This window comes from Vibrio maritimus (assembly GCF_021441885.1).
GTDB lineage: Bacteria > Pseudomonadota > Gammaproteobacteria > Enterobacterales > Vibrionaceae > Vibrio > Vibrio maritimus_B.
In genome coordinates, this window is record NZ_CP090438.1 from 2,882,503 (window position 1) to 2,940,173 (window position 57,671).

The 57,671-nt window shown below is 46.9% G+C and carries 46 protein-coding genes, 4 tRNA genes, 3 rRNA genes and 1 other annotated feature (2 of these 54 only partly in view); of the genes, 17 read left to right on the plus strand and 36 right to left on the minus strand.

From position 1 onward, the window contains the following. The 7 genes from hscA to trmJ all read right to left on the minus strand — a co-directional run. Window positions 1-955 carry the 5' portion of a Fe-S protein assembly chaperone HscA gene (gene hscA, locus LY387_RS13170; protein ID WP_234494442.1) on the minus strand. It extends 896 nt beyond the left edge of the window, so 955 of the gene's 1,851 nt are visible here — the first part of the coding sequence; it begins with the start codon at window positions 953-955; its stop codon lies off the left edge, out of view. Between the two features lie 23 nt (window positions 956-978). Next, window positions 979-1,494, minus strand: coding sequence for a co-chaperone HscB (gene hscB / locus LY387_RS13175; protein WP_128647911.1), 516 nt, complete (start codon window positions 1,492-1,494; stop codon window positions 979-981). A 56-nt stretch (window positions 1,495-1,550) separates the two neighbouring features. Further along, window positions 1,551-1,874, minus strand: coding sequence for an iron-sulfur cluster assembly protein IscA (gene iscA / locus LY387_RS13180; RefSeq protein WP_112460982.1), 324 nt, complete (start codon window positions 1,872-1,874; stop codon window positions 1,551-1,553). A 74-nt stretch (window positions 1,875-1,948) separates the two neighbouring features. Further along, complete coding sequence (gene iscU / locus LY387_RS13185; protein ID WP_042500728.1) at window positions 1,949-2,329, minus strand: Fe-S cluster assembly scaffold IscU; 381 nt, start codon at window positions 2,327-2,329, stop codon at window positions 1,949-1,951. A gap of 33 nt (window positions 2,330-2,362) precedes the next feature. Further along, entirely contained in the window at window positions 2,363-3,577 is a 1,215-nt protein-coding gene (locus LY387_RS13190) for an IscS subfamily cysteine desulfurase (protein WP_234494443.1), read from the minus strand. Window positions 3,578-3,605: 28 nt separating this feature from the next. Then, a complete protein-coding gene (gene iscR, locus LY387_RS13195) occupies window positions 3,606-4,112 on the minus strand; it encodes a Fe-S cluster assembly transcriptional regulator IscR (RefSeq protein ID WP_042476234.1) in 507 nt (168 codons plus the stop codon). Window positions 4,113-4,223: 111 nt separating this feature from the next. Further along, a complete protein-coding gene (gene trmJ, locus LY387_RS13200) occupies window positions 4,224-4,955 on the minus strand; it encodes a tRNA (cytosine(32)/uridine(32)-2'-O)-methyltransferase TrmJ (protein WP_234496116.1) in 732 nt (243 codons plus the stop codon). A gap of 177 nt (window positions 4,956-5,132) precedes the next feature. On the opposite strand from trmJ, the gene suhB reads away from it, so the two are divergent. Further along, window positions 5,133-5,936 (plus strand): inositol-1-monophosphatase, encoded by an 804-nt coding sequence (gene suhB, locus LY387_RS13205; RefSeq protein ID WP_042476232.1) that lies wholly within the window; start codon window positions 5,133-5,135, stop codon window positions 5,934-5,936. A 391-nt stretch (window positions 5,937-6,327) separates the two neighbouring features. Here the strand turns inward: suhB and secF are convergent, their stop codons facing one another. From secF to queA, 5 genes are all read right to left on the minus strand, one after another. Further along, window positions 6,328-7,275, minus strand: a complete 948-nt coding sequence (gene secF, locus LY387_RS13210) for a protein translocase subunit SecF (RefSeq protein ID WP_042476228.1) — start codon at window positions 7,273-7,275, stop codon at window positions 6,328-6,330. A 9-nt stretch (window positions 7,276-7,284) separates the two neighbouring features. Continuing rightward, window positions 7,285-9,141, minus strand: a complete 1,857-nt coding sequence (gene secD / locus LY387_RS13215) for a protein translocase subunit SecD (RefSeq protein WP_267967693.1) — start codon at window positions 9,139-9,141, stop codon at window positions 7,285-7,287. 20 nt (window positions 9,142-9,161) lie between these two features. Further along, window positions 9,162-9,491 (minus strand): preprotein translocase subunit YajC, encoded by a 330-nt coding sequence (yajC, locus tag LY387_RS13220; RefSeq protein WP_042476222.1) that lies wholly within the window; start codon window positions 9,489-9,491, stop codon window positions 9,162-9,164. A 169-nt stretch (window positions 9,492-9,660) separates the two neighbouring features. Beyond that, window positions 9,661-10,806, minus strand: a complete 1,146-nt coding sequence (gene tgt, locus LY387_RS13225) for a tRNA guanosine(34) transglycosylase Tgt (protein WP_128647913.1) — start codon at window positions 10,804-10,806, stop codon at window positions 9,661-9,663. A gap of 183 nt (window positions 10,807-10,989) precedes the next feature. Next, complete coding sequence (gene queA / locus LY387_RS13230) at window positions 10,990-12,042, minus strand: tRNA preQ1(34) S-adenosylmethionine ribosyltransferase-isomerase QueA (RefSeq protein WP_042476216.1); 1,053 nt, start codon at window positions 12,040-12,042, stop codon at window positions 10,990-10,992. Window positions 12,043-12,297: 255 nt separating this feature from the next. On the opposite strand from queA, the gene LY387_RS13235 reads away from it, so the two are divergent. The 3 genes from LY387_RS13235 (at window position 12,298) to LY387_RS13245 (ending at window position 15,097) form a co-directional block, all read left to right on the plus strand. Beyond that, window positions 12,298-12,771: a CBS domain-containing protein gene (locus LY387_RS13235; protein ID WP_042476212.1), complete on the plus strand. Its 474-nt coding sequence runs from the start codon at window positions 12,298-12,300 to the stop codon at window positions 12,769-12,771. Between the two features lie 209 nt (window positions 12,772-12,980). Next, on the plus strand, window positions 12,981-14,615 hold the full coding sequence (locus tag LY387_RS13240; RefSeq protein WP_234494444.1) for a methyl-accepting chemotaxis protein: 1,635 nt from the start codon (window positions 12,981-12,983) through the stop codon (window positions 14,613-14,615). A gap of 80 nt (window positions 14,616-14,695) precedes the next feature. Then, the gene (locus LY387_RS13245; RefSeq protein WP_234494445.1) at window positions 14,696-15,097 is read left to right on the plus strand and encodes a hypothetical protein; all 402 of its coding nucleotides are present in this window, start codon (window positions 14,696-14,698) and stop codon (window positions 15,095-15,097) included. Window positions 15,098-15,143: 46 nt separating this feature from the next. Here LY387_RS13245 and LY387_RS13250 read toward each other — a convergent pair whose 3' ends face one another. From LY387_RS13250 to LY387_RS13270, 5 genes are all read right to left on the minus strand, one after another. Then, window positions 15,144-16,523 (minus strand): GGDEF domain-containing protein, encoded by a 1,380-nt coding sequence (locus LY387_RS13250; protein ID WP_234494446.1) that lies wholly within the window; start codon window positions 16,521-16,523, stop codon window positions 15,144-15,146. Between the two features lie 16 nt (window positions 16,524-16,539). Beyond that, window positions 16,540-17,124 (minus strand): response regulator transcription factor, encoded by a 585-nt coding sequence (locus LY387_RS13255; protein WP_234494447.1) that lies wholly within the window; start codon window positions 17,122-17,124, stop codon window positions 16,540-16,542. Window positions 17,125-17,134: 10 nt separating this feature from the next. Beyond that, a complete protein-coding gene (locus LY387_RS13260; protein ID WP_234494448.1) occupies window positions 17,135-18,277 on the minus strand; it encodes an EAL domain-containing response regulator in 1,143 nt (380 codons plus the stop codon). Further along, window positions 18,274-21,867 carry an ATP-binding protein gene (locus LY387_RS13265; protein WP_234494449.1) on the minus strand — a complete coding sequence of 1,198 codons (3,594 nt, stop codon included), beginning with the start codon at window positions 21,865-21,867 and terminating at the stop codon, window positions 18,274-18,276. Before LY387_RS13265 ends, LY387_RS13260 begins: the two co-directional genes overlap by 4 nt. A gap of 859 nt (window positions 21,868-22,726) precedes the next feature. Then, window positions 22,727-23,632: a hydrogen peroxide-inducible genes activator gene (locus LY387_RS13270; protein ID WP_234494450.1), complete on the minus strand. Its 906-nt coding sequence runs from the start codon at window positions 23,630-23,632 to the stop codon at window positions 22,727-22,729. 187 nt (window positions 23,633-23,819) lie between these two features. On the opposite strand from LY387_RS13270, the gene LY387_RS13275 reads away from it, so the two are divergent. The 5 genes from LY387_RS13275 (at window position 23,820) to LY387_RS13295 (ending at window position 27,702) form a co-directional block, all read left to right on the plus strand. Beyond that, window positions 23,820-24,428 carry a peroxiredoxin gene (locus tag LY387_RS13275; RefSeq protein WP_042476179.1) on the plus strand — a complete coding sequence of 203 codons (609 nt, stop codon included), beginning with the start codon at window positions 23,820-23,822 and terminating at the stop codon, window positions 24,426-24,428. A gap of 191 nt (window positions 24,429-24,619) precedes the next feature. Continuing rightward, window positions 24,620-25,369, plus strand: coding sequence for a copper homeostasis protein CutC (locus tag LY387_RS13280; protein WP_234494451.1), 750 nt, complete (start codon window positions 24,620-24,622; stop codon window positions 25,367-25,369). Between the two features lie 31 nt (window positions 25,370-25,400). Then, window positions 25,401-26,189 carry a polyphosphate kinase 2 gene (gene ppk2, locus LY387_RS13285; RefSeq protein WP_234494452.1) on the plus strand — a complete coding sequence of 263 codons (789 nt, stop codon included), beginning with the start codon at window positions 25,401-25,403 and terminating at the stop codon, window positions 26,187-26,189. Beyond that, entirely contained in the window at window positions 26,182-27,123 is a 942-nt protein-coding gene (locus tag LY387_RS13290) for a LysR family transcriptional regulator (protein WP_234494453.1), read from the plus strand. Before ppk2 ends, LY387_RS13290 begins: the two co-directional genes overlap by 8 nt. A gap of 90 nt (window positions 27,124-27,213) precedes the next feature. After that, the gene (locus LY387_RS13295) at window positions 27,214-27,702 is read left to right on the plus strand and encodes a DUF481 domain-containing protein (protein ID WP_234494454.1); all 489 of its coding nucleotides are present in this window, start codon (window positions 27,214-27,216) and stop codon (window positions 27,700-27,702) included. A 5-nt stretch (window positions 27,703-27,707) separates the two neighbouring features. Here LY387_RS13295 and phoU read toward each other — a convergent pair whose 3' ends face one another. The 4 genes from phoU to LY387_RS13315 are packed head-to-tail and all read right to left on the minus strand — an operon-like array spanning window position 27,708 to window position 33,098. Further along, on the minus strand, window positions 27,708-28,403 hold the full coding sequence (gene phoU, locus LY387_RS13300) for a phosphate signaling complex protein PhoU (protein ID WP_128647928.1): 696 nt from the start codon (window positions 28,401-28,403) through the stop codon (window positions 27,708-27,710). A 38-nt stretch (window positions 28,404-28,441) separates the two neighbouring features. Beyond that, a complete protein-coding gene (pstB, locus tag LY387_RS13305) occupies window positions 28,442-29,260 on the minus strand; it encodes a phosphate ABC transporter ATP-binding protein PstB (RefSeq protein ID WP_234494455.1) in 819 nt (272 codons plus the stop codon). Between the two features lie 2 nt (window positions 29,261-29,262). After that, window positions 29,263-30,909 carry a phosphate ABC transporter permease PstA gene (gene pstA / locus LY387_RS13310; RefSeq protein WP_234494456.1) on the minus strand — a complete coding sequence of 549 codons (1,647 nt, stop codon included), beginning with the start codon at window positions 30,907-30,909 and terminating at the stop codon, window positions 29,263-29,265. 20 nt (window positions 30,910-30,929) lie between these two features. Next, the gene (locus LY387_RS13315) at window positions 30,930-33,098 is read right to left on the minus strand and encodes an ABC transporter permease subunit (protein WP_234494457.1); all 2,169 of its coding nucleotides are present in this window, start codon (window positions 33,096-33,098) and stop codon (window positions 30,930-30,932) included. A 285-nt stretch (window positions 33,099-33,383) separates the two neighbouring features. On the opposite strand from LY387_RS13315, the gene ppk1 reads away from it, so the two are divergent. Together ppk1 and ppx are read left to right on the plus strand one after the other, a co-directional pair. Beyond that, window positions 33,384-35,516 (plus strand): polyphosphate kinase 1, encoded by a 2,133-nt coding sequence (ppk1, locus tag LY387_RS13320; RefSeq protein WP_234494458.1) that lies wholly within the window; start codon window positions 33,384-33,386, stop codon window positions 35,514-35,516. Continuing rightward, window positions 35,470-37,005, plus strand: a complete 1,536-nt coding sequence (ppx, locus tag LY387_RS13325; protein ID WP_234494459.1) for an exopolyphosphatase — start codon at window positions 35,470-35,472, stop codon at window positions 37,003-37,005. The genes ppk1 and ppx overlap by 47 nt, the downstream gene beginning before the upstream one ends. 58 nt (window positions 37,006-37,063) lie before the next feature. On the opposite strand, the gene LY387_RS13330 is transcribed toward ppx, so the two are convergent. From LY387_RS13330 to phoB, 3 genes are read right to left on the minus strand one after another with little or no spacing between them, the layout of a single operon-like run. Beyond that, window positions 37,064-38,029 (minus strand): PstS family phosphate ABC transporter substrate-binding protein, encoded by a 966-nt coding sequence (locus tag LY387_RS13330; protein WP_234494460.1) that lies wholly within the window; start codon window positions 38,027-38,029, stop codon window positions 37,064-37,066. Then, the gene (phoR, locus tag LY387_RS13335; RefSeq protein WP_234494461.1) at window positions 38,029-39,327 is read right to left on the minus strand and encodes a phosphate regulon sensor histidine kinase PhoR; all 1,299 of its coding nucleotides are present in this window, start codon (window positions 39,325-39,327) and stop codon (window positions 38,029-38,031) included. Before phoR ends, LY387_RS13330 begins: the two co-directional genes overlap by 1 nt. Window positions 39,328-39,346: 19 nt before the next feature. Continuing rightward, window positions 39,347-40,036 (minus strand): phosphate regulon transcriptional regulator PhoB, encoded by a 690-nt coding sequence (phoB, locus tag LY387_RS13340; protein WP_042476161.1) that lies wholly within the window; start codon window positions 40,034-40,036, stop codon window positions 39,347-39,349. Between the two features lie 194 nt (window positions 40,037-40,230). On the opposite strand from phoB, the gene rdgC reads away from it, so the two are divergent. The 3 genes from rdgC to LY387_RS13355 all read left to right on the plus strand — a co-directional run bounded on the left by rdgC (window position 40,231) and on the right by LY387_RS13355 (window position 42,941). Beyond that, window positions 40,231-41,139 carry a recombination-associated protein RdgC gene (gene rdgC / locus LY387_RS13345; protein WP_042476158.1) on the plus strand — a complete coding sequence of 303 codons (909 nt, stop codon included), beginning with the start codon at window positions 40,231-40,233 and terminating at the stop codon, window positions 41,137-41,139. Window positions 41,140-41,301: 162 nt separating this feature from the next. Further along, window positions 41,302-42,684: a tRNA 5-hydroxyuridine modification protein YegQ gene (gene yegQ, locus LY387_RS13350; RefSeq protein WP_234494462.1), complete on the plus strand. Its 1,383-nt coding sequence runs from the start codon at window positions 41,302-41,304 to the stop codon at window positions 42,682-42,684. Window positions 42,685-42,686: 2 nt separating this feature from the next. Beyond that, window positions 42,687-42,941: a YfhL family 4Fe-4S dicluster ferredoxin gene (locus LY387_RS13355; RefSeq protein WP_103881245.1), complete on the plus strand. Its 255-nt coding sequence runs from the start codon at window positions 42,687-42,689 to the stop codon at window positions 42,939-42,941. 34 nt (window positions 42,942-42,975) lie between these two features. Here LY387_RS13355 and LY387_RS13360 read toward each other — a convergent pair whose 3' ends face one another. The 12 genes from LY387_RS13360 to rluD all read right to left on the minus strand — a co-directional run bounded on the left by LY387_RS13360 (window position 42,976) and on the right by rluD (window position 54,429). After that, window positions 42,976-43,284, minus strand: coding sequence for a hypothetical protein (locus tag LY387_RS13360; protein WP_042476155.1), 309 nt, complete (start codon window positions 43,282-43,284; stop codon window positions 42,976-42,978). A gap of 179 nt (window positions 43,285-43,463) precedes the next feature. Then, window positions 43,464-43,799, minus strand: a complete 336-nt coding sequence (locus LY387_RS13365) for a DUF1904 domain-containing protein (RefSeq protein ID WP_128647932.1) — start codon at window positions 43,797-43,799, stop codon at window positions 43,464-43,466. Between the two features lie 327 nt (window positions 43,800-44,126). Next, window positions 44,127-44,203 (minus strand) — tRNA-Trp (locus tag LY387_RS13370). 34 nt (window positions 44,204-44,237) lie between these two features. Further along, a tRNA-Asp gene (locus LY387_RS13375) sits at window positions 44,238-44,314 on the minus strand. 56 nt (window positions 44,315-44,370) lie between these two features. Further along, window positions 44,371-44,486: ribosomal RNA gene (gene rrf / locus LY387_RS13380) — 5S ribosomal RNA — on the minus strand. An 89-nt stretch (window positions 44,487-44,575) separates the two neighbouring features. Beyond that, a 23S ribosomal RNA gene (locus LY387_RS13385) occupies window positions 44,576-47,462 on the minus strand. A gap of 303 nt (window positions 47,463-47,765) precedes the next feature. Further along, a tRNA-Ala gene (locus tag LY387_RS13390) sits at window positions 47,766-47,841 on the minus strand. A 40-nt stretch (window positions 47,842-47,881) separates the two neighbouring features. Next, a tRNA-Ile gene (locus tag LY387_RS13395) sits at window positions 47,882-47,958 on the minus strand. 66 nt (window positions 47,959-48,024) lie between these two features. Next, window positions 48,025-49,576, minus strand: a 16S ribosomal RNA gene (locus LY387_RS13400). Together the 16S, 23S and 5S rRNA genes with 4 tRNA genes alongside form the textbook arrangement of a ribosomal RNA operon. Before the next feature lie 493 nt (window positions 49,577-50,069). Beyond that, a complete protein-coding gene (gene clpB / locus LY387_RS13405; protein ID WP_234494463.1) occupies window positions 50,070-52,643 on the minus strand; it encodes an ATP-dependent chaperone ClpB in 2,574 nt (857 codons plus the stop codon). Window positions 52,644-52,726: 83 nt separating this feature from the next. Beyond that, window positions 52,727-53,455, minus strand: coding sequence for a peptidoglycan editing factor PgeF (gene pgeF / locus LY387_RS13410; protein ID WP_234494464.1), 729 nt, complete (start codon window positions 53,453-53,455; stop codon window positions 52,727-52,729). After that, a complete protein-coding gene (rluD, locus tag LY387_RS13415; RefSeq protein WP_234494465.1) occupies window positions 53,455-54,429 on the minus strand; it encodes a 23S rRNA pseudouridine(1911/1915/1917) synthase RluD in 975 nt (324 codons plus the stop codon). Before rluD ends, pgeF begins: the two co-directional genes overlap by 1 nt. 130 nt (window positions 54,430-54,559) lie before the next feature. On the opposite strand from rluD, the gene bamD reads away from it, so the two are divergent. From bamD to hpf, 3 genes are all read left to right on the plus strand, one after another. Next, entirely contained in the window at window positions 54,560-55,285 is a 726-nt protein-coding gene (gene bamD / locus LY387_RS13420) for an outer membrane protein assembly factor BamD (RefSeq protein WP_234494466.1), read from the plus strand. A 113-nt stretch (window positions 55,286-55,398) separates the two neighbouring features. Further along, entirely contained in the window at window positions 55,399-56,862 is a 1,464-nt protein-coding gene (locus LY387_RS13425) for a lytic transglycosylase F (protein WP_234496118.1), read from the plus strand. 287 nt (window positions 56,863-57,149) lie between these two features. Then, complete coding sequence (hpf, locus tag LY387_RS13430; RefSeq protein ID WP_042476100.1) at window positions 57,150-57,482, plus strand: ribosome hibernation-promoting factor, HPF/YfiA family; 333 nt, start codon at window positions 57,150-57,152, stop codon at window positions 57,480-57,482. Between the two features lie 139 nt (window positions 57,483-57,621). Continuing rightward, window positions 57,622-57,671: a sequence feature (Phe leader region), on the plus strand; it runs 72 nt beyond the window's last position.

Sequence of the window (57,671 nt, forward strand, 5' to 3'; positions counted from 1 at the left end):
TCAATGCACGGCGACATGAAAGCAGTGTCTTCTTCACAAGTGGGCGAATTAGGTCTTCAAACTGAGCTTTCGTCAGTTCACCCTGCCAGCCAAGAACGTTAACAGTCGCAACGTCATTTTGGCTCAGATCGATTTTCGCTTGCGTTGCTGCATCGAGCAGTTCACGTTGCTCATGAGCGTTAAGCTCTGACTTGCCTGCTTGCTGCTGCAAGTAGTCGGCAACGAGGTGGTCAAAGTCATCGCCACCCAGTGCGGAATCACCGCCAGTTGCCAGCACTTCAAATACACCGCGAGATAAACGCAGGATAGAGATATCGAAGGTACCACCACCTAAATCGTAAACCGCAATTACGCCTTCTTGACCACTGTCTAGACCATAAGCAATGGCTGCTGCAGTCGGCTCATTAAGAAGACGCAGTACATGCATACCTGCTAGGTTTGCTGCATCTTTGGTGCCTTGACGCTGGGCATCATCGAAATACGCCGGAACCGTAATCACCACGCCAGCTAATTCGCCACCAAGTGACTCTTCTGCACGCTTACCAAGCGTTTTAAGAATGTCAGAAGAAACTTGAATCGGGTTCTTTGCGCCGCCTGCGGTTTGCAGAACAGGTAAACCATTATCACTTTCTGTCAGTGAATATGGCATTGACGGATAACGACTCTGAACATCTGCCAGTGAGCGGCCGAGGAGGCGCTTCACAGAAATGATGGTGTTAACGGGGTCGAGGGCTGCGTTGTCACGAGCGTCAATACCGACAATGATACTGTCATCCGCATAGCGAACCGCTGATGGGAGAATCTTATTACCGTTGGCATCTGGCAATGTCGCGGCTTCACCACTTCTTACTGTCGCGACGAGGGAGTTAGTCGTGCCTAGGTCAATACCCGCAGCCAGTTTATGTTCGTGTGGCGCGGAGCTTTGGCCCGGCTCTGCGATTTGAAGTAATGCCATTCAAATATCCTTGGGAGCTTCCATTAACCAAGCAGCTTATCTTCTAGCTGTTCTATTTCACTTTGCAACTTGGCGATAAATTTTAGTTTTCTAACGCTATCAGCAGCGACTGGCCATTCGGCTTGCGAAAGCTGATCTTCTAATTCTGATAGCTGTACCTTGAACATTTTGCTGACCTTAGCTTCAAAGTCAAAAAGTTCTGATTCAGGGTCACTTGAAGACGCGAGATCTTCCAATTCTTCTCGAAGTTCCATCTGCTCCATTAGGAACAGTGGATCTTGCAATGTTTGCTGCTCCGCGCGAATATCGACACCGTTTTCGGCCAATAAGTATTCGGCGCGAGAGATAGGCTTTTTCAGCACTTCGTAGGCATCATTGATTTGCGCTGCCTTTTGCACTGCAAGTAAGCGGTCGCGCTCAGAGGCAGTGGCAAAGTTGTCTGGGTGAAAGCGTTTTTGCAGTTCTCGGAACTGAGAAGAAAGAAGGCTACCGTCCAACTGAAACTGAACAGGTAGCCCAAATAATTCGAAATGGTTCATAGCATTGACTCGCAATTAATGAGCTTGGCTGATATCACAGCCAAGCTCGTCAAAGGTTAAACATTAAAGCTTTCACCACAACCACACTCGCCTTTCGCATTCGGGTTGTTGAACTCAAAACCTTCGTTCAAGCCTTCTTTTACATAATCGAGCTCTGTGCCATCGAGATAAACCAAGCTCTTAGCATCGATGATCACTTTCACGCCTGAGTGCTCAAACACTGAATCGCCATCATCCAGTTCATCAACGAACTCAAGAACGTAAGCCATGCCAGAGCAACCTGTGGTCTTTACACCTAGGCGTAATCCAATACCTTTGCCGCGATTATCTAAAAATGTCTTAACTCGGCTCGCTGCTGCGTCTGTCATTGAGATGGCCATACTACAACCTTTGTTCGTTTCTCTTGATGATACTGTGTCTTAATAAAGCTAAAGGGCTTGGTTATCCAAGCAGTTTAGTCGTGCTTCTTCTTGTAGTCTGCAACCGCTGCTTTGATTGCGTCTTCAGCAAGAATTGAGCAGTGAACTTTCACTGGTGGCAACTCTAGCTCTTCTGCAATTTCAGAGTTCTTGATCGCTGCAGCTTCGTCGATAGACTTGCCTTTCACCCACTCTGTAACCAGTGAGCTTGATGCGATCGCTGAACCACAGCCGTAGGTCTTAAACTTAGCATCTTCGATGATACCTTCTGGTGTCACCTTGATCTGAAGTTTCATTACGTCACCACAAGCTGGTGCACCAACCATACCACTACCCACAGCCGGATCATTCTTATCAAATGAACCTACGTTGCGTGGGTTCTCATAGTGGTCAATTACTTTTTCACTATACGCCATAATAACTTCCTCGAATCCTCTACTTCCGTGAGATTAGTGGTGTGCCCACTCAACCGTGTCTAGGTCAATCCCTTCTTTATACATATCCCATAGAGGAGACATGTCACGTAATTTGTTTACTGCTGTTCTGATCTGCTCAATCGCAAAGTCGATGTCTTCTTCAGTGGTGAAACGACCAAATGAGAAGCGAACCGAACTGTGTGCAAGCTCATCATTTAGGCCAAGTGCACGCAGCACGTATGAAGGCTCGAGACTTGCTGATGTACATGCAGAACCTGAAGATACTGCGAGATCTTTTAGCGACATCAGTAGCGACTCACCTTCAACAAACGCAAAGCTTACGTTTAGGTTGTGTGGAACACGCTGCTCCAGGTCACCATTCACTGTCACGGCTTCAAGATCTTTAACGCCGTTCAGTAGACGGTCACGCAATGCTTTTGCGTGGTCGTAGTCTTTCTGCATGTCTTGCTTAGCAACAGCAAAGGCTTCGCCCATACCCACAATTTGGTGAGTTGGCAGTGTGCCAGAGCGGAAACCACGCTCATGACCGCCGCCGTGCATTTGCGCTTCTAGACGGATACGTGGCTTACGACGTACGTAAAGCGCACCGATACCTTTCGGGCCGTAGGCTTTGTGAGCAGACAGTGAAATCAGGTCGACTTTCATTTCTTGAACGTCGATAGGCAGTTTGCCTGCAGATTGCGCCGCATCTACGTGGAATACAATCTTCTTGTTACGGCAAAGCTCGCCAATAGCTGTAATGTCTTGAACAACACCAATTTCGTTGTTCACGTGCATGATTGACACAAGCACTGTGTCTTCACGCATTGCCGCTTCTAGTTTAGCAAGGTCAACAATACCGTTTGACTCTGGCTCAAGGTAGGTCACTTCAAAGCCTTCGCGCTCAAGCTGACGACATGGGTCAAGAACCGCTTTGTGCTCTGTCTTAACCGTGATGATGTGCTTACCTTTCTTGCTGTAGAAGTGCGCTGCACCCTTAATCGCAAGGTTGTCAGACTCAGTCGCGCCCGACGTGAACACAATTTCACGAGGGTCAGCGTTTAGCAAGTCAGCGATCTGCTCACGAGCGTTGTCTACTGCTTCTTCTGCTTGCCAGCCAAAACGGTGAGAACGTGACGCTGGGTTACCGAAGGTACCGTCCATTGTCATGTATTGAACCATTTTTTCTGCAACCCTTGGATCGACAGGGCAAGTGGCAGAGTAGTCTAGATAAATAGGCAGTTTCATTCTTTACTCCAATGTATAAGCGACACTACTACGAGCGAACATTGATTCCGATGGGTGCGGTGCTTGTACTTTTTCTTGAGAACCCATGATTTACCGCGAGATCTACGTCTTGTCGGTCTGAAATTTCTAATACTTCGTTATCTACCATCAACTCACCGAGAGTGATGTTGTTTAGGAAGTCACTGATTCGAGAGCTTAAATCTCTCCACAGTGTATGTGTGAGGCAACGTGTACCACCTTGGCAATCTCCTTTGCCAGCGCATTTTGTTGCATCAACGGACTCATCAACTGCAGCGATGACAGTACCGATGGAAATCTCATTGGCTTCTGCGCCTAAGCGGTAACCACCACCTGGACCACGAACACTCGCTACTAAACCTGCTTTACGCAGTTTAGAGAACAGTTGTTCTAAATAAGACAAAGAGATACCTTGACGTTCAGAGATGTCAGCTAGAGGTACTGGGCTTTGCTGTGAGTGCAGTGCGACATCAAGCATCGCTGTTACTGCATATCTTCCTTTTGATGTAAGTCTCATATCACACTATCCACATTGATTATGTGGCATAAATATTTTCATACCTGAGTATTTTAGTCAAGTATTTAATTGACTAAAATACTCAGGTATTTAACCCAACAAAAGAAATGGTTATTTTTTAACCCCAATTGCTTTTTCAACAGAGGTTAAAATGCCGCGCAATGTATTGATTTCCGTCGCTTCAGGACGTGCTCGACTAAACATTCTTCGCAGCTTATTCATTACAAGGCCCGGCTTATCCTTAGAAATAAACTGGGTATCAGTAATGACTTTTTCAAGGTGCTGGTAGAATAATTCAAGTTCTTTGTGACGTGGATAATCGACTTCACTTGGCTTTGAATACTGCTGAGCCTCTCGCTCTAGATGCGCGACTCTTACTTCATAGCTAAGTGTTTGCACCGCCATAGCAAGGTTGAGTGAGCTATATTCTGGGTTTGCAGGAATACACGTATGGTAATGACACAGCTGTAGCTCGTCATTGGTTAATCCGGTGCGCTCGCGCCCGAACACCAAAGCGACAGCGTGCTTTTCGCCTTCAATCGCAAACTTCTTGCCACACTCACGTGGCTCAATCATCGGCCAATCTAGAGTGCGTGAACGCGCACTTGAACCAACTACTAGACCGCAATCTTCTACCGCTTCTTCTAGAGTCGAAACGATTTTTGCACCTAATGCTATATCACTGGCACCCGCTGCCAACGCAACCGCCTGAGAATCCACCTCACATTGAGGGTCCACAAGCACCATCTGGCTTAGTCCCATCACCTTCATCGCTCGAGCTGCCGAGCCGATATTTCCAGAATGAGAAGTCCCAACCAGGACGATTTTTACGTTGTCTAGCATTGTCACGTTGCACTCATTTTACACAATCGCAGAATGGTAACATAAACTTGACTAAAGTAGTCAGGATCTTTCTATTCATAAAATTAACAGCACAAAAAATAACCACTTCCCTTTTGCCAAATCTTTGGTATACTTCGCGCCGCTTTTTGTTCTTTAACATCCGTTGGGAAAATTCGTATGCATCCAATGCTAAACATCGCTATACGCGCTGCGCGTAAAGCGGGCAACCATATTGCTAAATCACTAGAAAACACTGACAAGATTGAGTCAGTACAGAAAGGCACTAATGACTTCGTTACTAACGTAGACAAAGAAGCCGAAGCAATCATCATCAGCACTATCCAAGCTTCATACCCAGACCACAGCATCATTGCTGAAGAGGGTGGCCTAATTGAAGGTAAAGATAGCGACGTACAATGGATCATCGACCCACTGGATGGCACCACTAACTTCGTTCAAGGCATTCCTACGTTCTCTGTGTCTATTGCAGTTCGCATCAAAGGCAAAACAGAAGTAGCGTGTGTTTACGACCCAATGGTTAACGAGCTTTTCACTGCACAACGCGGTGCTGGCGCTCAGCTTAACAATGCACGTATCCGTGTAAAACAGCTTAAAGATATCAAAGGTACTGTTATCGGTACTGGCTTCCCATTCAAGCAGAAGCAACACTCAGAAAGCTACTTCAAGATCATGTCTTCAATGTTTGTTGAGTGCTCTGACTTCCGTCGTGCTGGCTCGGCAGCTCTAGACCTATGTTACGTAGCAGCGGGTCGTCTAGACGGTTACTTCGAGCTTGGCCTAAAACCATGGGACATGGCAGCAGGCGAACTGATTGCTCGTGAAGCTGGCGCTATCGTAACTGACTTCTCTGGCGGTACAGAGTACATGAAGTCTGGTAACGTTGTTGCTTCAAGCGCACGCGGCGTAAAAGCGATGCTAAAACACATCCGTGAAAACGGTAACGAAGCTATCCTTAAGTAATTCTTTACAGCTTAATATAGTTCTGTAAAAGAAAGCACAGCCCGTCACAGCTGAATTTTGAAATCCCGACCTCTGGTCGGGATTTTTTTTGCTTTTTGACAAGCTGCCTACTAATGCTAAAAGCCACAAAATTATCCGTCATCTTCACGAAAGTAAAGAGCTCCTAAAGCGCGTAGCCAACTGAAAAACAATGACTATGTTACGTAAATAATGTTCTCAGCGCGCGGTAGGAGATCCCCTTTTTCAAGGGGATGACGCTGCCTGAGGGATGACTCTGCCTAAGGGGTCACTCAGTCTTAGGACAGACTGGAATCTCCTCGATAATGACACGCAAAAGAAAAGCCACTCATTCGAGTGGCTTTATCAATATCATCAAATCCAACAATCAGCCTTATGGCATCTCATCAAACTCAGCGCCTTCTTTTTCAATCTGTGGTGGCATTAGGTGCTCTTTCTGGATACCCAGTTTCAGAGCTAGCGCAGATGCTACGTAGATAGAAGAATAAGTACCAACCGTAATACCCAGTAGCAATGCAGTCGCAAAGCCATGGATCATTGCACCACCTTGAGTGAATAGTGCGATAACTACGAACAAGGTAGTACCGGACGTAATCAAGGTACGACTTAGCGTTTGCGTGATTGAGCTGTTCATGATGTCAGCTGGCTCACCCTTACGCATCTTGCGGAAGTTCTCACGGATACGGTCAAATACAACGATGGTATCGTTGAGTGAGTAACCGACAACCGTTAGAAGTGCTGCCACGATGGTTAAATCAACCTCAATCTGCATAAGCGAGAATACGCCTAGTGTGATGATAACGTCGTGCGCGAGTGCGAGTACCGCACCTGCTGCTAAACGCCACTCAAATCGTACCGATACGTAGATCAAGATACAGATAAGAGACACTAGAATAGCAAGACCGCCTGCCTCTGTGAGCTCATCACCCACGTTAGGACCAACGAACTCAATACGACGCATTTCAACGTCTTCACCCGTGCCCACACGAATCGCATCAAGGATCTGGTTGCCAAGCGCTTCAGCTTGAACATCATCACGAGGACGCAGGCGAACCATAACGTCACGTGCCGAACCGAAGTTCTGCACTGTCGCATCACCGAAGCCTTTCGCATCTAACGCTGAGCGCACTTCTTCAAGGTTTGCAGGCTGTTCAAAGCCTACCTCGATAAGTGTACCGCCAGTGAAGTCTAGGCCCCAGTTCAGCCACTTAGTCGACAGCGTAAAAATAGCCGCGCCGATCATCACAATAGATAGAACGAACGCAACTTTTGACCAACGCATAAAGTCGATCGTTTTGTCTGCTTTCATTATCTGAAACATAACTAACCCTTAGATCGACAGTTTGTTGATACGCTTACCGCCATAAACTAGGTTCACGATACAACGTGTGCCTATGATGGCTGTAAACATAGAAGTAAGAATACCGATAGACAGTGTTACCGCGAAGCCTTTGATCGCACCTGTACCGACAGCAAATAGAATGATAGCTGTGATCAAGGTCGTGATGTTCGCATCGGCGATAGTACTGAAGGCATTAGCGTAGCCTTGGTGAATAGCTTGCTGAGGGTTACGCCCCTCTTTGAGCTCTTCACGTATCCGCTCAAATATCAGAACGTTCGCGTCCACCGCCATACCAACGGTCAGTACAATACCTGCGATACCAGGTAGCGTCATTGTCGCACCTGGAATCATCGACATCACACCAACGATAAGGACGATGTTCGCCATCAGTGCCATGTTGGCAAATAGGCCAAATCGACGGTAGTAAACCAGCGTAAATAGCATCACGGCAATCATACCTGTGATACACGCTTTGATACCCATATCGATGTTTTGCTGACCCATTGATGGACCGATAGTACGCTCTTCAACAATAGAAATCGGCGCAATCAGAGCACCGGCACGAAGCAGTAGTGCTAGGTTGTGTGCTTCAGCAGCAGAGTCGATACCTGTGATACGGAAGTTACGACCAAGTGCAGACTGAATCGTCGCTTGGTTGATTACTTCTTCATGCTTATCAAGGATAACCTTGCCTTCTGGCGTGCGTTTGCCGCTGTCTTTATATTCAGCGAAAACCGTTGCCATTAGCTTACCGATGTTCTGACGTGAGAATGCCGCCATCTTGTTACCACCCTCGCTGTCTAACGAGATGTTAACCTGTGGGCGACCATATTCATCAGCACTCGAACTCGCATCAGTGATGCTAGCACCGCCTAGAATAACGCGCTTCTTAAGAACAACTGGACGACCGTCACGATCGAGCTTGATCTCGCTACCCGCTGGTGCGCGACCACTTGCTGCCGCCGCTAAGTCAGCCGAACTGTCTACTTCGCGGAACTCTAGAGTTGCTGTTGCGCCCAAAATTTCTTTCGCGCGTGCCGTATCTTGAACACCCGGTAGCTCAACCACGATGCGACTCGCACCTTGACGTTGAACCAATGGCTCTGCCACGCCTAGTTCGTTTACACGATTACGTAGGATAGTGATGTTCTGCTCAACTGCGTAGTTACGGATTTCTTGTAGGCGAGTTTCTTTGAAACGAGCAACAAGGGCAAAACGGCCGTTCGAGTCAGAATCAGTGAAGTCCATGTCTGGGTATTTTGCTTCCAGCACAGTTTTCGCCTGTGCAAGTTGCTCAGCATCACGGAGCAGTACTTCTACGCCATCACTACCCGAAGGGCGGATAGAGCGGTAACGAATGCGCTCTTCACGAAGATCACTTCTAAAGCCTTCTTCTTGCTGACCGACAAGTTTTTCCATCGCCGCATCCATATCCACTTCCATCAAGAAGTGAACACCGCCACGAAGGTCAAGACCTAGCTTCATTGGCGCAGCGCCAATCGCTTCAAGCCAGTTAGGAGTCGCAGGGGCTAGGTTAAGTGCAACGATTGAATCTTTGCCTAACGCTTCGCTGATAATATCGCGAGCGCTGATCTGAGTATCCGTGTCTGTAAAACGAACAAGAATGGAGCCATTTTCTAGAGCAATGGACTTACGGGAGAGTTGCTCTTCATCAAGAGCTTTAGTGACAGTATCCAGCGTCGACATATCAACAGAGGCGCCACGCGCCCCTGTAATTTGAATAGCCGGATCTTCACCGTATAGATTGGGAAGTGCGTATAACGCCGCTGCCGCAATGGCGAATATCACCATCAGGTACTTCCACAAAGGGTAACGATTTAGCACAGCGAGATCCTATAGCTGTTTTATAGAGACTTCAGCGTACCTTTTGGTAGCACTGCAGTAACGAAGTCTTTCTTGATAACTACTTCATTGTTGTCGTTAAGTGCGATTGCAATGTAGTCGTTATCTTCAGCGATTTTAGTGATTTTACCGATTAGGCCGCCGTTAGTTAGGACTTCGTCGCCCTTACCCATAGAAGCCATTAGGTTTTTGTGCTCTTTTGCACGCTTAGATTGTGGGCGGTAAATCATGAAGTAAAAAATTACCGCGAACATGCCTAGCATGATTAGCATTTCGAAACCGCCACCTTGTGGTGCTGCTTCAGCTGCGTGAGCTGCAGAAATCAAACTCATCGGAGAACATCCTCTTTAATGTAAATACATATCCAAAATTGGGCTATCCCCATATCTTTTCAAGAAGCAAACGGTAACTCAATGTTTCTTATTCGCTTAAAGGCACAAAAAGTGTGACCCAGAGCTAGGATTTGTTACCTATTGCAGGGATAGCCGACTATTTAGCCAACTATTGAGCGTCGACCTTCATATCTAGTGGTGGCACTTCGCGGTTGCGACGTGCGTAAAACTCTTCCACAAACTGCTCAAAACGGTCTTCATCAATCGCTTTACGGATGCTTTCCATTAGCATTTGATAGTGACGTAGGTTGTGAATCGTGTTGAGACGAGCACCCAAGATTTCGTTACAGCGATCTAGGTGATGTAGATACGCTTTCGAGTAATTCTGACAGGTGTAGCAATCACAGTTCTCGTCTAGTGGACCTGTGTCTGTTTTGTTTGTTGCGTTACGAATCTTAATCACGCCACCTGTTACGAACAAGTGACCGTTACGAGCGTTACGCGTTGGCATCACACAGTCGAACATGTCGATACCACGGCGAACACCTTCGACCAAATCTTCTGGTTTACCTACGCCCATCAGGTAGCGAGGTTTATCTTCAGGAAGTTTAGGTGTCGTGAACTCAAGAACGCGGTGCATCTCTTCTTTAGGCTCACCTACTGCAAGACCACCAACCGCATAGCCATCAAAGCCAATGTCAGTCAAACCTTTCACCGATACTTCGCGCAGATCTTCGTACACGCTACCTTGAACGATACCAAATAGAGAGTTCTCGTTGTCTAGCTTGTCGAAGTGGTCGCGAGAGCGCTGTGCCCAACGCAGAGACATTTCCATCGACTTCTTCGCTTCTGCGTGAGTCGCTGGGTATGGCGTACATTCGTCAAAGATCATGACTACATCAGAGCCAAGATCTTTTTGGATTTCCATCGATTTTTCTGCATCCATGAAAATGCGGTCACCGTTTACTGGGTTACGGAAATGCACACCCTCTTCTGTGATCTTACGGATATCACCAAGGCTGAATACCTGGAAGCCGCCCGAATCAGTCAGGATCGGACCATGCCAGTTCATGAAGTCGTGCAGGTCGCCGTGCAACTTCATGATCTCTTGACCTGGGCGAAGCCATAGGTGGAAGGTGTTACCGAGAAGAATCTCGGCACCTGTGCCGCGTACTTCTTCAGGTGTCATACCTTTCACCGTACCGTAGGTACCTACAGGCATAAATGCCGGTGTTTGCACCGTACCGCGTTCAAACGTCAATTGACCACGGCGTGCGTGACCATCTTTTTTCTTAAGTTCGTATTGTAATTTCACGAAGCCTCCAAATTGCCAGAGACACAGTCTGACACAATCTTAAAACGCACTAACAAGCGTAGCTTGCCGCACTTGAATCCGCTCACTCTACATCAACTCGTTAAGCGAGCGGCTTTGGTGTTCCTTACCGTATTCCACTGAGTCCTTGAGTGAAATAAAAAGCTTACCAATTACTGGCGTCAGTTATGCCGTTTTCTTGGTAATGAACATCGCATCACCATAGCTAAAGAAACGGTATTTTTGCTCTACTGCATGCTTGTAGGCATTCATGACATTGTCATAGCCTGCAAACGCACTGACCAACATAATCAGCGTCGATTCTGGTAGGTGGAAGTTTGTCACGAGACAATCCACTAGCTGATATTCATAGCCAGGGAAGATGAAAATCTCAGTATCACCAAAGAAAGGCACTAACTCGGTACCATTTTTCAGTGCATCTTGCGCTGCACTCTCGAGTGAACGCACTGAGGTGGTACCCACAGCAATGATTCGACCGCCGTTTGCTTTAGTCTCTGCAATCGCATCCACCACGTCTTGAGGCACTTCGACATATTCAGCATGCATGTGGTGGTCATGGATATTTTCAACGCGAACGGGCTGGAATGTACCTGCGCCAACGTGAAGTGTCACATACGCAAAGTTAGCGCCTTTTGCTTTAATCTGCTCGAGAACACCATCATCAAAATGAAGACCCGCAGTCGGCGCGGCAACCGCACCTGGTTTCTCGTTGTAAACCGTTTGGTAGCGCTCTTTGTCTGCATCTTCGTCTGGACGATCGATATAAGGTGGCAGTGGCATGTGGCCAACGTCGTTTAGGATCTCAAGCACCGTCTTTTCAGACTGCATTTCAATCTCAAACAATGCATCGTGACGCGCCGTCATGATAGCTTGGTATTCGTCATTTTCACCCAGAAAGAGCTCGGTACCTGGTTTTGGTGATTTTGAACAACGTACGTGCGCCAGAACGCGCTTGTCATCAAGCATGCGCTCGACCAGTACTTCTAGCTTACCGCCAGAGGCTTTGCGACCGAACATACGCGCTGGGATCACGCGCGTGTTATTAAACACAAGAAGGTCACCAGGTTGAACTTGACTGACGATATCCGTGAAGTTTCCATCTACAACTTCACCCGTGTTACCGGTCAATTGAAGCAGTCGGCTTGAGCTGCGCTCTGCCTTTGGGTAACGAGCAATCAGCTCATCAGGTAATTCGAAGTGAAAATCTGAAACTTGCATAACACCAATCTTCTTTATTAAGCGACTAAAACGGCGAAAAAATTCGCAGCCGCATAGTATAAAGTGACCCCGTGGAATAGCAAGCTGAACCGATGTTTGTCGCCCTTCTGAGCCCAAATTAACCAAGGCAAATTTAACCACTTTGTCAATATGGATATTTTGTGAGTTGAACGGCAAAAACCGACGGTAATCTCAGATTTAATTGGTGAAAAAATCTATAGTTAAAATAGACAAACAGAACGAGTTGGAGGCCATATGATTAAGGTCCAAGACATGATGACTCGCAACCCTCACACCCTATTGCGGTCTCACTCATTAGCCGACGCCAAACACACGATGGAAGCGCTCGATATTCGCCATATTCCTATCGTCGATGCAGAACGTCATTTGCTGGGCATTGTTTCACAACGAGACGTGCTAGCGGCGCAAGAATCGATCTTGCAGAAAATCCCTAGCGATCAATCCTACACACTCTCCACACCTCTTAGTGAAGTCATGCGCACCAACATCATGACCGCAGAACCGCGAGCTGGCTTAAAAGAAAGCGCGTTATACATGCAAAAGCACAAAGTTGGCTGTTTGCCAGTAGTGCATAACAAACAACTAGTCGGCATCATTACCGACAGTGACTTTGTTGCTATCGCGATCAATCTTCTTGAACTTCAAGAAGACACTGAGCCCTCAGAACTTGAACAGGAGAGTGACAGCTCAGCCACCGAACTCAACTGAGCCTGCTCAACTCGATGCGTCATGTCCCAAACTAGACCTCTGTTTCGTAAGGAGCAGAGGATTATTGCGTAGTCCTCTGCTTACAAATCCACAAAAACCTTTTCTTATCATCATATTACCTATCTAAGCCTCTCTCTGGAGAGTTTGTCAGTGTCGTCCAAAGCCCCTACTGTTCTGGTTTTAATCACTCTTTCGTAAGGTAATTAATCGTGCTTAATAGAATCAAGGCTGTAAGACATAAGCTGCTGCTGATATCGATAGCAAGTATTGTCGCCATGTCAGTCATATCGATGATCAGCTACCTATCTACCCAAAACTACAACCGAAGCTTTGCTCACTACCAGCAGATAGCCAGTACCAACGTGAGTATTGCGCAGATCGAGTCCAACTTATTAACTGCACGTATCAATGCCCTGACGTTTCAAGATACGCAAGATACACAATATGTAAGGAATGCAAACGCGCTGCTTAATACCAGCATTGAGCTGGCTAATTCAAATTTGACAAAAGCCAGTGACAGCGAAGACAAAGCGCTTTTTGAATCAATCCTAAGTGACATTCAAGCCTATAAACGCAATCTCGAGCAGTTTGCAGAGCTGCACCTCACTGTTGATAAAGACGCTGCTGCTGTCGAAACCGCACAGGGCTCTTGGAAGGCTATGCGCTCACTCGGTTTCGCCGTCGCGACTGATATTGCCGCTTTGCGAGAAAACGCTGTGGAAAATCAACTGACCGTGAAATCGCAGGTCGCTGAGGTTGGAGAGCAATCTCTTATCACCCTACTCATCGCTTGGCTCGTTGCGATTCCAATCATTTTCCTGCTGACCCGCGTCATTGGTAATAGCATTAGTAAACCCATCGAGGCAGCAAAACAGAAAATTTCTTCGATGTCGTCGGGGTATTTCACCGACACGACAACGGAGATCGTTGCTCAGGACGAAGTCAGTCAAATGTGCATTGAGCTCACGAAAATGGAGACCAAAATCTATCACGTCGTTAAAGAGGTCAGCTATTGCGGACAGCAACTGGCAGCCGCTTCTGAGCAGCTCTCTACTGTGAACCGTAATGTGTTGAATAACGCCCAAGAGCAACAACTCGAAACCGATCAAGTTGCGACCGCAGTGAACGAGATGTCAGCTGCGATCACTGAAGTGGCTCAGAATGCCAATAACGCCTCCACGGAAGCCGATGTCGCCACTAGCAGCGCAACAACGGGATCCGGTGTCATGTCGGAAACCATCACTAAAGTTTCTGGCCTTGCGGATCAAATGGGACATCTTGGACATGAAATATCGACCCTAAAAACCGGGACTGACGAAGTCGCAGATATCATGGAAGTAATTGACAATATCGCCCAGCAAACCAACCTATTGGCTCTAAATGCCGCGATTGAAGCTGCACGAGCCGGAGAGCAGGGCCGTGGGTTTGCCGTTGTCGCAGATGAAGTAAGACAGCTCGCTCAACAAACACAAGAAGCGGTCGAACAAATCGAAAACAAGATCAATACGCTACAGCAAAACACAAGTAATGTTGTCGACTCCATCAATGCCAGCCAAACCATGCTCAATGACACGGTTGACCAGGCAGACTCTGCTAGCCACGCATTCTCGCAAATTGCTGACAGCATTGAACTGACCAACGCGCTTAACTCACAAATAGCGGTCGCAACAGAAGAACAAAGCACAACCGCAGAAATGATCAACCAAAGCATCACGTCGGTAAGAGATCAGGTTGAAGAGACGCTGCAAACTATCAAAGAGAGCGGCGAAGCGGCAGACAGTTTATCTGAGATGTCCGTTAAGCTTGCCCAAGAAGTGCAGTTCTTCAATCTACAGGCTAGCTAATCCCAGTTACGTGAAAGGCATGATCAACTCACATGCCTTTCCACTCAGCATCTACTCGTTAATAACCCTATCACATTGCTATGAATCAATCTCATCACGGTGCATCGACGACTTGTCGAGTGTGCAAGCAACCTTTTCATGCCAACAGCACGTTACCTATTTGCCCTAAGTGCAGCGCACTTTTGCACGTATTTCACGAAGAACACCAAACAAACTTAAACGACCATCAACATGTCGAAGCTCTACTCGCGCTCGTCCTCATCGACCATGAACTTCATAGAACTCGCCGCAGCCTAAACGCGATAGACACGTTATCCAGCCATACGGTACAAGGGCTTCTGAACCAAGCTCAGGGTGAACTAAACAGACAGGTTGAACAACTGAACCTGTCATTGCTTGCGATTCCTCTATCTCTTCAAAAGGCCATCGGCGACGCTGTTTCTCAGTACCAAACTATGCTCAGTTTATTTATCATCGAATAAAAAAGAGGTCTTCAAGACCTCTTTTTACAAGCAATTCAGATTAATACTAGGAGCGCTTCGCTTTATAGAGCTCTTTATCCGCCCGCTCTATGGCACGTTGAAACGACTCACCCTTTTTCAATGCTGTCACTCCATAGCTGACTGAGACCGTCAGTCCATGATGATTCACGACATCGCTACCAATCGCGTGTTGTATTTTTCTCGCCACATCATGAGCAAAGTCCACTTCGCACCCAACGAGAACCACCAAAAACTCATCGCCACCAAGCCTTAATACATAGTCATTATCTCGAACGCCATCAACAAGCTTATCGGCTATGTACTTGATAGATTGATCGCCAAACGCATGACCAAACTTATCATTGATCCGCTTTAGACTATCTCCATCGATAGCGATGATACTCGTCGGTTGCGACTCAACCCGGGCAACAAAATAGTCATCATTGAGAATGCTTCGGTTGTACAGACCTGTAAGCTCATCTCGCTGAGCTTGAATCCGGACCTCTTTCAAAGCTGCGCGACTGAACTTGAGCTCGGCAAACTTTCGAAACAGCAAATAACTCATCAAAAAGTAAACAAACAGCAACCAAAAATAGTCGGTAAGCACTTTGAAAATGGGTACCCGATAGACAAAGATGGTTTGATTGTCAGCCACATGTTCTTCGGTATGGGAAAATCTCTCGAACGGGTAATCCGCGTACTGGATGATGTGTTGCTTGTAGGTACCATAAGATTTTTGAGCGATTTGTTTCCCATTCGCCAACAGCGCTGCTTCATCAACAGGCAAATCTATCGAAAAGTCTCCGATGATCTCGCCTTGATAGCGAACTGGACTCGAGATAGAGATAACCAATTGTCCATCAACCAGTTGATTCGCATACAGTGAAGAGATGACCACATTGTCACTCAGTTGGCGTTGCGAGGCATATTTCGCACAACTGTTATTGGACTGGCATTTCTCTCGACCAAAGTACGCCTCATTGACCACAAAGTCGTCATTCTTAATGTTGGTAAATAGCTTATTGCAGATAAAAGAGCGGTATTTGATCGGTACAAAGGCTCTTTGATAGATATCATCGAAGCTTTCGAGTAAGCGATTAAACTCAAGCAAGACAACCGCTGAGTGCGCGCAAATTTTGCTGTCGTCCATAGAATAAACCCGAGCGAATTTTTCTCCATACTGCTGCTTGGTGTAAGACAGGATAGAAGACATATCGGCTTCATTGCTCGCACTATTTTCGATTCGTTCACTCAAGTACTTAGAAAACAGAACCACATTCATTTTATGTTGATCAATAGCGGTCGTGATTCTAGAAAAGTATTCGAGCTCCCGTTTGACGAATTGATCAGACATGACCATGACGGTAAAGGTAAACGCGGTCAACGAGATGATCGTTGACCTCAAAATAATAGAAGAATCAAACATAGAAGATAACGACTCATTACTTAAGCATCGTGATAAGCTCAACGATATTGTTCGCATTGTATTTTTTCAGAATACGTGCCTTGTAGGTGCTCACTGTTTTTGCACTCAGTGAAAGTACCTCTGCGATATCAGCATTGCCTTTCCCCTGTATTAGGTAATCGAGCACCATTTTTTCTCGTGTGGAGAGCGGTTTGCCCAATTGACGCTGCTGATCTTTGTGCGGGAACTTGAAGTAGCTATACCCTTGCAGAATGCTTTCAATAGCACCGCCCAGCGTTTCCAAACTCTCCGATTTATAGACGAACCCATTGGCATTTAGCTTCATCGCTGTGTCCGCGTGTATTGCATTTTTGTCTGCGGACAAAAACAGGACCTTACCTCGGTACCCTCTCGCACGAATACGCGTTAAAAAGTCAAAGCCGTTGCTGTCTCCTAGATCAACATCGAGTACGAGCAAATCATAGTGCTGACTTGTCGCCAACTGCAGCGCTTTCTCTGCACTAGGCTCTGAGTCTACAGCCGATATATAAGGAAGCTGCCCTATCGTTGATTTAACCGCTGCACCTACGATTGGGTGGTCATCTACCACTAAACATTTCATACCTGCCCCTTTACTCATACATCATGCATACCGCTTCAATGGGCATAGGTTTGCCCGTCAGAAAGCCTTGGCACACTTCGATTCCCAATCGTTTGAGCTCATCAAACACGACTTCATCTTCAACGCCTTCAGCCACCAGCCTTAGTTCCAACTTTTGTGACAAATAGCGAATGGTTTTAACGATATTCAAATGAGAAGGGTTATGCGTGCAATCCTTAACAAAGCCGCGGTCGATCTTTATCTCTGTGAATGGGATAGACGAGAGCTTTGTCAAAGAAGAGGATCCCGTCCCAAAATCATCAATGGAAATACCGATACCATTTAAACGAAGTCTTGCTAGGTTCTTAAGCAGACACACCGATTCCACATAAGCATGAGCCTCTGTCAGTTCAAAGGTGAAATAGCAAGGATCCACGCCATGCGTTTGACACGTCTCCAGAAAGCTATCGGTGAAGTCCTCACGCAACAGGTTACGATCATTGATATTGATCGCGACTGGGTAGTGAAGTTTACCCTGTTCATAGTCTTGAATCGTATTGCGAAGGATCACGTCAAACAGCTCACCATCCAGTGATAGGCGCTCTACGTGTGGTAAAAACTCCGCAGGTGAAATGAACCCCTTAATTGGGTGTATCCATCTCGCCAGTACTTCAAAACCAATCACCTTGCCGTCAGCGAATCTAACTTTAGGTTGGTAGTAGTTCTTTATCTCTCGATTGGCCAGGGCCAGAAGCACCTCATCACCATTAATGCTTTGCTTGGGCATTCGAGAGCGCATGGACTTACAAAGCCCGCGAATCCGACTGATCTCCTGTACTAATTGCGAATCTTTATAAGGCTTTCTTAGATGACCTACTGTAGAGAAGCTGAATCGCTTACAAATGATTTTGATGGTATTGCTTATCGAATCGCCCATCCCAGTACAAATGACCACGGCAGACTTAACATTCATGCTACCCAATTCAACAATAAACTCTATACCATCCATCTCTGGCATATCCACATCGAAGAGGATGATGTCGTACTGCTCACCTTTGACGAGTTGCAACGCTTTGGCTGCGCTATTAGCGCAGGTGACGGCTCCATATTGAGCTAAACGACTGCTTAGTACAGTAAGTTGAATGTCGTCATCATCCACTATCAGCATCTTCATAATTCAACCTTCTGCATTGCTAAGTAGTTGTTTACATGAGCGACTTGTTGATTCATTTCCTCAATCAGCTCATCTAATATCCATTGCACTTCATCCAGCTCACATTGTTCTATCTGCAAAGCAATGTTCTCCACAGATTTAACGCCGAGGATCGCACTGCCTCCTTTTATTTTGTGAGCCACTTTTTTGATCGCCGATACAGTCTCGGCTTTCCCGAGCGCCGCAATATCTCTTTTCATGGAATCAACAAAGATGGTTGCTAGCTGAGCACGTTCACGCTCTGGAAATCCGAGAATCCAATCGGGGAACTCTGTCTTACTTTCTAAGTGATGAAATACCTGCAGATGAAGCTCTTCAAGCGTGTAGGGCTTGTTCAGTACGCCACTAAACACATTTTGACTCTCCTCGAGAACTTTCTTGGTATCGTTTATCGCCGTGCAGACGATAATTGGAATGTGCTGCTTCAAAGGGTTTGAGTGAATCGCCGTCGCCAAATCAACACCATCCATGTCTGGCATGTGATAATCAGTAAAGACAATATCGACAGACTCCTCGCTGATAAACTCGGTTGCATCCACGGCATTAGAAAAGGCATAGACGGTCGCGCCTAAATACTCCAATTGCAATCTCATGACACTCAGGTTGATGCTGTTGTCATCAACAATGACAACGCGCGCTGCAAACTTATCTGATGGTAAAACATCATCCGATCCCATCACCTCATCGATATGCTCAATACGGGAATAGATTTGATCCAGATATGAAGACTCATTGAGATTGAGCACAAAGTTATTACCGCGATGCAATAGAACCAACTGTTCATCATTGTCGTGAAACTTGACCGCACTAGTCTGCATTCCCCAACTGCTGAGCCATGGCGCTAGCTCTGGGCGAGACTTCGGTATCAACTTAACCTCTACGTGGTCTTTGTCTGAGTAGTGTTTTGCCTTTTCAAACGGTATGAATAGTTCGAAGCACGTTCCTTTACCGAGTTCAGAGTGACACTCGACCCGACCCTGCATCAGCTCCACCAATTGGTAAACGATGCTAAGCCCAAGCCCAGTACCACCAAACTTTCTAGTGGTAATGGCATCTTCAGCTTGCTTAAATGGCTGGATAGCGAGATCTATTTGCTCTGGAGTCATGCCGATGCCGGAATCGAATATCGTTAGTCGTAAATGCTCAGCCTCAACTTGATATTGAACCGACACCACTCCAGATTCGGTAAACTTAATCGCATTGGAAAGTAAGTTAGCCAGAACCTGCTTGATACGAACTCCATCGCAGTGGATCTTATCGATAACGGATATCTGTGGCGTAAACTCAAGATTGAGTGCTTTCTTTGCGGCCATCGGCTCAAATTGACGAACCACCTCACTGACCAACGCGAGTGGGGATGCGGGCTCATAGACCAAGGACAACTCGTTGGCTTCTAGCTTTGAAAAGTCCAGAACCGTATCTACCAGCCGGCTCAAGTGTGAAGCGGATTCATAGGCTTGCGACTGCAAAGTTGCGACTTTCTGCGAGAGTACCTCTGTTCTCATAAGCTCTAGCGCCCCTTGCAAACCAGCAATCGGTGTTCTTAGCTCATGACTCATCATGGCAAGAAAGCGTTCTCTGACTTTCACTGCCTGGCGCTCTTGGTGATTCGCCTCTAAGATACTGTTCTCATATCGTTTTTGCTCAGTAATGTCACTGATAGTGGTCAGCAAAAGTGAAGAACCACTGGTCGGGTCCTCAATGGATTTACTGGCTACCTGAACATCATGAAAGTTCAATTGACAGCCCTGCATGCGATACTGACCTTGTGGAAGGTTTTCTAACTGCCCTAATAGCAGCACATCCGTCGCCCGCTGCTCATCATGCAATAGACATTTCTGACACTGCCCTTTTTGAAAACTCGGACAGTTGGACAACTGAATTTCACCATCGGGTTTAGCGATAAAAATAATACTGTTGAATTCATTGATGATTTCTTGCAGTCGCTTGAGCTCTGCGTCTTTTTGTTGTACCTGACGTTCGCGGTGCTCAACCTTTAACTTGCTGTTCAACAGGGTCAGATACAAGACGCCCAATAGAGCAAACACTAAGATTAGAACCAACACACTGTAGTACCACACCGTCTGCTTTTTGTAGCCTTCGACCATCTCAAACTGTCGATAGCGGTTCTTTATCTTTAGTACTTCGCCATTATCAAATGTGCTGATCAACTGATTGATAAGAGTAAATAAAGCGGTATCTTGGTGCCTGACGGTAAACGCTAAGTTGAGCTCAAGTTCCGTATCGATAAGCGTATACTGCTCCCCTATGAGATTACTCACTGTAAACGTACTGGCGACATCTACCGGTAAGTAAATCACTGATAACTTGCCTTGCTCTAAATCCTTCAACATGACCTCGATGTCGTCATAGGCCACCAAATTTAACGTGGTCTCTGTTTGCAGTTGTTCTACATGACTAATCTTGGTTTGAATAAGGATCCCTGCTTTAGAGTCACTCTTGATCATTCCTGTATCACCCACGACACCACGATATTTCAGCGTCATGAAAGGCTGTGTCACCAAGTTATGAGCAACAGGATTACGACCAACGTAACTGACGACTCCCAAATCAGCGGAGGACTCGCTGTCCAATGGCAAATATTGAATATCAACCCCAACTCTGGATCCAAGCATGGACATAAAGTCCGGAATTGCACCTATGTAGGTCCCTGAAGATGACTGTGAGATAAGCGGTGGAAGATTATCACGCATCGAATACGTCACGACTTCATCCTCATGAAGCGAATGAAATGCTATCAACGCCTTATCCAGTAAATAATAAGGGTTCGATGACGAAAAGTAACTCGGCAGTCTATTGTCATTGGCAAGCTGGATCACTTTGTTAATGATATCCACCAACACGGACTGCTCGTAAGACGCAACTAATCGAACTTCTTCTCTCGGTAGCCATTTAGGAAATTCAATTGAGGCATGCAGATCATTATTTGAATCTACATAGTTGGCAATATTGATATAACTGGCGACCAAAGCATGCGCCTTTCCTGAATGCACTAAAGCCACGCCCATATCAAAGCTATCTACCATTGCTGGACGTTGATTGGTCTGCTGCTGGATAACCTCACAATAGACAGAGCCACTTAAACAAACCCAGCGCCTTCGTTCCTCGGGTCTGGTTGTATTGTGAGGATCGGCGAGGTAGACCGCAGTCGATGTCTGGTAAAACGGGTCAGAAAAAAGAACTTTTTTACGTCGCTCTTCCGTCATGCTGTAACCCATTGCAATATCCACTTCACCACGACTCACCGCATCGAAAACTGCGTCGATGTTTGGATACTTTTTAAGGGTAATAGGAAGATTAAGGATGGCCGCTAAGCTGCTCACATAGTCATTTGATGTCGAAAAATACTGCCCTACATACTCCCCTGGAGTATCTTGACTCTGCCTTGTCGCTAACACAGCAACGCGCAGTTTATCCTTCTTCGTTAAATACTCTCTCTCCTGCCCTGACAACATCAGTTCGTCAGCCAGTAGTAGTCCTGAGAAGCTAACGATGAATAAGGACAATACAGACGTTAACCAACGTTTCATAAGGCAGTACTCTCTTTGCTATTGAGTACGCATCATATGAACGACGATCTATTAGTCAAACGTACCCCAAAAAGAGTAATTAATATAATACACTGATATTAAGAACCTTTTTATAAGATGTAAGTCTAGGACTACATAAATCTCCTAATATTCCTACATATTTATAATACAAATAAATCCGAGAGAAGCTTAATAGAGAAGTGGGTTGCATCGCATAAAAAAGAAGCGGCTTGCGCCGCTCAAATCTACCGACAATCAGCGGTCGTTATCGACCACGTGGGGCAGTGCTCAAAACAGGTTTAGTGGAAGTTTTCATTTGTAGCTTTCAAACAACAGGTGATGAACTATTGACTAAAAGACTTGGCATTTTTCTAAGTAGATACTTTGATGGCTCAGTATACAAAGTAGCGACTTAACATTGCCTTAAAAACCTCAAAACCATGTAGTTACATTACCCAACCCGCTTTAGAGTTACAACTCTAAAGCGGCCATTTTTGGTATTTCGACAGTTTGTTCTATTAGCTATAAAGAGCCTCGATCAACCTCAATTAGGTTATAGTTACGTAAATAAATTACAAAAACCGCAAACCCAAGAAGTTGATTCCAATTAGCGTAAGACACAAGCCAAATCGTCTTCTCCCCACAGGTGCGTATAGTTGTCAATACGGCCAGAGCTTTCTCTAAATATCACAATGTAAAATTGACAAGGTGAAGTCCCCGAAATGACTGAAAACTAATTCGACGTACGCGCTGAAGTCTGAACAGAAAAAATTCGCGGAACTAGTTATTAATACTAAAAAAGGCACCTTAATTGGTACCTTTCACTAGTGCTCACAGGGCTAGTTTTGCGAATGTCGACTTACAGCAACTCCGAGACGACGTCTGCTAGCTGTAAGAAAGAGTCTCGTCTTGAAGAACTTGGACGCCATACGAGTCCAATATCTCGGTGCGCTTGCTGACCTGGAGGCTCAACCACGATCAAGTTTTGATTTTCCAAAAGACCGTGTTCTATCGCCATTTGAGGGATAAAAGTGGTACCTAGACCATTAGCAACCATCTGAACCAAGGTATGCAAACTGGTGGCACTGAATGGGTTAATCTTCTCTTTCTCTGTAAGCTTACAGGCGGAAACGGCGTGCTCCGTAAGACAGTGCTCGTTTTCTAGTAAGAACACAGATTCGTCGGGCAAGTCATCATATTTGATTGGGACGCGGATGTTGTCAGCCTGATTGCGACTGATTACCATCTTAAACGGGTCATGTCCCACAATGCAGCTTTCCATCGTGCCGATATCCATCGGGAGTGCAAGGATCAGTACATCCAGTTCACCATGGCGCAGCGCCGCAAGTAAGTTGGCTGTCGTGTCTTCTCTAAGTAGAAGGTTAAGCTGAGGATAGCGCGCATTAATTTCCTGAACCAAATCACACAACAAAAACGGCGCGATAGTCGGAATACAACCAAGCTTAAGCTGGCCTTGCATGACGTCGCCCTGGCAAAGACTACCTAATTCAATAAGATCCTGTCCCTTTGCCAGCAGCTCACGTCCCTGGGACACCACCATCTCACCCGCTTGAGTAAACACGAGCGGACTTTTCTTGTCTTTCTTTTCGTATAGAGGACAACCGATGAGTTCTTCGAGGTTTTGAATACCCTTACTCAGTGTCGATTGACTGACGAAACAACGTTCAGCGGCTTCACTAAAGTGTCGGGTTTCATGAAGGGTAACCAGGTAATGAAGCTGCTTTAAACTTGGCCATTTGTTCATGGTAACTGCCTGTTTTGGGACCAGAATCAAAAAAGGAATCGGCCGTGTAGCTTCATCGCTTTTTTCGATGGAATTAATCTATTAATTTCGCTTTTTTCAATACTACAATGTGTACTATAGTTTGTCTCGCACAAACACGGACCAAACCGAAAAGGTTTGAAATAAACTCTATTTAGGAGCAAAAAAAATGGTACTAGTTGGTCGTCAAGCCCCAGACTTTACTGCAGCAGCTGTTCTAGGTAACGGTGATATCGTTGAGAACTTCAACTTCGCTGAGTTCACAAAAGGTAAGAAAGCAGTTGTATTCTTCTACCCACTAGACTTCACTTTCGTTTGCCCATCTGAGCTGATTGCATTCGACAACCGCCTTGCTGATTTCCAAGCTAAAGGTTGTGAAGTTATCGGTATTTCTATCGATTCTCAGTTCTCTCACAACGCATGGCGTAACACTGCTATTGAAGATGGCGGTATCGGTCAAGTGAAATACCCACTTGTTGCAGACGTTAAACACGAAATCTGCAAAGCGTACGATGTTGAGCACCCAGAAGCAGGCGTTGCGTTCCGTGGTTCTTTCCTAATCGACGAAGACGGTCTAGTACGTCACCAAGTAGTTAACGACCTACCACTAGGTCGTAACATCGACGAAATGCTACGCATGGTTGACGCTCTTAACTTCCACCAGAAGCACGGCGAAGTTTGTCCTGCACAATGGGAAGAAGGTAAAGCAGGTATGGACGCATCTCCAAAAGGTGTTGCAGCGTTCCTATCTGAGCACGCGGAAGACCTTTCTAAGTAATTCGAGCCTTCACCCTGCGCTCAATCAGGGTTGATGGTTGGACATATATAAAGCGGAAAACGCACGCCAATCATTGAAGAAGAAACGAGTTAGCCAAAAAACAAAGCCCGAGTCACCGACTCGGGCTTTTTCTGTTTCCAGAACCGATTGTCAGAGATATATTGAGAGCAGTATTTCTACTGAGAATCACAATGAGTTACCAACTTGAAGTCTGTATCGACAATATCGAGTCACTCGCTTATGCCATCGCCGGCGGTGCAACTCGTATAGAGTTATGCTCCTCACTTGCCCTAGGCGGTTTAACCCCTAATGCAGGACTTATCAAACAAGCGGTTCAATCTTCTTCCATCCCTATTTACGTCATGATTAGGCCTCGCCAAGGTGATTTCCTTTATGACTGTGACGATGTGGAAATCATGGCAGAAGATATTCGCACCGCTGCCAAATATGGTGCGAGTGGCGTCGTCCTTGGTCTTCTCGACAAAGAGGGACATGTTGATATGCCACACTCCATTCGACTGGTTAAACTCGCCCGTGAACTTGATTTAGGCGTCACATTTCACCGTGCATTCGATCAATGCCGGCACCCAGAGCAAGCGTTAGAGGATGTCATCGCACTCGGTTGTGAGCGAATACTTACTTCTGGACTGGCAGCGAGCGCGTCTGAGGGGGTAGCGACCTTGAGCGTCATGGTGAAACAAGCAGAAGGCAGGATCGCTATCATGGCTGGAGCAGGCGTATCTTCAGAGAATGTAGCTTCTATTATTGCCACCAGCGGAGTCAACGAAGTGCACCTGTCAGGCAAGTCAACTCGTCAAAGTAAGATGCATTATATTGCCGACGATGCCAAGATGGGGGCGAGCGATATCGACGATTTTGCGATTCCTATTACCAGTATTGAGAAGATTCGCGCTGTCACTAAGGTGCTAAACTCACTGTAAACACCTAGGTTATTCAAGGAGAAGGATTTCTATGGGCAAAAAGAACAAGATGGATAAAAAGCTCTATGAAAGCGAGCTGGCTAGGTTACAGATTGAGTTAGTAAAGCTACAAGAGTGGGTAAAGCACGAAGGTTTGAAAGTTGTCGTTGTTTTTGAAGGTCGAGACGCCGCTGGTAAAGGTGGCGTTATCAAGCGTATTACTGAAAAACTCAACCCACGAATTTGCCGTGTTACTGCCCTACCTGCACCAACGGAAAAAGAGAAAACGCAATGGTATTTTCAGCGCTACGTAGCTCACCTACCGTCAGCTGGGGAAATCGTACTGTTCGACCGCAGTTGGTATAATCGCGCCGGTGTTGAGAAAGTCATGGGCTTTTGCAGCGAAGAGCAGTATCAAGAGTTTTTGCGCTCTTGCCCGGAGTTTGAACGCATGTTGGTGCGCTCTGGCATTATCTTACTTAAGTACTGGTTTTCGGTTTCCGATGAAGAGCAAGAGAAGCGTTTTCTGGAGCGAGTCAACACGCCTATCAAGCGCTGGAAGTTCAGCCCTATGGATTTAGAGTCTCGTAACCGCTGGGCTGAATATTCGGAAGCCAAAGACACCATGTTCTCATATACCGATACTAAACAGTGTCCATGGTGGGTGGTACCCTCCGATGATAAGAAGCGAGCTCGATTAAACTGTATCAGTCATTTGCTCAGTCAGATTGAATACCAAGAAGTCAGCTATCCAGACATCACACTGCCTGAATTAAACAAAGACGGCTACATGCGAACGCCGATCGAAGAGCAATCTTTCGTCCCCGATAATTATGAATGATTCGACCAATCTTTTTTACAAAGCTGATCTCAACTTATTGAGAACATTCCGCATATTGCTGCACGAGCGCAATATGCGAAAAACCGCTGAACGACTTTTTGTCACTCAACCCGCGGTCAGTCAGGCACTGCAAAAGCTTCGCACGATCTTTGACGATGAACTCTTCGTTAAGGTTCAAGGCGGTCTTGACCCTACTCCGTTTGCTCTTCAACTGGAAGACAAAATCGCGCCTTATCTTGATGGATTAGAAACAGCCCTCAATAACTTAAATGAGTTCGAGCCTTCCGAGCTAAGCGGAACCATTAAAATCGCGCTCGCACCTATTGTGATGGCGTCTTTGGCGGGAGGGTTATTTACAGAAATTCGCCAACAAGCGCCAAACGTTAATCTCGAGCTGCTTAGCTGGAGTCAAACCACCGCAGAGCAAATACGCAGTGGTGAAGTTTTTTACGGCGTGCATTACGATCTCGAAAACCTATCGAAAGAGTTAGCGCGAGACAAGATCTTCGACTTAGAGGGTCGCATCATCGTCAGAAAAGAACACCCGATTAAGAAGTCAGTTATTACGCCTTTAGACTCTGTCGGCTATGAACTCACCTCGCTCATCTCTCCTGGATGGAATGACCACTTTAGTTACGCAAGTCATATTCTCGAACGTCAGGGGTATACACCTAAGGTCGGCTTTCGCTCAGAAATGCTGCTCGCACTTATCGATGTGATTGAGTCTACGGATATGCTCCTGCCCCACTCCAATCTATTCCCGATACACAACTACCCAAACTTAAGATCACTTAAGGTGGAAGTCGACAATCAGACTTACACCAAGAGCCTATTTGGTTATGTCCACAATAAGAATCGCCACTCTCCCAAAGCAAAGTGGATTGAGTCGATCATCAAACGAAAGCTTCCTCTCCATACCGATAAGCATCGCTAATAAACGCTATTAGCGACGCTTTTTAGTCACCAATCAGCAAAGCCGCTACCATCGGCGCACTTTCCTGTTTGTCTGTGATTAGGTATTACTATGAAAAAGCTACTACTTCCACTCTGTGCCGCGTTATCGATGGGTGCACAAGCGCAGAGTATTCATGTGTCACCCGATGTCAAAATCGGCGTATTCAATGGAGCAGGGATACAGCTTGGCGTTGCGGATGCGTTAGGAATGGATGCGGTCTATTTCAGTTATGCCCACAAATACTACGACACTGACCGCTACGATGAGACAATCAACTCATATCGTCTCGGTCTACAGCACATGTTTGGCGACCGAGAAAACTATGGTCTTCAGGCAGAGATTGGAGTAGCCAATTATCGAGGTGAGAAACGCACCAATAGTGAGCTTTCACACCGAGATGCAAACGGACTTAGCATCAGTGCAGGGTATGTCTATATGCTGAATCCAAGCTTTGGTCTGAGAACGGGGTTTGACTACGACGTGTTTGGTGCGAGCAACACCTTTATCTCAATGGGCTCACACTTTTCACTCAACTTTGGTGTGGTTGGGCGCTTCTAACTTAGCTACAGAATGTCGTTTATCGCTTTCTCATCAAGGTGGCGTACGTCCTTGCCCTTAACGAAGTAGATGATGTACTCACAGATGTTCTGACAGCGGTCACCGACACGCTCTATCGCTCTTGCTGACCACATGACCTGAAGGATATTTGGGATATTCTTTGGGTCTTCCATCATGTAAGTCATCAACTGACGAATTACAGCTTCATACTCAGCATCCAACTTATCGTCTAACTTGTACACCTCTGCTGCCGCATCCACATCCATACGAGCAAAGGCATCCAATACCTGATGCAACATTGCAATCGCTTGGCGGCACAGCGGCTCTAAGGAGACGTGAAACTTTTGATGCTTCGTCGATGGTTGCTCAATAGCAACATAAGCGATGCGTGTGGCAACATCACCAATACGCTCTAGATCGGTAATGGTTTTGATGATCGCCATAACCAAACGAAGATCTTTCGCCGTCGGCTGTCGCTTAGCGATGATACGAGTACAGGCTTCATCGATAGATACCTCCATCGCATTCACCTTATGGTCATCTCGTACCACTTTGCGGGCGAGCTCAATATCGTCTTTGTGCAATGCTTGCATCGCAAACGACAACTGCTGTTCCACTAAGCCTCCCATGGTCAAAACATGGGTACGAATAGACTCAAGCTCGGCATTAAACTGACCTGAGATGTGACGACCAAAATGCATGTGTGAAGGTTTCCTGTTTTAAACTAAGGCTAGTCTCATTAGCCGTATCGACCAGTGATGTAGTCTTCCGTTTGTTTTTCAATCGGTGAAGTAAATATAGTATCTGTATCCGCGTACTCTACCAGTTTTCCTAAATGAATAAACGCAGTATGGTCACTAACGCGCGCGGCTTGCTGCATATTATGGGTAACGATCACAACCGTATACTTGGTTTTCAAATCGTTAATCAGCTCTTCAATGGTTAGGGTAGAAATAGGATCGAGCGCCGAGGTCGGCTCATCAAGGAGCAGTACTTCTGGCTCAATGGCGATAGCTCGCGCGATGACCAAGCGTTGCTGCTGACCACCAGAGAGTCCAAACGCATTTTCGTGAAGACGGTCTTTTACTTCATCCCATAGCGCTGCTGCACGCAGTGAACGCTCTACAGCATCGTCGAGATTACGGCTGTTCTTCACCCCTTGCAGCCTAAGACCATAGACGACATTCTCATAGATCGACTTAGGGAAGGGGTTCGGCCTTTGGAACACCATGCCCACACGGCGACGCAGTGTCGCCACATCGACTTTAGGGTGATAAACATTACCACCATGCAACTTCACCTTGCCCTCGACAGTGCAGCCTTCGATCAGATCATTCATTCGATTGATGCAGCGCAGAAGGGTCGACTTGCCACACCCGGAAGGACCGATGAACGCAGTGACCTGTCCTTTAGGAATACGCATCGACACATTATCTAGCGCCTGCTTATCGCCATAGTACAGATTCAAGTTTTCAATAGCGATGGCGGTTTGATCATCGCTTAGGTTGTTCACATCTAAAGGCGTTGGATAGCCCAAAGTTTGGTTGATAGAAAACATGCTTAATCTTGTCCTAATGTGCGATATTTTTCGCGCAGGTTATTTCGTATTGCTATTGCGGTTAAGTTTAGCCCAACGACAACGGTCACCAGCAAGAAAGAGGTAGCGTAAACCAATGGCCTTGCCGCCTCAATATTAGACGTCTGAAAACCGACATCATAGATATGAAAACCCAGATGCATAAATTTGCGTTCAAGGTGCAAAAACGGGAACTGGGAATCAACCGGTAAGCTGGAAGCCAGTTTCACAACACCCACCAGCATAAGAGGTGCTACCTCGCCAGCGGCTCTCGCAACCGCCAAAATAAGCCCAGTGATAATCGCAGGGCTTGCCATAGGCAAAACGATACGCCAGAGCGTTTCAGATTGGGTTGCCCCCAGCGCAAGCGATCCATGTCGGGCCGATAGCGGAATTCGATTCAAACCTTCTTCTGTGGCAACAATCACCACAGGTAGCGTGAGAATGGCGAGCGTCAATGACGACCACAACAGCCCTGGCGTACCAAATGTAGGTGCAGGCAAGCGCTCAGCGTAAAACAATGAGTCTATCGAGCCACCTATGGTGTAAACAAAAAAGCCTAAGCCGAAAACACCATAAACAATAGAAGGTACACCAGCAAGGTTAATAACCCCGACCCGTATCATCCGAGTGAGTAGGTTATTTTCGGCGTATTCATGTAGATAGACCGCAACCAATACACCAAGCGGCATCACCATGACCGACATGATAATTACCAACAATACGGTGCCGAAGATCGCGGGGAACACACCACCTTCAGAGTTCGACTCACGTGGCTCATCGGAAAGAAACTTCCATACCTGTCCCCCCCAATGAGATAGCTTATCTGGGTAGTTCATTTGGTTGGGGTACCAGAAATCGAGCACTCGGTTAAGTCCAATCTCTAAACGCTCGCCGCGCATATCTTCAACGACCAAAACCTTACTCGCTAGCTCAGCGCGCAGTTCATCAAGCTCAACTTCCGTTTGGCTCAATTGCTGGCGGATAATCGCATTTTGCTGCTGATAGCGCTCACTTAGTTCATCGGTGAGCACACCGTTGAGTTTGTCTCGACGCTGCTTAAGACGCAGAGCCTCAAGCTGATGGTTCAGGCCTTTAAGCCTTCTCTCGATAATGGCGTCGATTTGATCTCTGGTCATTTCAATCTGGCTAAGCTCTATTCTGAGCAAGCTTTCCAGCGACGTATTAACCTCACCCTGCGGACCTTTTAGAGCCAGAATTCGTCCGAAAAAGTCACCGCCACGCGTACGCTCAATAACCACTAAGTCGCTCGGGGTTTGCTGCTGATGAAGCTCGGAGGAAAGCAGCGAGACAAAATCAATACCGTAAAGATCTCGGTTAGCTATCTTGATGCTATAGCGCTCCACCTTTCCGGCTTCTAAAACCTCTTGAGGCAGCAGTTCGTTCGCATTCGGAATGTTATAAGTCGGCACCCAAGTCTTCGAATACACCTGACCGATTAATGCTGAGCCGTTATCATCTTGCCATTGATATAAGGGAGCCGGCCAGAAATAGGTAAGACCGCGCCAACCAATGAGCAGCAGTAGTCCTAATACGGAAATCAGACTGATGCTTACCGCGCCCCCTGTTAGCCAAACCCAAGGCGCACCAGATTTGAGCCACTTAAACATAGCTGGGCTCCTTTCGATGACTACAGCGCACTGTATTTCTCCCTGAGTCTTTGTCTCACCCACTCAGCTAGCGAGTTCACAACAAAAGTAAAACTAAACAAGATCAAAGCGATTAAGAACAACAAGCGATAATGACTGCTGCCTACTTCCGACTCTGGCAACTCAACCGCCATGGTAGCCGACAAGGTTCGCATACCCTCAAAGATGTTCCAGTCGAGTATCGGAGTATTACCTGTCGCCATTAACACAATCATGGTTTCACCCACAGCGCGACCCAACCCCATCATCACCGCAGAGAAAATACCGGGACTGGCGGTAAGTAGCACAACATAAATCAAAGTCTGCCACTGGGTTGCGCCCAGCGCTAAAGAGCCGTCCGAAAGGTGTTTTGGCACGGAGAAAATCGCATCCTCAGCGATAGTGAAAATGGTTGGGATCACAGCAAACCCCATCGCAAAGCCAACGACTAGGGCGTTTCTCTGGTCAAAATCAATGCCATGCTGAGCTAAGAATACCCTCGCATCGCCGTTAAAGAACATCACTTCCATATCACTTGAGAAGGTCATCGCGAGATAGATAGCGGTGATGATCACCGGAATCAGAGTAAACGGATGAAGTCCGCTCGGTAATTTAGAGGTGTAGGCTCTAGGGATCGCATACCAGACTGCGCCAGTAAGCAGCGATAGCAGAGGCAGCGCCACCAGCAGAAGAAGGATTGCTGGAAGGTGTGTTTCGACAATAGGCGCAAACCACAACCCCGCCAAAAAACCGATAATGACTGTGGGCAGAGCTTCCATCAACTCAATGGTAGGCTTGACGACCTTACGCATTTTAGACGACATAAAATACGCTGTATAAATGGCACCAAATACAGCAATCGGCACTGAGAACAACATCGCAAACATTGCCGCCTTAATGGTTCCAAAAGCGATAGGCACTAGGCTGTACTTACCCTCAAAATCGTCAGATGCAGCGGTAGTTTGCCAGATAAATTCAGGCTCTGGATAACTCTCGTACCACACCTTTTGCCACAGCGCGCTGAATGAAATCTCTTTGTGATCGTTAGGGATGAACGCGGTAAAAGTGTGCTCTCCGGTAACCAACAACGCATGATCATTGTTATTCGAAATAGCGAATGTCTTTGGCTCACCTTTAGGCAGCTGGCTCTCCGTCACCAACTTTTCACTGGTGGTATATAGGGTTTGGAAACGACCATCATCCAATACAACAGCAAAGCCTTTACTCATGGTTTCTGGAATTAAGGCAACAATATCCGCATCAAACTGAAAGGAGCGGACTGGCGTCAACGTTCGTTCGCCATTGGTTAAAACATCAAACCATTGCCATACCTGCTGATTGTCGTATTGAACCAACAAGGAGTAGGCACCCGACAACAATTGGATATGCGTCGCTTGAGCCCCATTTGGTGTTGATAGATCGATGATCTCACGAACGTTTAGAGCCTGCGGCTCGCGGTTGATAACCGCTAAGCTATTCCCCGCTTTTACATAGATGGTCTTCGCGTCTGGGGTGACTATGATATCACTCGCATCTTCAATAGGGCCGAGTGTTGAGAAAGAGCTGAATTCTGCATCCGTCGCAGTATCACGTATATCAAGATGCACAAACCCTTGGTTATCAACTGAAGCAATGGCCTTGATTTGCTTGGTAACAACGGCATCGATTAAAGCAGGTTCATTGATCGTAAACCAATCTTTTTCAGCAGGCGTTTCAATGAGGAGTTTGGCGTCCCCACTGCTCGGGTCAACCTGAAATTTTGGATTAATTGCCATCCATTGCTGCGCATCATTTTTTATCAGTAATGTCTTCGAACCTGAAGATTGCACCGACACACCTTGTTCAAGGTATTGAGAGGACGTTTGTGAGCCCGAGACGAGTGACTGCTCAACAATAGTGCCGTCACGATAGAAGTAAGCCGCATGTTTGCCACTGTCGCTGACTATACTTAACTCAGGTCCTGATTGGATATTGACAGCTTGGCTACGCTCACGCCACGTCACTTCATTCTCTGAAAACAGCGGCAAAGTCACAAAGGCGAGGTAAACGAAGATAAAGATCAAACCTGCCAGCACACTCAATCCACCAAATGAAACGATCCAACGCACGAGGCGATCTTTAATCAGGCGTTTTCTGTCTTTGGTATGTAGTGAAAATTTGGCCGTTGCCATAGTTTACGTTCGTTCTCTTTGATGCAGTATGAGTGTTTGAGGCGTTTGCCACCAAGGGATTGAGGCTAATGAACAGCATGCACGAATTGCCTCAACATAATATGTCGTTCAGATGACAGTTATATTACATAGCATCTAACATGCTGAAAATAATGAATTGTGCCGCGTTGCACGCTTTTTGAAATAAAAATGTCATATACAATCTCTAAGGTTCACGATCAGATTAGTCTTACATCCCACTCATCAGCAACTTAAGGTGAGTGAAAAGTGTCGGTGGTTGAGTGTATGAGCGCAGAAAAACTGTATATCGAGAAAGAGCTAAGTTGGTTATCTTTCAATGAACGAGTCTTGCAAGAGGCGGCGGATAAAACCGTTCCGTTAATTGAGCGAATCCGTTTTCTAGGGATCTTCTCCAATAACCTCGATGAGTTCTACAAAGTACGCTTCTCAGATGTAAAACGCAGAATATTGATCAATCAAGACCGTGGTGTGAACGACAACTCAAAACACCTGCTCGGTAAGATGCAGAGCAAAGCACTAAAACTGAACCTGCGCTTTGATGAGCTCTACAACGAACTCATTCTTGAAATGGCACGTCGCCGTATCTTCCTTGTCAACGAAACCCAGCTCAACGAAACGCAGCAGAAGTGGGTCAAGAAATACTTCATGAAGGAAGTGCTTCCTCACATTACCCCACTTATGCTCAAAGATGATATCGACGTACTGCAATTCCTAAAAGACGAGTACGCCTATATTGTTGTGGACATGAAAAAAGACGAGGCATCCAAATACGCGATCTTGGAGATCCCAACCGATCACCTCCCGCGCTTCGTCATGGTCCCAGAGCAAAAAGGCAAACGCCGTAAAACCATCATACTGCTCGATAACATTATTCGTTACTGCTTAGACGATATCTTCCGTGGCTTTTTCGATTACGATGAGCTTAGTGGCTATGCCATGAAGATGACCCGTGATGCAGAATACGACCTGAGCCATGAGGTGGAACACAGCCTGCTCGAGCAAATGTCTGAAGGGGTTAGCCAGCGCTTAACCGCGATGCCCGTACGATTTGTGTATGAGCGAGAGATGCCTGAAGCCATGCTCACGACCCTATGCGACAAGCTTGGTATCTCCAACTACGACAGCTTGATTCCCGGTGGTCGTTATCACAACTTCAAAGACTTTATTGGCTTCCCAAATGTGGGCCGCGAGTATCTAGAAAACAAGCCACTGCCACCAATGCGCAGCGCTGACTTTGATGGGTACGACAACACCTTTGACGCAATTCGCGCTCAAGATATTCTGCTCTATTACCCATACCATACCTTTGAACACATCACTGAGCTTGTGCGCCAAGCATCTTTCGACCCTAAAGTATTGAGTATTAAAATTAATATCTACCGTGTCGCGAAGGATTCTCGCCTCATGAACTCGCTGATCGATGCAGTTCACAATGGCAAGAGCGTCACAGTAGTGGTGGAGCTTCAAGCTCGATTTGATGAAGAGGCCAATATTGAATGGTCAAAGGTACTCACTGAAAATGGGGTACATGTGATCTTTGGTGCGCCGGGTTTAAAAATCCACTCCAAGCTACTACTCATTAGTCGCCGTGAAAACGAAGAAATCGTTCGCTATGCCCACGTCGGTACTGGTAACTTCCACGAAAAAACCGCACGCATCTACACCGACTTCTCGCTACTAACAGCCGATCAAGAGATCACAGATGAAGTCCGCAATGTCTTTGGCTACATCGAGAACCCATACCGCCCAGTGCGATTCAATCACCTGATAGTTTCTCCGCGCAACTCACGCAAACAATTGTACCGACTCATCGATACGGAGATAGCTAACGCTAAAGCCGGCAAAAAGGCAGCACTGACACTCAAAGTGAACAACCTTGTCGACAAAGGGTTAGTGAACAAGCTTTACGGGGCGAGCAACGCAGGCGTAAAAATCAATATGATCATTCGCGGCATGTGCTCTTTGGTACCGGGAGTGGAAGGCGTCAGTGATAACATCAAAATTATCAGCATCGTAGATCGCTTTTTGGAACACCCTCGCGTTATCATTACCCACAATGATGGCGACCCACAGGTATACATTTCCTCAGCGGACTGGATGACTCGAAACATCGATCACCGTATTGAGGTGGCAGCACCTGTGCGTGACGAACGCTTAAAACAGCGCATTATCGATATCGTCAATATTCACTTTACCGACACGGTGAAGGCGCGTTGGCTAGATAAAGAGATGAGCAATACCTATGTCCCACGCGGTAATCGCAAGAAAGTTCGTTCACAAATTGCTATTTACGACTATCTTAAACAGGTAGAGAAGCAAACAAGAAAAAACAAAGAACAACTAGAGCAGTATGAGTCAAACCAAGGACACGAACACGATAGACCAGACGAACAATGAAGTCGTAGCCAAGGATGTGGCCGCTATAGACCTCGGGTCAAATAGCTTCCACATGGTGGTTGCAAAGGTCGTTGGACAAGATCTTCAACTCGTCAGTCGACACAAGCAGCGCGTGCGCATGGCATCGGGATTAGATGCCGAAGGGAATCTAGACAATGCAGCGATTGAGCGAGGACTCGAGTGCCTCGCTATGTTCGCAGAGCGTCTACAAGGCTTTGAGGTGGATAACGTCCGCATTGCTGCCACACATACCCTGAGAATTGCTAACAACGCTCATATCTTTCTACAGCGCGCTCGAGAGGTACTCCCCTTTCCTATCGAGGTCATTCCCGGCGAAGAAGAAGCACGTTTGATCTACACAGGCGTGGCGCACACCCAAACTGAGTCGAATTCTAAACTTGTGGTCGATATCGGTGGCGGTAGTACCGAGCTCATCATCGGTAAAGCCTTTGAACCTGTATTGCTAAACAGCACACAGATGGGCTGCGTTAGCTACACCAATAAGTTTTTTGCTAACGGCAAACTCTCATCAAAAAACTTCACTAAAGCCATCTTGTCCGCAAGGCAACGTTTAGAGGCCCTCTCTCCCCGCTACAAGAAAAAAGGCTGGGAGGTTGCTCTTGGCTCATCGGGCACCATAAAGGCAATCAAAGAGGTTCTTGTTGGGCTAGGGAATGAAGATGGCATCATCACCAATAAGCGCCTTTATAAGCTCATCGACAAACTCTGCGAGTTTGACTCCATCGACGACATTGCGCTCTCAGGACTAACCATTGAGCGTAAACCCGTTTTTGCTGCGGGCGTAGCGATACTGACAGCGATATTTGAAAGCCTTAAAATCCGTGAAATGCATTTCTCGCCAGGTGCACTGCGTGAAGGCCTACTCTACGAGATGGAAGAGCACTTCCAGCGCTCCGACATTCGCATGCGCACCACCGAAAACCTGGCAGCCAAACACTTTGTCGACCTAGAGCATGCTGCGAAAGTACGTGGACAGGCGAATGAGTTCTTGAGTCAAACCTATGAAGCATTGGGGCTTAAAAAGAAAAGTGAGCTATTCAGCCTACTTGAATGGAGCGCTCTGCTGCATGAGGTAGGATTGAGCATCAGCTATCAGGCGTTTCATCGACATTCAAGCTACATTCTTAATCACACCACGATGCCGGGGTTTAATAGTGAGCAGCAACTGGTGCTAGCGACCTTAGCCCGCTTTCAGCGCAAATCCCTAAAGCTGCAAGAGCTTCCTGAGTTCACGCTGTTTAAGAAAAAACACATCTTAGGCTTGATTCGCATACTGCGCCTATCGATCTTGGTTAATGGACAGCGCAATGAAGAGCTTCTTCCTCTTACGCTGAGTATCGAAGAAGATAAATGGCTGCTGAGCAGTGAACAAGCTGACTGGCTGGAGCAAAACAAGCTGCTTCAGGCAGATCTGCAGACCGAGCAAGCATACTGGGAATCTGCTGGCTGGCAACTCGAAATCCAATAAAAAAGCGGCGCACTAATGCGCCGCTTTTTTATCATTAACCGTCTCAAACATTGATTACCTAGTCTAGGCCAAGCCCAACTTTAGCAAGTTCACCTTGTGCAAATTCTCTACTGACTGGCACATAGCCATCCTTCAAGACAATTTGCTGCCCTTCCCTCGAATAGATGTATCGAATGTAGGCTTCTTCAATAGGAGCGAGGTCGCGATTGGGGTCTTTGTTGACGTACACATACAGAAAACGAGACAACGGATAGCGTCCAGATTGCACGTTTTCTTGAGTCGGCAATACGTATTGGTCACCATGATTGGCAATGGGCACTAATTTGGCACCAGACACCTGATAACCAATCCCCGAGTAACCAATAGTGTTAATCGATGACGCAACAGATTGAACCACTGACGCTGAACCCGGCTGCTCATTGACGTTACGTCTAAAGTCGCCACCGCAAAGCGCCTTATCCTTAAAGTAACCATACGTCCCTGAGACAGAGTTTCGACCAAAGATTTGGATGGCTCTTTCATTCCAGGGAGTCTCGATACCTAATTGATGCCAAGTTCTTAGATACTCGGTGCCACCACAGCGGAGCGTCGATGAGAAAATCGCATCCAACTGCTTGAAGTTAAGCCCTTCAATAGGGTTATCGGTGTGAACAAACAAACCAATGGCATCAATCGCCACGCGCAGTGCCGTTGGCTTGTAGCCGTACTGACGCTCAAACGCCTCGACCTCTTTGGCACGCATTTTTCGGCTCATAGGTCCAAACTGAGCCGTACCCTCGGCTAAAGCTGGCGGAGCCGTAGAAGAGCCAGATGCCTGAATCTGTGGGTTTACGTTGGGATAGATATTCTTAAACTCTTCCAGCCAGAGCGTAGTCATGCCTGATAGCGTGTCAGAGCCCACTGAAGAGAGGTTTCCCGATACACCTGAGAGTTTGCTGTATTTAGGCAGGTCGTCGGCAAAAGCACTCCCTGCGATGAGAGCGCAGAGAGCAACAAGCGTTGGAACGCGCTTTAACAGTCTCATTATTGAACGACCAAACGTTCTGGAAGGATGAATGAGAACTTACTTCCCACGCCAACCTCTGACTGTATTTCTAAGTGTGAGTCATGGTGCGAGAGTGCGTGTTTTACAATCGCAAGCCCGAGTCCACTGCCCCCGGTATCACGAGAGCGCGCTTTATCTACTCGGTAGAATCGTTCCGTCAGTCTATGAAGGTGCTGCGCTTCAATACCATCTCCAGTATCTTCAACTTCCAGGTGAGCACCCTGCGATGATTGATACCAACGGACTTTTACGTTCGCACCTGGCGGCGTGTATTTCACCGCGTTATAGACCAGGTTTGAAATCGCACTGCGCAGCTGATCATCATCGGCAAAGACACGCAGGCTATTATCAACGTCAAAACTGATCTTGTGTCCTTCTTCACCACTGAGACTTACCGCTTCTTTTTCAAGCACTTCCAGCATAGCAGGCACATTCACGACTTCATCCAACTCATGCATAGGCGCCGCTTCAATCTTAGATAGCGTAAGCAGCTGATTGACCAAGCTGTTCATACGGTTGAGCTGCTCAGTCATCACACCATGAGCTTTGGTCCACATAGGTCCCACGACCATATCCGGATCTTCTGTCATCTCAAGATAACCCTGAAGTACGGTCATTGGTGTACGCAGCTCATGAGAGACGTTGGCAAAGAAGTTACGACGCATACCTTCAAGCTGTTTGAGCTGACTAACGTCACGAACCACCATCAGGTGTTCACCCTCAGTATATGGCACGATACGAAGCTCAAGCATGCGTTCTACGTTTAGTGGAGAACGCATTTCTAGAGGCTCTGAGAAATCTTGTTTGTTCAGGTACTTGATAAAGTCTGGCGTGCGGATCAGGTTCGAAATCGGCTGCCCTGAATCATCCGGCCAACGGAAACCTAGAAGGTGTTGAGCTAACTTGTTACACCAAACGATGTTGCCTTCGCTGCGGAATACGACAACGGCATCGGGTAAGGATTCTGCACCATTCTTAAAACGGCGAATCAGGTTAGTAAGCTCTTTTCGTTTGCGGCGCTGCCTTTGCTGAAGGCGATAAATGCCATTGAACAACGACTCCCAGTTACCAGTGCCTGATGGTGGTGTAAGACGTTTTTCATCCCACAGCCAAGCAGACAAACGCAACTGATTATGTAGATGCCACATCAACTGCAAAACCGTGGCAACCAAAAGCAGCCACGGCATGTATCCAAATATCCACCCGACGACGATCCATGGGGTGTAAAAAAAAGCCAGCTCCCAGGCCAGCTTTTTCCAGGTTAACCTTTCAACCATTTACCTCTCCAGTTCGATGCTAGCCCTTGGTTGAGAATCGGTAGCCAGCGCCTCGAACGGTTTGAATCAATTTATCATGACCTGCTGATTCAAGAGCTTTACGTAAGCGACGAATATGAACGTCGACAGTACGGTCTTCAACGTAAACGTTCGTACCCCATACGTTGTTAAGTAGTTGCTCACGGCTGTATACACGCTCTTGGTGTGTCATAAAGAAATGGAGCATCTTGAACTCGGTTGGTCCCATGTCTAGAGGCTGTTCATTGGCAGTCACTCGGTGAGACACAGGGTCAAGCTTAAGACCTTGAACATCAATCACATCTTCAAGTGCTGTTGGCGTCACACGACGAATTACCGCTTTGAGGCGAGCAACCAGCTCTTTTGGCGAGAATGGTTTAGTGATGTAGTCATCGGCGCCAACTTCTAGGCCGCGTACTTTATCTTCTTCTTCACCACGTGCTGTTAGCATCACAACAGGAATGTTGCGAGTCAGCTCTTCGCGCTTCATGTGTTTGATAAAGTTAATGCCCGAACCGCCAGGTAACATCCAGTCAAGTAGCACAAGATCTGGGTAAGGTTCAGCCAGTTTGTTAACTGCTGTATCGTAATCTTCAGCTTCAACAGCTTGGTAGCCTTTCTGCTCTAGTACGAAACACAGCATTTCGCGAATTGGTGCTTCATCCTCAACAACCAGGATCCTTCTAGACATATCTGAATAACCTTTTGGAATCTAATCAACTTCATGCATTATCAAGAATTATTATGACACTTTTGTGACCATTGAAAACAATTTTTAATATAACTTTCGCACAAGATCTATTGCGATAATCGAGATTTAAGCTAGGACAATTTAAGGAAAATTGCCTATCATGTGCAGCTATCTATTCTAAAGGTGAGAGTAATATGTGGTTTAAAAACTGTTTGGTCTATCGATTCAACAAGGAACTCGAGTTTAATGCAGATAAGCTAGAGCAGCAGCTTGAAGAGTTTCGCTTTACACCTTGTGGTAGCCAAGACAAACAGAAGTTTGGTTGGGTCACGGCATTGGGTAAACATGGCGATATGATGACCCATGTTTCTGAAAACCGAATTCTACTGTGCGCGAAAAAAGAAGAGAAAATGCTACCAGCGTCGGTTATCAAAGACTCTCTGGCTAGCAAGGTAGAAGCACTTGAAACTCAAGAAGGTCGCCCTCTCAAGAAGAAAGAGAAAGACGATCTTAAAGACGAAATCATCATTGATCTTCTGCCACGCGCGTTTAGCCGCAGTAATCTTACTCACCTGCTTATCATGCCAAAAGAAGGCTTTGTGATTGTTGATGCCAGCAGCTATAAGAAAGCTGAAGATGTGATTGCACTGCTGCGTAAAACAATGGGTAGCCTACCGGTTATCCCGGCATTCCCAGAGCAGCCTATCGAAAATACGCTGACAGAATGGGTAAAAACCAGCGAAGCACCAACCGGCTTCAACCTTCTTGATGAAGCGGAGTTGAAATCAGTTCTTGAAGATGGCGGCGTTATCCGTTGTAAGAAACAAGAACTGTCTAGCGACGAAATCTTGGGTCACATTGAAGCCAACAAGTTTGTGACTAAGCTGGCGCTTAACTGGCAAGACCGTATCGAATTTGTCTTGGCTGATGATGGCAGCATTAAACGCTTGAAGTTCAGCGACGAGTTGAAGGATCAAAACGATGATATCCCACGTGAAGACGCTGCAGCTCGTATCGACGCAGACTTCTCACTTCTATGTGGTGAATTTGGTGCCTTCTTGCCTAACCTGTATGACGCACTAGGCGGCCTACCTAAGCAATAACCCCTTCTTTACTAAGCTCGCTTCTCAATCGTACCCATACTTCTAGAGCAGCGAGCTTGATTCAAAACTTGGAAATCTCCCCATACTAGCGTAAAATTTGCGCCCCTTAGTGCCATTAGGTGGCACAACACTGACTTGTAATCAGATTAGAGATATAAAGCAATGTTTACTCCAGAACTTCTGTCACCAGCTGGCAGCCTTAAGAACATGCGTTATGCATTCGCGTACGGCGCCGATGCAGTATACGCAGGTCAACCTCGCTACAGCCTTCGTGTTCGTAACAACGAGTTCAACCACGAGAACCTAAAAATCGGTATCGATGAAGCACACGCTCAAGGTAAAAAGCTGTATGTGGTATGCAACATTCAACCACACAACTCAAAGCTTAAGACGTTCATCCGCGATCTAAAGCCTGTGGTAGAAATGGGCCCTGACGCCCTAATCATGTCTGATCCAGGTCTTATCATGATGGTTCGTGAAGCATTCCCAGAAATGCCAATTCACCTGTCTGTGCAGGCGAACGCGGTAAACTGGGCGACGGTTAAGTTCTGGGCGGCGAATGGCGTTGAGCGCGTTATCGTGTCTCGTGAGCTATCACTGGAAGAGATTGAAGAGATCCGTGAACATTGCCCTGAAACTGAACTAGAAGTATTCGTACACGGCGCACTTTGCATGGCGTACTCTGGTCGCTGCCTGCTGTCTGGCTACATCAACAAGCGCGATCCAAACCAAGGTACATGTACTAATGCATGTCGTTGGGAATACAAAGTTGAAAAAGCAACAGAAAACGATGCTGGTCAAATCGTAGAAGAGTTCACACCTGAGGCTCAGCCTGTTGAAGTTGTTGACGAACGTCCTGAGACAACTATCGGTCGTGGCAAACCAACTGATGAAGTTGTACTGCTTTCTGAAAGCCACCGTCCAGAAGACAAAATGGCAGCATTTGAAGACGAGCATGGCACATATATCATGAACTCAAAAGACCTACGTGCAGTTCAGCATGTAGAGCGCTTGACGAAGATGGGTGTTCACTCACTTAAGATTGAAGGTCGTACTAAGTCTTTCTATTACTGTGCACGTACTGCACAGGTTTATCGTAAAGCGATCGACGATGCCGTTGCAGGCAAACCATTCGATGAGTCGCTAATGGGTACGCTAGAGAGCCTAGCTCACCGTGGTTACACCGAAGGCTTCCTGCGTCGTCACACACACGACAGCTACCAAAACTACGACTACGGCTATTCTGTATCTGACTCACAACAGTTTGTTGGTGAGTTTACCGGTAAGCGTCGCGGTCACTTAGCGGAAGTGGAAGTGAAGAACAAGTTTATCGTTGGTGACAGCCTCGAACTAATGACACCAAAAGGCAACGTTGTCTTCAACCTAGAAGTGATGGAAAACCGCAAGTCAGAAAGCATCGATGACGCAAAAGGTAACGGCCACTTTGTCTTCATTCCAGTACCAGAGGAATTGGATCTGGACTACGCACTACTGATGCGTAACCTAAACTCAGGACAAGATACACGTAACCCAACGGGTAAGTAACGATGGCGCTGCTCATTACCGACAAGTGCATTAACTGCGATATGTGCGACCCAGAGTGCCCTAACGGTGCCATTTCTATGGGAAGTGAGATCTTCGAGATCGACCCAGATCTGTGCACTGAGTGTAAAGGTCACTATGAGAAGCCTACTTGTCAATCGGTATGCCCGATCACAAAATGCATCATCACCGACCCAAATCATGTGGAAACGGATGAAGAGTTGCTAGAGAAGTTTGTGATTATTCAAGGCATGGCCTAAAGCACAAAAAAGCCTCCCAATGGAGGCTTTTTTATTACCCAGACTTTTCGATTGGGAACACATTGCAGTACAGCTCTTTCTCGTACTGGATCTCCAGCTTTTTACGCCAATTTTCAGCAGAGTTGACGGGAATTAAATAGAATTTCTCTCTGCTCGTATCGGTCACAAAGGCAATGCCGTGTTGCATCAGTTCGTAGTGGATGTCATTCACAAACCCCAGCGTAAAACTCTGCCTACCGGATAGTTGATTAATGTCTTCTCTGGTCAGGATCACTCCGCTTTTTTCAGAAGCAAACCTCTCTCTTAGCCATCGGGCAAACTGCCTTGATGATATCATTGTCATAACAGTATTCCTTACCCTAACGATTGGGGAACACCCCCTTTCAAAGCAGCAGAACAGTCCTAAGCAAGACAACAATAAAACCTAGAAAACAACGACTAATCCGCTGAAGTACCAATAACAATAGTCAACATCAAGGAACTTCTCCAGTCGCATTTATGAGAGCAGCCTAATTCGATGGTTTAGCCGTAGTGATTACCGTTGTCGTAATAACTATTTGGCTCTAAAGCGACAAAAATCACAGCCACATCTCGCTCTTTACCAAGTACAGAACGCACTTGATTAGTTATAACGCTTGCGACCTTATCTTTGACTTCTTGCCCACGGTCGAACCATAGCACCTCGACAAAAGGATACGCATGACTCTGCTGAGCATCAAAAAAGAAGGTCGAACTGATATGTTCAATCGTGAAATCCTCTCTAGGGCAATCCATTAGAGGCTGAAGCTCATCGACAAGTGGGCTTGAAAGCGTTTTAACCATCTCTTGTTCAAGAGCTCTAAAGCGTAAGTGAGGCATAATCATATCCATTTCAGTAGTGATGGAAATGAGTATATCAGTGAACTGCGAAGTTGGAGAATATAGAAATTCGAAAACGAAAAAGGCCCTGACCTAAGTCAGAGCCTTTAAATATGGCAGGGATGGAGAGATTTGACCGGGCGGGCGACCCAACTCCCAACACATCGCTTTGAAAAAGCGAAAACAAAAAAGGCTCCGACCTAAGTCAGAGCCTTTGAATATGGCAGGGATGGAGAGATTTGACCGGGCTGGCGACCCAACTCCCAACACATCGCTTTGAAAAAGCGAAAACAAAAAGGCTCCGACCTAAGTCAGAGCCTTTGAATATGGCAGGGGTGGAGAGATTCGAACTCCCAACACGCGGATTTGGAATCCGCTGCTCTGCCAATTGGAGCTACACCCCTATCTTCGTGTTTAATGAGACGACTCTCAAATAAGTGGCGGAGTGGACGGGACTCGAACCCGCGACCCCCGGCGTGACAGGCCGGTATTCTAACCAACTGAACTACCACTCCGCAGTGGTCTATTTAAAGTCTTATCTAAATCGTGCTTTAAACAGATGTTGTTCAAAGCCTGGCGATGTCCTACTCTCACATGGGGAAGCCCCACACTACCATCGGCGCTATTGCGTTTCACTTCTGAGTTCGGCATGGGATCAGGTGGGTCCACAACGCTATGGTCGCCAAGCAAATTCTTAATTCGGAAAGCTGTTATGTGTTCTCATACACATTCAATTCGTTCTTGTTTTGAGTCCATCAAAACCCTTTGGGTGTTGTATGGTTAAGCCTCACGGGCAATTAGTACAGGTTAGCTCAACGCCTCACAACGCTTACACACCCTGCCTATCAACGTTCTAGTCTCGAACAACCCTTTAGGACACTTAAAGTGCCAGGGAAGACTCATCTCAGGGCTCGCTTCCCGCTTAGATGCTTTCAGCGGTTATCGATTCCGAACTTAGCTACCGGGCAATGCGATTGGCATCACAACCCGAACACCAGAGGTTCGTCCACTCCGGTCCTCTCGTACTAGGAGCAGCCCCCTTCAATCTTCCAACGCCCACGGCAGATAGGGACCGAACTGTCTCACGACGTTCTAAACCCAGCTCGCGTACCACTTTAAATGGCGAACAGCCATACCCTTGGGACCGACTTCAGCCCCAGGATGTGATGAGCCGACATCGAGGTGCCAAACACCGCCGTCGATATGAACTCTTGGGCGGTATCAGCCTGTTATCCCCGGAGTACCTTTTATCCGTTGAGCGATGGCCCTTCCATTCAGAACCACCGGATCACTATGACCTGCTTTCGCACCTGCTCGAATTGTCATTCTCGCAGTCAAGCGGGCTTATGCCATTGCACTAACCTCACGATGTCCAACCGTGATTAGCCCACCTTCGTGCTCCTCCGTTACTCTTTGGGAGGAGACCGCCCCAGTCAAACTACCCACCAGGCACTGTCCGCAACCCCGATAAGGGGTCGACGTTAGAACATCAACACTACAAGGGTGGTATTTCAAGGACGGCTCCACTAATACTGGCGTACTAGTTTCAAAGCCTCCCACCTATCCTACACATGTAGGGTCAATGTTCAGTGCCAAGCTGTAGTAAAGGTTCACGGGGTCTTTCCGTCTAGCCGCGGGTACACTGCATCTTCACAGCGATTTCAATTTCACTGAGTCTCGGGTGGAGACAGCGTGGCCATCATTACGCCATTCGTGCAGGTCGGAACTTACCCGACAAGGAATTTCGCTACCTTAGGACCGTTATAGTTACGGCCGCCGTTTACCGGGGCTTCGATCAAGAGCTTCGACCGAAGTCTAACCCCATCAATTAACCTTCCGGCACCGGGCAGGCGTCACACCGTATACGTCATCTTACGATTTTGCACAGTGCTGTGTTTTTAATAAACAGTTGCAGCCACCTGGTATCTGCGACTCCCCATAGCTCCATCCGCAAGGGACTTCACCGCGAGGAGCGTACCTTCTCCCGAAGTTACGGTACCATTTTGCCTAGTTCCTTCACCCGAGTTCTCTCAAGCGCCTTGGTATTCTCTACCCGACCACCTGTGTCGGTTTGGGGTACGATTCCTTACAATCTGAAGCTTAGAGGCTTTTCCTGGAAGCATGGCATCAATGACTTCACTACCGTAGTAGCTCGACGTCGTGTCTCAGCCTTAAAGAGAGCCGGATTTACCTAACTCTCAAGCCTACGCACTTGAACCTGGACAACCGTCGCCAGGCCCACCTAGCCTTCTCCGTCCCCCCATCGCAATTGTAAGAAGTACGGGAATATTAACCCGTTTCCCATCGACTACGCCTTTCGGCCTCGCCTTAGGGGTCGACTCACCCTGCCCCGATTAACGTTGGACAGGAACCCTTGGTCTTCCGGCGAGGAGGTTTTTCACCCCCTTTATCGTTACTCATGTCAGCATTCGCACTTCTGATACCTCCAGCAAACCTTACAGTTCACCTTCAACGGCTTACAGAACGCTCCCCTACCCAATACATAAATGCATTGCCGCAGCTTCGGTTTATAGCTTAGCCCCGTTACATCTTCCGCGCAGGCCGACTCGACTAGTGAGCTATTACGCTTTCTTTAAATGATGGCTGCTTCTAAGCCAACATCCTAGCTGTCTAAGCCTTCCCACATCGTTTCCCACTTAGCTATAATTTGGGACCTTAGCTGGCGGTCTGGGTTGTTTCCCTCTCCACGACGGACGTTAGCACCCGCCGTGTGTCTCCCGGATAGTACTTACTGGTATTCGGAGTTTGCAAAGGGTTGGTAAGTCGGGATGACCCCCTAGCCTTAACAGTGCTCTACCCCCAGTAGTATTCGTCCGAGGCTCTACCTAAATAGATTTCGGGGAGAACCAGCTATCTCCAGGTTTGATTGGCCTTTCACCCCTAGCCACAAGTCATCCGCTAATTTTTCAACATTAGTCGGTTCGGTCCTCCAGTTGATGTTACTCAACCTTCAACCTGCCCATGGCTAGATCACCTGGTTTCGGGTCTATATCCAGAGACTGAACGCCCAGTTAAGACTCGGTTTCCCTACGGCTCCCCTAAACGGTTAACCTTGCCACTGAATATAAGTCGCTGACCCATTATACAAAAGGTACGCAGTCACACCACGAAGGTGCTCCTACTGCTTGTACGTACACGGTTTCAGGTTCTATTTCACTCCCCTCACAGGGGTTCTTTTCGCCTTTCCCTCACGGTACTGGTTCACTATCGGTCAGTCAGTAGTATTTAGCCTTGGAGGATGGTCCCCCCATATTCAGACAGGATATCACGTGTCCCGCCCTACTCGATTTCACTGATGATGAGATGTCGGTTACGGGGCTATCACCCTGTATCGCGGCACTTTCCAGAGCCTTCACCTGTCTCATTAAAAGCTTAAGGGCTAATCCAATTTCGCTCGCCGCTACTTTCGGAATCTCGGTTGATTTCTCTTCCTCGGGGTACTTAGATGTTTCAGTTCCCCCGGTTCGCCTCGCTGAGCTATGTATTCACTCAGCGATACCTACTTATGCAGGTGGGTTTCCCCATTCAGGAATCCCAGACTCAAAGGTTATTACTACCTAATCTGGGCTTATCGCAAGTTATTACGCCTTTCATCGCCTCTGACTGCCAAGGCATCCACCGTGTACGCTTAGTCACTTAACCATACAACCCCAAAGAGTTTCAGATGAAACCATGAGGTTGTTTAATCAAACAACCAAAGTTGTCTGCATTTTTATACATGTGCAGACTCGATTTTGCCGGACTCAAATATGAATCACTTTCGTGATTCCCAAGAACACTTGAATGTGTGTTGGTACCTAATTCTAAGAATTAGGATTTGAGAACTTTTAATTGAATAACATTAATCAAATGTTATTCGTCAGCTTTCCAAATTTTTAAAGAGCTAATCACTTCGTAATGAAGTAACCATTTTTAAGAATTCTCGATAGAGAAAACGCTTAAAGATGGTGGAGCTATGCGGGATCGAACCGCAGACCTCCTGCGTGCAAGGCAGGCGCTCTCCCAGCTGAGCTATAGCCCCATCAGTGTGATGCTTACCGCCAATCATCTGGGAGGAAGATTGGTGGGTCTGAGTGGACTTGAACCACCGACCTCTCGCTTATCAGGCGAACGCTCTAACCACCTGAGCTACAGACCCAAGCATCGTCTTTAATTCATAAACCGTATCAATCTGTGTGAACACTCATCGCAATAATCTTTCGTATAAGGAGGTGATCCAGCCCCAGGTTCCCCTAGGGCTACCTTGTTACGACTTCACCCCAGTCATGAACCACAAAGTGGTGAGCGTCCTCCCGAAGGTTAAACTACCCACTTCTTTTGCAGCCCACTCCCATGGTGTGACGGGCGGTGTGTACAAGGCCCGGGAACGTATTCACCGTGGCATTCTGATCCACGATTACTAGCGATTCCGACTTCATGGAGTCGAGTTGCAGACTCCAATCCGGACTACGACGCACTTTTTGGGATTCGCTCACTTTCGCAAGTTGGCCGCCCTCTGTATGCGCCATTGTAGCACGTGTGTAGCCCTACTCGTAAGGGCCATGATGACTTGACGTCGTCCCCACCTTCCTCCGGTTTATCACCGGCAGTCTCCCTGGAGTTCCCACCCGAAGTGCTGGCAAACAAGGATAAGGGTTGCGCTCGTTGCGGGACTTAACCCAACATTTCACAACACGAGCTGACGACAGCCATGCAGCACCTGTCTCTCAGTTCCCGAAGGCACAAGACTGTCTCCAGTCTCTTCTGAGGATGTCAAGAGTAGGTAAGGTTCTTCGCGTTGCATCGAATTAAACCACATGCTCCACCGCTTGTGCGGGCCCCCGTCAATTCATTTGAGTTTTAATCTTGCGACCGTACTCCCCAGGCGGTCTACTTAACGCGTTAGCTCCGAAAGCCACGGCTCAAGGCCACAACCTCCAAGTAGACATCGTTTACGGCGTGGACTACCAGGGTATCTAATCCTGTTTGCTCCCCACGCTTTCGCATCTGAGTGTCAGTATCTGTCCAGGGGGCCGCCTTCGCCACCGGTATTCCTTCAGATCTCTACGCATTTCACCGCTACACCTGAAATTCTACCCCCCTCTACAGTACTCTAGTCAGCCAGTTTCAAATGCAGTTCCGAGGTTGAGCCCCGGGCTTTCACATCTGACTTAACTAACCACCTGCATGCGCTTTACGCCCAGTAATTCCGATTAACGCTCGCACCCTCCGTATTACCGCGGCTGCTGGCACGGAGTTAGCCGGTGCTTCTTCTGTCGCTAACGTCAAACGATGCCGCTATTAACGACACCGCCTTCCTCACGACTGAAAGTGCTTTACAACCCGAAGGCCTTCTTCACACACGCGGCATGGCTGCATCAGGCTTGCGCCCATTGTGCAATATTCCCCACTGCTGCCTCCCGTAGGAGTCTGGACCGTGTCTCAGTTCCAGTGTGGCTGATCATCCTCTCAGACCAGCTAGGGATCGTCGCCTTGGTGAGCCATTACCTCACCAACTAGCTAATCCCACCTGGGCATATCCTGACGCGAGAGGCCCGAAGGTCCCCCTCTTTGAGCCGAAGCTATTATGCGGTATTAGCCATCGTTTCCAATGGTTATCCCCCACATCAGGGCAATTTCCCAGGCATTACTCACCCGTCCGCCGCTCGACGCCGTTAACGTTCCCCGAAGGTTCAGTTAACTCGTTTCCGCTCGACTTGCATGTGTTAGGCCTGCCGCCAGCGTTCAATCTGAGCCATGATCAAACTCTTCAATTTAAGAATTTGTTCGGCTCAATGAATACTGAACATTACATAATGTAATGTTTGAATTGACTGTGCTGAATCTTTCGATTCAATGGTCACTTCGTTTCATTGAAACCTAATTTGATACCGAGGTATCTAATTTGATTATCATCAACGAGTGCCCACACAGATTGATAGGTTTAAATTGTTAAAGAACTTATTTCGAAGCTTGCTTCAAAACGGACGGTCATTTTAGCGAGATAAGCTTTAGTGTCAACCACTTTTTTCAACTTAATTTGCTTTGCTTCCTTAGAAGCATTTGACCTTCTGACTCGTTAGAGATTTATCTCTCTGTTCCCGTGTCAGCGAGGTGGCATTATAGAGATCGCCATTCACTTGGCAAGCGCTAATTTGCATTAAATTCGCTTTTTCTTTCTGTTCGTACACAAAAGAATCAGAACGCCCAAAAAAGACACAAAAAAGGGGAGCAACCCTCCCCTTTACGCGATTGTTCGCTAGTATTTAGCTACTGTCCTACCGCAATTTTATCGTTATTGACGATAAGTTTGACGGGTTTGCTTGGATCCACCTTGCCAGCGAGTATTTCTTTCGCGAGTGGATTCTCAATACTTTGTTGAATGGCGCGTTTTAAAGGTCTTGCACCATACACAGGGTCGTAACCCACTTTCGCAATGTAATCGAGCGCTGCATCTGCAACAACCAAAGAGTAACCACTGTCTTCCATTCGCTTGCCTAAACGCTCAAGTTGTATGTTCGCAATCGACTTGATGTGTTGCTGACCTAGCGGATGGAAAACTACGCTCTCATCGACACGGTTTAAGAACTCAGGCCTAAAGTGCGACGTCACAACATCCATTACTTCACGCTTGATCCCTTCATAATCGAGAACTTGGAAATTCTCTTGGATTCTCGATGAACCCAAGTTAGACGTCATGATGACAACGGTGTTTCTGAAATCGACCGTGCGCCCTTGACCATCAGTAAGACGACCATCATCCAATACTTGAAGGAGAATGTTGAACACATCCGGGTGTGCCTTTTCTACCTCATCCAGCAAAATTACCGAATATGGCTTACGTCTAACCGCTTCAGTTAGGTAGCCGCCTTCTTCATAGCCAACATAACCCGGAGGCGCACCGACTAAGCGAGCCACTGAATGTTTCTCCATAAACTCTGACATGTCGATGCGCACCATGGCATCTTCACTATCAAACATGAAATTCGCTAGCGTCTTACATAGCTCGGTTTTACCAACACCTGTTGGACCCAAGAATAAGAACGAACCAATAGGTTTGTTAGGATCAGCAAGACCTGCTCGGCTACGACGGATCGCATCCGATACCACTTCTACCGCTTCTGCTTGACCAATGACACGCTTATGCAGCACTTCTTCCATACGGAGTAGTTTGTCTTTCTCCGCTTCCAACATCTTAGAGACTGGAATACCCGTTTGTTTCGACAATACTTCCGCGATTTCCGCATCCGTAACCTTGTTACGAAGCAGACTCATCTCCTGCATTTCAGCTTGTGTGGCAAGATCGAGCTGCTTTTCTAATTCTGGAATACGACCATACTGGAGCTCAGACATTCGATTTAGATCGCCCGCTCGTCTAGCAACATCCATATCCAGTCGCGCTTGCTCAAGCTCCGCTTTAATATGTTGTGTGCCAGATAGTGCCGCCTTTTCTGCGTTCCAGACTTCTTCTAGCTCTGCATATTCGCGCTCTTTTGAATCTAACTCTTCATTGAGTACCGAAAGTCGCTTACTGCTCGCATCGTCCGACTCATTTTTCAGCGCCTGCTGCTCTATTTTAAGCTGAATGATTTTACGTTCGAGCTTATCGAGCGACTCTGGTTTCGAATCTATCTGTAGACGAATACTTGATGCAGCTTCATCAATAAGGTCAATGGCCTTATCTGGCAACTGTCTATCTGTCACATAGCGATGAGAAAGACTTGCCGCCGCGACGATGGCGGGATCGGTAATCTCTACGTGGTGATGAAGCTCATAACGTTCTTTAAGTCCGCGCAGAATCGCCACGGTGTCTTCGACACTTGGCTCGTCCACCAGCACCTTTTGAAAACGTCGCTCTAGCGCTGCGTCTTTCTCTATATATTGGCGGTATTCATCCAAAGTGGTGGCGCCAACACAATGAAGCTCACCGCGAGCAAGTGCCGGCTTGAGCATATTGCCCGCATCCATAGAGCCTTCGCCTTTACCTGCGCCAACCATAGTATGCAATTCATCGATGAACAGGATGATGTTGCCTTCTTCTTTAGCAAGCTCATTAAGTACCGACTTCAATCGTTCTTCGAACTCACCTCGATATTTAGCACCAGCGACTAAAGAGCCCATATCAAGGGACAATACACGACGACCGCGCAAACCCTCTGGCACTTCGTTATTGATAATGCGCTGAGCCAAGCCTTCTACGATGGCAGTTTTACCCACACCAGGCTCGCCGATAATGACCGGGTTATTCTTGGTACGACGTTGCAGGACCTGAATAGTGCGACGAATCTCATCATCACGACCAATGACAGGGTCAAGCTTGCCTTGCTCTGCACGCTCGGTGAGGTCAATGGTAAACTTCTCAAGTGCCTGGCGCTTCTCTTCGGCATTAGGGTCATCAACTTTTTGACCACCACGAATCTGCTCGATCGCTTGGTTAATCTTAGCTTCCGTTAACCCTTGCTCTTTAAGCAACTGCCCCAAGGGGCCTTTGTCTTCAATCGCAGCAAGTAAGAAGATTTCAGACGAGATATACGCATCTTGGCGTTTCTGAGCGACCTTATCGCAAAGGTTAAATACTTGCCCCATGGAACTGGAGAGCTGAACATCGCCACCTACACCGGTTACCTTTGGCAGTTTATCCAATAATTCAGCGAGTTTTGAACGCAGATGGACAACATCTACATTTAGCATGGTTAGCAATGGACGAATCGAGCTGCCTTCTTGATTGAGCAGCGCGACCATGAGATGAACAGGTTCAATATATTGATGATCTCGCCCTAAAGCTAAAGACTGAGCATCGGAAATAGCGACTTGGAATTTGCTAGTAAATCGATCTAAGCGCACAGCAACCCCCTTAATTACATACGGCTTGATATGCAAATAAGATGGTTACTCAGGTGGAGGATTTCAAGAGATGGGAGCGAAAATCAGGCTTTGATCCAAATAAAGCTTGCCATGCGACCAGTTTGCCCGTCACGTCGATAAGAATAGAAGCGCGTCGAGTCTTGGAAGGTACACAGTCCACTTTGAGTAACGCTATCGACCCCTAGAGAATTAAGCTTCATCTCAGCGATTAGCGCCAAATCAGCTAACCATTTGCCAGATGTAGGGTGCGGTTTGAATGCGATTGTGTATTCAGGGTGATTGGTGCAAAACGCGTCTCGAACATCTTCTCCCACTTCAAAAGCATCAAACCCGATTGCAGGTCCAATCCATGCTTGCAGCTCAGACTCGAAGAGAGACACGGCATTTTCAACAATACCATCTGCCAGCCCACGCCACCCCGCATGAACGGCGGAAACCGCAGTACCATCTTTTGCAGCAAGTAAAATAGGCAAGCAGTCTGCGGTCATCGCGCTGAGAACAACACCTGGTACGGTAGTGAAGCTCGCATCGGCATCGACAACGGTGTCAGTTGGCGCATCAATCTTAGCAACCACAGTAGAATGGGTTTGATTAAGCCAAACTGGGGCAGACGGCATGTTCGCTACGGAAGCCAGTTGAAGTCTGTTTGCTTCAACATCTGCTGGATTGTCTCCGACATGCATTCCTAGGTTCAACCCAGAAAACGGCGATTTAGATACGCCGCCTTCGCGAGTTGACGTCACCGACCTCACATTCGATGCTGACTGCCAGTTTGGCTTAAGAGTCGACATTAATAGTCTTCTTCTTTATTTAGCTTGGTATCTTCACGAAGTGCTTCTGCCATCGCTACCATATCGTCAGGTACCGGTGCGTGGAACTCCATCTCTTCACCTGTCACTGGATGAGCAAATTTCAACATCACAGCGTGCAGTGCTTGACGATCAAAGCTACGGATCATATCAGTCAGTTCTTCACTAGCACCACGAGGAATGCGAGCACGACCACCGTAAGCCGTATCACCCAATAATGGGTGTTGCAGGTAAGACATATGAACACGGATTTGGTGCGTACGACCTGTTTCTAGGCGCAGACGGATACGCGTGTGTTCACGGAAGTGTTCCGCAACACGGTAGTGAGTGATTGCAGGTTTACCTAGCTCATTCACCGCCATCAGCGTACGTTTGGTCGAGTGACGACCAATTGGCTTATCAACCATACCACCAGCCGTCATTTTACCGATAGCAATCGCTTCATACTCACGAGTAATGTTGCGTTTTTGCAGAGCACGAACCAAACGCGTTTGCGATGGAACGGTCTTCGCCACCACCATCAAACCTGTGGTGTCTTTATCGAGACGGTGAACGATACCTGCACGTGGTACTTCCGCGATAGCTGGGTAGTGATGCAAAAGCGCATTCAGAACCGTGCCATCTGGTGTCCCTGCTCCAGGATGGACAACGAAATCTCTTGGCTTATTGATAACAATAATGTCATCATCCTCGTATACGATGTTTAGAGGAATATCTTGCGCTTCGAAGCGTTCTTCATCTTCTAGTTCAGCTTGAACGGTAATCAACTCACCGCCCATCACTTTAGTGCGAGGCTTGGTCACCACGACACCGTTAACCGCGATTTTCCCGTCTAGCAGCCATTCTTTTAGGCGCGAACGAGAAAAATCTGCGAAGAGTTCAGCTACAGCTTGGTCTAAACGTTGACCTAACTGGCTGTCTTTTACTGTATTTGTTAATTCAATCTGCTGAGCCATATCGAACTTTTTAAAAAACCTTGGGACTAATACCACGAGTGTGGATAATATAGCCCATCATTGTATCTGTTACTGGCAAGAAAAGTAATGGAAGCGGAAAAATATTTACGTCAAGGAAAATCGTTCTCGTATGAAACTACTTAAACTAACAGGCTTGCTTTCTGTAGCTTTGTTGTTTGGTTGTGCTGACAAAGAAGTCACCGTCCCAGATGTCCCGCCGTCTCAGTTGTATTCTGAAGCTCAAGAGTCACTGCAAGGTGGTAACTGGACATCCGCTATCGAGCGTCTTGAAGCGCTGGATTCTCGCTACCCATTTGGTGCTTATACCGAACAGGTTCAGTTAGACCTTATCTATGCATACTATAAGAATGATGACTTGGCGCTTGCGCTAGCCACTATCGAGCGTTTCTCTCGCCTAAACCCAACTCATGAGCGTTCTGACTGGGTTCTGTATATGCGTGGTCTAAGTCATATGGCGCAAGATCGTAACTTTATGCATGACATCTTCCGTATTGATCGTTCAGACCGAGACCCTGAACCAGTTAAAGCGGCATTTGCAGACTTCGATCGCCTACTCAAGCGTTACCCAAACAGTGCTTATGCCGAAGATGCACAAAAGCGTATGGTAGCTCTGAAGAACCGCCTAGCAAACTACGACCTAGCGACAGCCGATTTCTACTTGCGTCGTGAAGCTTGGATTGCCGCGATCAATCGTACTCAAGAGCTGCAGAAAACGTATCCAGATACAGAAGCGGCTCGCAAATCTCTGAGCATTCAGAAGAAGGCTTACGAGGAACTTGGCATGCAAGAGCAAGTCGAGCGTACAGAGAAACTTATTGAGCTGAACCCTCTTTAAGTTTCAAAGAGACTCAACTAAAGCGCTGTCGTATCAGCGCTTTTTTTGTGCCCAAATTGGCGAAAAGGCGTTTTCATTTATATATTTACCTTTAACACAATAATAAAAAGGTGATGGAAGTGAAGGCGCTGTTACTGAGTTTAGCCATCGTATTGTTCTCACTCCCACTGCGAGCATTAGAACTTACGCCATTAAGCAATACCCCCTACACAGGGGATCTAGATACCCTTGCGGAAAAGCGAGTAATACGAGTGCTCGTGTCTGCCGACCTTGGGTTCTATTACATTGAAAAAGGTCTACCTAGAGGTATTGGCGCAGAGCAGCTATACCACTTTGAAAAGCACTTCAAAAAGAAATACCCCAAAGTGAAGCTACAAGTCATTCCAGTTCCTCGTGATGACCTGATTCCAGCCCTAGTAAACGGATATGGTGACCTGATTGTCGCTAATCTCACAGTGACACCTGGGCGTGAGCAAGTGATCCAGTTCAGTACCCCAATCCTCGATGGCATTGATGAGCTCATTATTACCAGTGACGACTACCCAACGCTGAGCAGCCTTGAAGATCTAAGCGGTAAAGAAGTTTGGGTGAGAGCGAGTTCAAGCTACTTTGAGAGCTTACAAAAACTCAACCGGGAACTAACCGAAGAAGGGCAAGCACCTGTATTGGTGCAATACCTCGAAGAGACGCTTCAAGATTACGAACTCATTGAAATGGTGAAACAAGGCTATGTAAAGGCGACAGTGCTCGATAGCCATAAGGCCTTCTTCTGGAACAAAACCTTTGATGATCTAAATATACACAGTGAACTACCGCTTCGTGAGGGCGGTCAGATTGCTTGGGCAATGCGCAAAGACTCTCCCAAACTAACCGCACAGGTGGACGCCTACATCAAAACGGCTAAAGGCGGCACCTTACTCGGTAACGTTATCTACAATAAGTATCTTGAGAACACATCATGGTTTGCTAAGGCTCTAGATCCTAATAACATCCAGCAGCTTGAAAAGCTCATTACCCTCTTCAAAAAATACGCAGATCAGTATGACTTCGACTTCTTAATGATCGCCGCTCAAGCATTCCAAGAGTCTAAGCTCAATCAGAATAAAGTCTCCCCAAAAGGCGCAGTTGGCATTATGCAGGTACTACCAAGTACCGCGAGAGACCAGAACGTCAACATAAAGAACATCAACAACATAGAGAATAACGTCCACGCAGGGGTCAAATACATGCGCTTTATTCGCGATCGATATTTCAGCGATGATGCGATCAGTGACGACGACAAAGTGTATTTAACGCTCGCCGCCTACAATGCGGGGCCGGGGAATATCTCGAGAATGCGTCGCCTCGCAGAGAAACACGGCTACGATCCCAACAAATGGTTTGGCAATGTAGAGCTAATGGCACGACGTAATATCAGTTCAGAGCCCGTTACCTATGTCGCGAACATCAACCGATACTTTGTCATCTACAAGCAACTAGAGTCATTACAGGAGATCAGAGACGAACAACAAGCTCTTAATCAGGACATTGAGTTTTATAGAATATTGGGAGAAAAGGAGGAGACATCGACCAAGTGATAAAGATCACACTTTAATTCTGAACACTAATTAGCCAGCCGCTTTCTTAAGGTCGTACTAAGTCGCCAAAAATGGGAAATTTTCAGAACGCTACTCTATCCAAATTAATGACTTTTCACGGAAAGAAAAGGCTTTTTTACACTCGACAGCACAAAGTTTTGCGATAGATCACATTTAGATTTGGAAGCGAAAAACCCTCGCATAAGAGTGATCTAGATCACATTCTTTTCAGTCTGGATAAGTAATCTGGAGTTAACCCATGAGGGATGCAACAGAGGAAAAAACATATGAGAGTAAACATCACTGGTAAAAACATTGAGATCACCTCTGCAATCCGTGAGCATATTGAGAGCAAATTTAAGAAGTTAGAAAAATGGCAAGTGGACATTATTAGTTGCCAAACTGCTTTCAACGAAGAGCCAAACAAACAAATGAAATTCGAAGCGTCCATTACGGTACCCAAAGGCAAACTTGTCGCTTCCGCTACTCATGAAGATTTATACGCTGCCGTTAACGAGGTAGAACAGAAACTGGAACGTCAGCTAAACAAACTAAGACACAAACCTGAAGCTCGTCGCACAGAGAAGCCTGAGCTCGCAGAAGCAGAAGAAATCGAATAATACGGTCGTCTTACCGCATAGCGATTCAATTTAGTCACAAAAAAATGGCGCCTTAGGGCGCTATTTTTTTGCTTGACGCTCTAAGCTCCCTTGCTTATTGTGGGGCTTAGCCAACAAAAATGATTAAGCAACGATTTATGCGCCCAAGTATTCTGTTCTTTTTTGACTTCTTTTTTCTCCACTAGGCTT

Bases quoted from the DNA above. Each gene is read 5' to 3' on its own strand.
- pstB (WP_234494455.1), bottom strand. From the start codon at position 29,260: ATGTTTTCTATCAACCAAACTTTGGGCTATCCAACGCCTTTAGATGTG.
- iscR (WP_042476234.1), bottom strand. From the start codon at position 4,112: ATGAGACTTACATCAAAAGGAAGATATGCAGTAACAGCGATGCTTGAT.
- LY387_RS13265 (WP_234494449.1), bottom strand. From the start codon at position 21,867: ATGAAACGTTGGTTAACGTCTGTATTGTCCTTATTCATCGTTAGCTTC.
- LY387_RS13280 (WP_234494451.1), top strand. From the start codon at position 24,620: ATGAGTTACCAACTTGAAGTCTGTATCGACAATATCGAGTCACTCGCT.
- iscU (WP_042500728.1), bottom strand. From the start codon at position 2,329: ATGGCGTATAGTGAAAAAGTAATTGACCACTATGAGAACCCACGCAAC.
- LY387_RS13365 (WP_128647932.1), bottom strand. From the start codon at position 43,799: ATGCCTCACTTACGCTTTAGAGCTCTTGAACAAGAGATGGTTAAAACG.
- LY387_RS13425 (WP_234496118.1), top strand. From the start codon at position 55,399: ATGGAAGTGAAGGCGCTGTTACTGAGTTTAGCCATCGTATTGTTCTCA.
- LY387_RS13295 (WP_234494454.1), top strand. From the start codon at position 27,214: ATGAAAAAGCTACTACTTCCACTCTGTGCCGCGTTATCGATGGGTGCA.
- LY387_RS13275 (WP_042476179.1), top strand. From the start codon at position 23,820: ATGGTACTAGTTGGTCGTCAAGCCCCAGACTTTACTGCAGCAGCTGTT.
- LY387_RS13190 (WP_234494443.1), bottom strand. From the start codon at position 3,577: ATGAAACTGCCTATTTATCTAGACTACTCTGCCACTTGCCCTGTCGAT.
- hscB (WP_128647911.1), bottom strand. From the start codon at position 1,494: ATGAACCATTTCGAATTATTTGGGCTACCTGTTCAGTTTCAGTTGGAC.
- LY387_RS13290 (WP_234494453.1), top strand. From the start codon at position 26,182: ATGAATGATTCGACCAATCTTTTTTACAAAGCTGATCTCAACTTATTG.
- yajC (WP_042476222.1), bottom strand. From the start codon at position 9,491: ATGAGTTTGATTTCTGCAGCTCACGCAGCTGAAGCAGCACCACAAGGT.
- trmJ (WP_234496116.1), bottom strand. From the start codon at position 4,955: ATGCTAGACAACGTAAAAATCGTCCTGGTTGGGACTTCTCATTCTGGA.
- LY387_RS13360 (WP_042476155.1), bottom strand. From the start codon at position 43,284: ATGACAATGATATCATCAAGGCAGTTTGCCCGATGGCTAAGAGAGAGG.
- rdgC (WP_042476158.1), top strand. From the start codon at position 40,231: ATGTGGTTTAAAAACTGTTTGGTCTATCGATTCAACAAGGAACTCGAG.
- LY387_RS13260 (WP_234494448.1), bottom strand. From the start codon at position 18,277: ATGAAGATGCTGATAGTGGATGATGACGACATTCAACTTACTGTACTA.
- rluD (WP_234494465.1), bottom strand. From the start codon at position 54,429: ATGGCTCAGCAGATTGAATTAACAAATACAGTAAAAGACAGCCAGTTA.
- iscA (WP_112460982.1), bottom strand. From the start codon at position 1,874: ATGGCCATCTCAATGACAGACGCAGCAGCGAGCCGAGTTAAGACATTT.
- phoB (WP_042476161.1), bottom strand. From the start codon at position 40,036: ATGTCTAGAAGGATCCTGGTTGTTGAGGATGAAGCACCAATTCGCGAA.
- LY387_RS13235 (WP_042476212.1), top strand. From the start codon at position 12,298: ATGATTAAGGTCCAAGACATGATGACTCGCAACCCTCACACCCTATTG.
- LY387_RS13330 (WP_234494460.1), bottom strand. From the start codon at position 38,029: ATGAGACTGTTAAAGCGCGTTCCAACGCTTGTTGCTCTCTGCGCTCTC.
- ppk1 (WP_234494458.1), top strand. From the start codon at position 33,384: ATGAGCGCAGAAAAACTGTATATCGAGAAAGAGCTAAGTTGGTTATCT.
- LY387_RS13355 (WP_103881245.1), top strand. From the start codon at position 42,687: ATGGCGCTGCTCATTACCGACAAGTGCATTAACTGCGATATGTGCGAC.
- bamD (WP_234494466.1), top strand. From the start codon at position 54,560: ATGAAACTACTTAAACTAACAGGCTTGCTTTCTGTAGCTTTGTTGTTT.
- LY387_RS13245 (WP_234494445.1), top strand. From the start codon at position 14,696: ATGAATCAATCTCATCACGGTGCATCGACGACTTGTCGAGTGTGCAAG.
- hpf (WP_042476100.1), top strand. From the start codon at position 57,150: ATGAGAGTAAACATCACTGGTAAAAACATTGAGATCACCTCTGCAATC.
- phoR (WP_234494461.1), bottom strand. From the start codon at position 39,327: ATGGTTGAAAGGTTAACCTGGAAAAAGCTGGCCTGGGAGCTGGCTTTT.
- LY387_RS13250 (WP_234494446.1), bottom strand. From the start codon at position 16,523: ATGTTTGATTCTTCTATTATTTTGAGGTCAACGATCATCTCGTTGACC.
- queA (WP_042476216.1), bottom strand. From the start codon at position 12,042: ATGCAAGTTTCAGATTTTCACTTCGAATTACCTGATGAGCTGATTGCT.
- suhB (WP_042476232.1), top strand. From the start codon at position 5,133: ATGCATCCAATGCTAAACATCGCTATACGCGCTGCGCGTAAAGCGGGC.
- ppx (WP_234494459.1), top strand. From the start codon at position 35,470: ATGAGTCAAACCAAGGACACGAACACGATAGACCAGACGAACAATGAA.
- secF (WP_042476228.1), bottom strand. From the start codon at position 7,275: ATGTTTCAGATAATGAAAGCAGACAAAACGATCGACTTTATGCGTTGG.
- phoU (WP_128647928.1), bottom strand. From the start codon at position 28,403: ATGCATTTTGGTCGTCACATCTCAGGTCAGTTTAATGCCGAGCTTGAG.
- LY387_RS13270 (WP_234494450.1), bottom strand. From the start codon at position 23,632: ATGAACAAATGGCCAAGTTTAAAGCAGCTTCATTACCTGGTTACCCTT.
- ppk2 (WP_234494452.1), top strand. From the start codon at position 25,401: ATGGGCAAAAAGAACAAGATGGATAAAAAGCTCTATGAAAGCGAGCTG.
- pgeF (WP_234494464.1), bottom strand. From the start codon at position 53,455: ATGTCGACTCTTAAGCCAAACTGGCAGTCAGCATCGAATGTGAGGTCG.
- LY387_RS13315 (WP_234494457.1), bottom strand. From the start codon at position 33,098: ATGGCAACGGCCAAATTTTCACTACATACCAAAGACAGAAAACGCCTG.
- yegQ (WP_234494462.1), top strand. From the start codon at position 41,302: ATGTTTACTCCAGAACTTCTGTCACCAGCTGGCAGCCTTAAGAACATG.
- LY387_RS13255 (WP_234494447.1), bottom strand. From the start codon at position 17,124: ATGAAATGTTTAGTGGTAGATGACCACCCAATCGTAGGTGCAGCGGTT.
- pstA (WP_234494456.1), bottom strand. From the start codon at position 30,909: ATGTTTAAGTGGCTCAAATCTGGTGCGCCTTGGGTTTGGCTAACAGGG.